51 protein-coding genes, 1 tRNA gene and 1 pseudogene (1 of these 53 only partly in view) are annotated in these 57671 nt (G+C 48.5%); 30 read left to right on the forward strand and 23 right to left on the reverse strand.

Annotation, left to right across the window (positions count from 1 at the left end):
* Positions 1-181, forward strand: the 3' portion of a protein-coding gene (locus ACO0LI_RS25035) for an L-rhamnose mutarotase (protein ID WP_422949971.1). Its footprint begins 134 nt before the window's first position; the window shows 181 of its 315 coding nt (coding positions 135-315); its start codon lies off the left edge, out of view; the stop codon is at positions 179-181.
* A 129-nt stretch (positions 182-310) separates the two neighbouring features.
* Here the strand turns inward: ACO0LI_RS25035 and ACO0LI_RS25040 are convergent, their stop codons facing one another.
* Positions 311-1228, reverse strand: coding sequence for an alpha/beta hydrolase (locus ACO0LI_RS25040; RefSeq protein WP_422949970.1), 918 nt, complete (start codon positions 1226-1228; stop codon positions 311-313).
* A 100-nt stretch (positions 1229-1328) separates the two neighbouring features.
* Between ACO0LI_RS25040 and ACO0LI_RS25045 the strand changes: the two genes are divergently transcribed.
* Entirely contained in the window at positions 1329-1994 is a 666-nt protein-coding gene (locus ACO0LI_RS25045; RefSeq protein ID WP_423036064.1) for a 3-keto-disaccharide hydrolase, read from the forward strand.
* 90 nt (positions 1995-2084) lie between these two features.
* Here ACO0LI_RS25045 and ACO0LI_RS25050 read toward each other — a convergent pair whose 3' ends face one another.
* On the reverse strand, positions 2085-3488 hold the full coding sequence (locus ACO0LI_RS25050; protein WP_422949968.1) for a hypothetical protein: 1404 nt from the start codon (positions 3486-3488) through the stop codon (positions 2085-2087).
* Between the two features lie 311 nt (positions 3489-3799).
* Between ACO0LI_RS25050 and ACO0LI_RS25055 the strand changes: the two genes are divergently transcribed.
* The 5 genes from ACO0LI_RS25055 (at position 3800) to ACO0LI_RS25075 (ending at position 9785) form a co-directional block, all read left to right on the forward strand.
* The gene (locus ACO0LI_RS25055; RefSeq protein WP_423036066.1) at positions 3800-4729 is read left to right on the forward strand and encodes a rhamnogalacturonan acetylesterase; all 930 of its coding nucleotides are present in this window, start codon (positions 3800-3802) and stop codon (positions 4727-4729) included.
* A gap of 20 nt (positions 4730-4749) precedes the next feature.
* Complete coding sequence (locus ACO0LI_RS25060; RefSeq protein WP_422949966.1) at positions 4750-5508, forward strand: DUF6250 domain-containing protein; 759 nt, start codon at positions 4750-4752, stop codon at positions 5506-5508.
* 42 nt (positions 5509-5550) lie between these two features.
* Entirely contained in the window at positions 5551-6969 is a 1419-nt protein-coding gene (locus ACO0LI_RS25065) for a glycoside hydrolase family 88/105 protein (RefSeq protein ID WP_422949965.1), read from the forward strand.
* 89 nt (positions 6970-7058) lie between these two features.
* Positions 7059-8642 carry an alpha-N-arabinofuranosidase gene (locus tag ACO0LI_RS25070; protein ID WP_423036068.1) on the forward strand — a complete coding sequence of 528 codons (1584 nt, stop codon included), beginning with the start codon at positions 7059-7061 and terminating at the stop codon, positions 8640-8642.
* A gap of 141 nt (positions 8643-8783) precedes the next feature.
* The gene (locus tag ACO0LI_RS25075; protein WP_423036135.1) at positions 8784-9785 is read left to right on the forward strand and encodes an arabinan endo-1,5-alpha-L-arabinosidase; all 1002 of its coding nucleotides are present in this window, start codon (positions 8784-8786) and stop codon (positions 9783-9785) included.
* A gap of 138 nt (positions 9786-9923) precedes the next feature.
* Here ACO0LI_RS25075 and ACO0LI_RS25080 read toward each other — a convergent pair.
* Positions 9924-10000: transfer RNA gene (locus tag ACO0LI_RS25080), tRNA-Pro, on the reverse strand.
* Between the two features lie 209 nt (positions 10001-10209).
* On the opposite strand from ACO0LI_RS25080, the gene ACO0LI_RS25085 reads away from it, so the two are divergent.
* The 4 genes from ACO0LI_RS25085 to ACO0LI_RS25100 are packed head-to-tail and all read left to right on the forward strand — an operon-like array spanning position 10210 to position 13186.
* Complete coding sequence (locus ACO0LI_RS25085) at positions 10210-11334, forward strand: M14 family metallopeptidase (RefSeq protein WP_423036070.1); 1125 nt, start codon at positions 10210-10212, stop codon at positions 11332-11334.
* A 27-nt stretch (positions 11335-11361) separates the two neighbouring features.
* Complete coding sequence (locus tag ACO0LI_RS25090; protein ID WP_423036072.1) at positions 11362-11829, forward strand: CYTH domain-containing protein; 468 nt, start codon at positions 11362-11364, stop codon at positions 11827-11829.
* A 2-nt stretch (positions 11830-11831) separates the two neighbouring features.
* Positions 11832-12101 carry a MoaD/ThiS family protein gene (locus tag ACO0LI_RS25095; RefSeq protein WP_423036074.1) on the forward strand — a complete coding sequence of 90 codons (270 nt, stop codon included), beginning with the start codon at positions 11832-11834 and terminating at the stop codon, positions 12099-12101.
* A gap of 2 nt (positions 12102-12103) precedes the next feature.
* Entirely contained in the window at positions 12104-13186 is a 1083-nt protein-coding gene (locus tag ACO0LI_RS25100; RefSeq protein ID WP_423036076.1) for a WD40/YVTN/BNR-like repeat-containing protein, read from the forward strand.
* A 55-nt stretch (positions 13187-13241) separates the two neighbouring features.
* Here the strand turns inward: ACO0LI_RS25100 and ACO0LI_RS25105 are convergent, their stop codons facing one another.
* The 8 genes from ACO0LI_RS25105 to ACO0LI_RS25140 all read right to left on the reverse strand — a co-directional run bounded on the left by ACO0LI_RS25105 (position 13242) and on the right by ACO0LI_RS25140 (position 19704).
* A complete protein-coding gene (locus ACO0LI_RS25105; RefSeq protein ID WP_422949958.1) occupies positions 13242-13622 on the reverse strand; it encodes a nuclear transport factor 2 family protein in 381 nt (126 codons plus the stop codon).
* Between the two features lie 34 nt (positions 13623-13656).
* On the reverse strand, positions 13657-14109 hold the full coding sequence (locus ACO0LI_RS25110; protein WP_423036078.1) for a MaoC family dehydratase: 453 nt from the start codon (positions 14107-14109) through the stop codon (positions 13657-13659).
* A gap of 22 nt (positions 14110-14131) precedes the next feature.
* Positions 14132-14593: a MaoC family dehydratase gene (locus tag ACO0LI_RS25115; protein ID WP_422949956.1), complete on the reverse strand. Its 462-nt coding sequence runs from the start codon at positions 14591-14593 to the stop codon at positions 14132-14134.
* A 77-nt stretch (positions 14594-14670) separates the two neighbouring features.
* On the reverse strand, positions 14671-15810 hold the full coding sequence (locus ACO0LI_RS25120) for an acyl-CoA dehydrogenase family protein (RefSeq protein WP_423036080.1): 1140 nt from the start codon (positions 15808-15810) through the stop codon (positions 14671-14673).
* A gap of 10 nt (positions 15811-15820) precedes the next feature.
* The gene (locus ACO0LI_RS25125) at positions 15821-17011 is read right to left on the reverse strand and encodes an acyl-CoA dehydrogenase family protein (RefSeq protein WP_110253593.1); all 1191 of its coding nucleotides are present in this window, start codon (positions 17009-17011) and stop codon (positions 15821-15823) included.
* Positions 17012-17167: 156 nt separating this feature from the next.
* Positions 17168-17674, reverse strand: a complete 507-nt coding sequence (locus tag ACO0LI_RS25130) for a GNAT family N-acetyltransferase (protein ID WP_423036082.1) — start codon at positions 17672-17674, stop codon at positions 17168-17170.
* Between the two features lie 40 nt (positions 17675-17714).
* Complete coding sequence (locus ACO0LI_RS25135; protein ID WP_423036084.1) at positions 17715-18941, reverse strand: DUF2863 family protein; 1227 nt, start codon at positions 18939-18941, stop codon at positions 17715-17717.
* 67 nt (positions 18942-19008) lie between these two features.
* Positions 19009-19704 carry a glutathione binding-like protein gene (locus ACO0LI_RS25140; protein ID WP_423036086.1) on the reverse strand — a complete coding sequence of 232 codons (696 nt, stop codon included), beginning with the start codon at positions 19702-19704 and terminating at the stop codon, positions 19009-19011.
* Between the two features lie 167 nt (positions 19705-19871).
* Between ACO0LI_RS25140 and ACO0LI_RS25145 the strand changes: the two genes are divergently transcribed.
* The 11 genes from ACO0LI_RS25145 (at position 19872) to ACO0LI_RS25195 (ending at position 34267) form a co-directional block, all read left to right on the forward strand.
* Positions 19872-20729 (forward strand): DMT family transporter, encoded by an 858-nt coding sequence (locus ACO0LI_RS25145; RefSeq protein ID WP_423036088.1) that lies wholly within the window; start codon positions 19872-19874, stop codon positions 20727-20729.
* 163 nt (positions 20730-20892) lie between these two features.
* The gene (locus tag ACO0LI_RS25150) at positions 20893-21273 is read left to right on the forward strand and encodes a BlaI/MecI/CopY family transcriptional regulator (RefSeq protein WP_422949950.1); all 381 of its coding nucleotides are present in this window, start codon (positions 20893-20895) and stop codon (positions 21271-21273) included.
* Positions 21270-22619, forward strand: a complete 1350-nt coding sequence (locus ACO0LI_RS25155) for a TonB family protein (protein WP_423036090.1) — start codon at positions 21270-21272, stop codon at positions 22617-22619. Before ACO0LI_RS25150 ends, ACO0LI_RS25155 begins: the two co-directional genes overlap by 4 nt.
* Positions 22620-22948: 329 nt before the next feature.
* Positions 22949-23416, forward strand: coding sequence for an RrF2 family transcriptional regulator (locus ACO0LI_RS25160; protein ID WP_423036092.1), 468 nt, complete (start codon positions 22949-22951; stop codon positions 23414-23416).
* 242 nt (positions 23417-23658) lie between these two features.
* Positions 23659-25296 (forward strand): response regulator, encoded by a 1638-nt coding sequence (locus ACO0LI_RS25165; RefSeq protein ID WP_423036094.1) that lies wholly within the window; start codon positions 23659-23661, stop codon positions 25294-25296.
* Positions 25297-25356: 60 nt separating this feature from the next.
* Entirely contained in the window at positions 25357-26052 is a 696-nt protein-coding gene (locus tag ACO0LI_RS25170) for a methyltransferase (protein WP_423036096.1), read from the forward strand.
* A 2-nt stretch (positions 26053-26054) separates the two neighbouring features.
* Positions 26055-27290, forward strand: a complete 1236-nt coding sequence (locus ACO0LI_RS25175; RefSeq protein WP_423036098.1) for a sulfotransferase — start codon at positions 26055-26057, stop codon at positions 27288-27290.
* Positions 27287-28102 carry an arginase family protein gene (locus ACO0LI_RS25180; RefSeq protein WP_423036100.1) on the forward strand — a complete coding sequence of 272 codons (816 nt, stop codon included), beginning with the start codon at positions 27287-27289 and terminating at the stop codon, positions 28100-28102. Before ACO0LI_RS25175 ends, ACO0LI_RS25180 begins: the two co-directional genes overlap by 4 nt.
* A gap of 230 nt (positions 28103-28332) precedes the next feature.
* Positions 28333-29292 carry an ABC transporter substrate-binding protein gene (locus ACO0LI_RS25185; protein WP_423036102.1) on the forward strand — a complete coding sequence of 320 codons (960 nt, stop codon included), beginning with the start codon at positions 28333-28335 and terminating at the stop codon, positions 29290-29292.
* Positions 29293-29358: 66 nt separating this feature from the next.
* Positions 29359-31824, forward strand: a complete 2466-nt coding sequence (locus tag ACO0LI_RS25190) for a response regulator (RefSeq protein ID WP_422950016.1) — start codon at positions 29359-29361, stop codon at positions 31822-31824.
* Between the two features lie 280 nt (positions 31825-32104).
* Positions 32105-34267 (forward strand): S46 family peptidase, encoded by a 2163-nt coding sequence (locus ACO0LI_RS25195; RefSeq protein WP_423036104.1) that lies wholly within the window; start codon positions 32105-32107, stop codon positions 34265-34267.
* A gap of 67 nt (positions 34268-34334) precedes the next feature.
* On the opposite strand, the gene ACO0LI_RS25200 is transcribed toward ACO0LI_RS25195, so the two are convergent.
* The 3 genes from ACO0LI_RS25200 to ACO0LI_RS25210 form a co-directional block, all read right to left on the reverse strand.
* The gene (locus tag ACO0LI_RS25200; protein ID WP_422949941.1) at positions 34335-34724 is read right to left on the reverse strand and encodes a nuclear transport factor 2 family protein; all 390 of its coding nucleotides are present in this window, start codon (positions 34722-34724) and stop codon (positions 34335-34337) included.
* Between the two features lie 63 nt (positions 34725-34787).
* Positions 34788-36533, reverse strand: coding sequence for an AAA family ATPase (locus tag ACO0LI_RS25205; protein ID WP_423036106.1), 1746 nt, complete (start codon positions 36531-36533; stop codon positions 34788-34790).
* A 422-nt stretch (positions 36534-36955) separates the two neighbouring features.
* Positions 36956-38158 carry a hypothetical protein gene (locus ACO0LI_RS25210; protein WP_422949939.1) on the reverse strand — a complete coding sequence of 401 codons (1203 nt, stop codon included), beginning with the start codon at positions 38156-38158 and terminating at the stop codon, positions 36956-36958.
* A 60-nt stretch (positions 38159-38218) separates the two neighbouring features.
* Between ACO0LI_RS25210 and ACO0LI_RS25215 the strand changes: the two genes are divergently transcribed.
* The 7 genes from ACO0LI_RS25215 to ACO0LI_RS25245 all read left to right on the forward strand — a co-directional run bounded on the left by ACO0LI_RS25215 (position 38219) and on the right by ACO0LI_RS25245 (position 46824).
* Positions 38219-38425, forward strand: a complete 207-nt coding sequence (locus ACO0LI_RS25215) for a hypothetical protein (RefSeq protein WP_423036108.1) — start codon at positions 38219-38221, stop codon at positions 38423-38425.
* A gap of 475 nt (positions 38426-38900) precedes the next feature.
* Complete coding sequence (locus ACO0LI_RS25220) at positions 38901-41876, forward strand: hypothetical protein (RefSeq protein ID WP_423036110.1); 2976 nt, start codon at positions 38901-38903, stop codon at positions 41874-41876.
* Positions 41873-42322 carry a response regulator gene (locus ACO0LI_RS25225; protein WP_423036112.1) on the forward strand — a complete coding sequence of 150 codons (450 nt, stop codon included), beginning with the start codon at positions 41873-41875 and terminating at the stop codon, positions 42320-42322. Before ACO0LI_RS25220 ends, ACO0LI_RS25225 begins: the two co-directional genes overlap by 4 nt.
* Positions 42319-43485, forward strand: a complete 1167-nt coding sequence (locus tag ACO0LI_RS25230) for a nucleoside phosphorylase (protein ID WP_423036113.1) — start codon at positions 42319-42321, stop codon at positions 43483-43485. The genes ACO0LI_RS25225 and ACO0LI_RS25230 overlap by 4 nt, the downstream gene beginning before the upstream one ends.
* 311 nt (positions 43486-43796) lie before the next feature.
* Positions 43797-44735 (forward strand): TraB/GumN family protein, encoded by a 939-nt coding sequence (locus ACO0LI_RS25235; RefSeq protein ID WP_423036114.1) that lies wholly within the window; start codon positions 43797-43799, stop codon positions 44733-44735.
* An 89-nt stretch (positions 44736-44824) separates the two neighbouring features.
* The gene (locus tag ACO0LI_RS25240; RefSeq protein ID WP_423036115.1) at positions 44825-45997 is read left to right on the forward strand and encodes a HEPN/Toprim-associated domain-containing protein; all 1173 of its coding nucleotides are present in this window, start codon (positions 44825-44827) and stop codon (positions 45995-45997) included.
* 275 nt (positions 45998-46272) lie between these two features.
* A complete protein-coding gene (locus tag ACO0LI_RS25245; protein WP_423036116.1) occupies positions 46273-46824 on the forward strand; it encodes an exonuclease in 552 nt (183 codons plus the stop codon).
* A 705-nt stretch (positions 46825-47529) separates the two neighbouring features.
* Here ACO0LI_RS25245 and ACO0LI_RS25250 read toward each other — a convergent pair.
* From ACO0LI_RS25250 to ACO0LI_RS25275, 6 genes are all read right to left on the reverse strand, one after another.
* Positions 47530-47871, reverse strand: coding sequence for a hypothetical protein (locus tag ACO0LI_RS25250; protein ID WP_423036117.1), 342 nt, complete (start codon positions 47869-47871; stop codon positions 47530-47532).
* Positions 47872-48333: 462 nt separating this feature from the next.
* Positions 48334-49386, reverse strand: a complete 1053-nt coding sequence (locus ACO0LI_RS25255) for a S41 family peptidase (protein ID WP_423036118.1) — start codon at positions 49384-49386, stop codon at positions 48334-48336.
* Positions 49387-49592: 206 nt separating this feature from the next.
* On the reverse strand, positions 49593-50348 hold the full coding sequence (locus tag ACO0LI_RS25260) for a LytR/AlgR family response regulator transcription factor (protein WP_423036119.1): 756 nt from the start codon (positions 50346-50348) through the stop codon (positions 49593-49595).
* Complete coding sequence (locus ACO0LI_RS25265; protein ID WP_423036120.1) at positions 50345-51676, reverse strand: sensor histidine kinase; 1332 nt, start codon at positions 51674-51676, stop codon at positions 50345-50347. The genes ACO0LI_RS25260 and ACO0LI_RS25265 overlap by 4 nt, the downstream gene beginning before the upstream one ends.
* A 1269-nt stretch (positions 51677-52945) precedes the next feature.
* Positions 52946-53308, reverse strand: coding sequence for a helix-turn-helix domain-containing protein (locus ACO0LI_RS25270; RefSeq protein WP_423036122.1), 363 nt, complete (start codon positions 53306-53308; stop codon positions 52946-52948).
* 76 nt (positions 53309-53384) lie between these two features.
* Positions 53385-54164 (reverse strand): metallophosphoesterase, encoded by a 780-nt coding sequence (locus ACO0LI_RS25275; protein ID WP_423036124.1) that lies wholly within the window; start codon positions 54162-54164, stop codon positions 53385-53387.
* Between the two features lie 530 nt (positions 54165-54694).
* Here ACO0LI_RS25275 and ACO0LI_RS25280 point away from each other — a divergent pair.
* Positions 54695-54901 (forward strand): hypothetical protein, encoded by a 207-nt coding sequence (locus ACO0LI_RS25280; protein ID WP_423036126.1) that lies wholly within the window; start codon positions 54695-54697, stop codon positions 54899-54901.
* Positions 54902-55841: 940 nt separating this feature from the next.
* Here ACO0LI_RS25280 and ACO0LI_RS25285 read toward each other — a convergent pair.
* From ACO0LI_RS25285 to ACO0LI_RS25295, 3 genes and pseudogenes are all read right to left on the reverse strand, one after another.
* Positions 55842-56219, reverse strand: coding sequence for a hypothetical protein (locus tag ACO0LI_RS25285; protein WP_423036128.1), 378 nt, complete (start codon positions 56217-56219; stop codon positions 55842-55844).
* Between the two features lie 269 nt (positions 56220-56488).
* The gene (locus ACO0LI_RS25290) at positions 56489-56698 is read right to left on the reverse strand and encodes a hypothetical protein (RefSeq protein WP_423036130.1); all 210 of its coding nucleotides are present in this window, start codon (positions 56696-56698) and stop codon (positions 56489-56491) included.
* Positions 56699-57032: 334 nt separating this feature from the next.
* Positions 57033-57582 (reverse strand): annotated as a pseudogene (locus ACO0LI_RS25295) (exonuclease).
* Between the last annotated feature and the right edge of the window lie 89 nt (positions 57583-57671).

Raw genomic sequence — 57671 nt, forward strand, 5'->3', positions numbered from 1 at the left:
GGATGAAGAGACTTTGCATTTGTTTGGCGTACTTAAATTGCATCCCAACCACCAGATCGATAACTTGCCTACGCACCCCGTCATGCGACATTGGTGGGATTACATGGCGGATCTGATGGAAGTCGAAGCCGATAACCGTCCCCAGCAATTAGCGTTAAAACCCGTATTTTATTTCGAATAAATAAAAAATCGCTAGCCTGTACATGACATGGGCTGGCGATTTTTGTATCTCTGTTTTTGTATCTCTGTTTTTGTATCTCTGTTTTTGTATCTCTGTTTTTGTATGTCTGTGTCGCTTATTTTCTGCTGCTTATTTTTCTGATTGGTTGTCGGTTTGCAGTATTTTTCTATCCCTCAGCCATTCTTCGGTGCGATGCGGCCATTCCGATGCATTGCCGTTACCAAGACGCATGGCCATGCCATGCGTGCCGCGTTCAAACAGGAGCATTTCCGCCGGTACACCAGCTTTGGTCAGGGCTTGATAAAACAGGATGCTGTTTTCGACTGGAACAGTTTTGTCATTCTGGGTATGGATCAACAAAGTGGGGGGCGTTGTGCTGCTGACCTGTTTTTCCAGTGACATCAACTGCACGGATTCTGCGCTGGGTGATGCACCCAAAAGGGCTTTGCGGGATCCTGCATGTACCGACGGGTCTTGCATGGTGATGACGGGATACATCAGTATCATAAAGTCAGGGCGCGCATTGACACCGTCAAGTGCAGCGCCGGTGCGCCCCAGCGGGTGATCAAACAGGGTGCCAGCGCTGGCTGCCAGATGGCCGCCCGCCGAACTGCCCATCACACCGATGCGGTTAGGGTCTATGCCATATTGCGCTGCGCTGGAACGCACCAGACGAATAGCACGCAAGACATCCTGTAAAGGGGCAGGGTGGCCAAATTCGGCCAGGCGGGATTTAAGCACAAAGCTGCTGATACCCAGGGTACTTAGCCAGTGTGCGTATTGCTCGCCTTCACGCAGGGTAGACAGACGTACATAGCCGCCGCCGGGGCAAATGATCACGACGCTGCCATTTTTTCTGTCGGCAGCAGCGGGGTAAAAAGTCAGGTTCGGTTCGCTGACATTCGAAGTGCGGCCATCGGCCACTTGTTCTGGCCCTATGTTTTTCGCGCGCGGTACGCCTTCTGGCCACAAGCTGATGACACCGGATTGTGCATGAGAAGAAATGGCCGACAAGGTCAGTAACAAAGTGAAAAAAAGTCGTTTCATGGCAGTAAATGAAGTATGTTATAAAAAAATCCAGCTATCCTGTGTAAAGCAGTTTTGTATCAATACAAAAAAATATCGATTCCATTTGAGAAAGAACATCATGCGTCAACTTTCCCGTTTTTTGAAGTCTTTTCAATTATCTGTATTGCCTGTGGCATCCATTCTGTCTGTTATGGTCATTCCTGTTGCCAATGCGGATGAACTGTTCAATGGCCGCGATTTCAAGGGTTGGGAAATTCAAACTACACCGGCAAGCAAGATTGAGGAAGTCTTCAGTATCACAGCGGATGGTGTGATTGCTTCTGCTGGCAAACCTTCAGGCTACATTGCTACGACGGAAAACTATAAAAATTTTTCGCTACATGCCGAATGGCGCTGGACAGCTGCACCTGGCAATGGTGGCGTGTTGATACACATCAGTTCTGGTCCCAAAGACAAAGTCTGGCCACTGAGCCTGCAAATCCAGACCAAATATAAAAATGTTGGCGACCTGCTGCCTATGGCTGGTGCCAGCTTTGCCGAACCCCTTACAACGGCCGAGGGCGTATATCCTCCGATTAAGGCAAAACTGGCTGATAGCGAAAAACCGGTCGGTGAATGGAATAGCTGCGACATTCTTGCCAAAGATGGATCGGTTGAAGTCAAAATTAATGGCATAGTACAAAACAAAATCAGCAAATCCAGTCCGGATTCTGGTCACATCGGCTTTCAGCTTGAAGGCACTGCCTATGAACTGCGCAATGTGCGTATTCAAAAACTTGATTGATGATCGATTGATGGCCGATTGATACAGGATTGATACACGATTAATGTCCGCAAGCCAGGCCATGCTCGCCACATGACCTGGACAGCTTGGTCAATTGGATACAGGAATAATGCAGATATTCAGTGTCCGGTTGTCTGCCGACAGCATGGCCGACTGGATTTCTATCTTCTTGCCGTCCGGGCTGAATGTTGGGTGAGGGTGATCGGCCGCTGTATCCTTGTGTCCGGTGCTGAGCAGGCTCATCTTGCCGCTTAAGCGGTCTATCAGATAGATGCTGCGGCTGAAATCATCGCCGACAGCCCAGCGTCCATCGCTTGATCCATGCACATGCCATAAGCCGCTACCTGATGGTGTTTGTCCTGCAATACGCATTTCACGTGTGCGCAAATTCACAATGGCAAGGCCACTGGGTTTTTCGCGTGTGCCGGCATTGCCCCAACCCGGATCTTGCCCCGGATTGGCACCTTCAACGGCATTGCCTTTGTTGGCGCTATTATTTGTTCCGCCTATATTGCGATGCCCCATAATCGCCATTGCCACTTCATCTTTTGAAATGACGGCTTCGTGGGTCACCCATTCATAGTCGGCTTCCGGGTACAGTGGACGCAAGCCGCTACCATCCGCCATCACCACCCAGGTACGCTGCGGTGATTTGCCGCCGGTTTCCCAGCAAAAAATAATTTCTCCTGGATTCCACAGATTGGCCTGGATATGACCGATCTGGAAGGGCACCGAAACAACGTGGCGGATTTCACCCGTCTTCACATGCATTTTTGCAATGCCGCCGGGGCCGGCACCCATGTTTCTGGGGCCGAAGCTTTTCTCTATGCGTGCATTTTTAGCCAGGTATTTTGCCGCCTCCTGTGATGTCTCGCGGAAGTATATCCATTCATCGGCAGCATCCAGCGCCAGGTCGGTAGCTTGTCCGACTTCAGCAGGTACTACGCCGCATATGCGCTGGTAGCTTTCTGCAGGCTTCATCTTGCCAGCTTTGCTATCGGCAAATACCGCAGCAAGATCAACCTCTACCAGTTCTACCGGCGATGCCTGACGTGGCCGGCCAGCTTTTCCTTCGCGTGGAGATTTATCCGTGCTACGCATGAAATACAGCTTCATGGCACGTGTCGATATATTCAGCATGCCGGTATAGCCACCTTCAGACACCTGCACGATATCCCCGGTTTGCTCATTGACGGCCATCGCTTCACCTTTTGCGATGCCTGAACGAAAGATCACCCATTGCCCATCGGAAGTCCATTGTGGATGGGTAGGATAGATTTTTGAATCACCATGCGGCTGGCTGGTCAGAAAGGTCAGCATGACTCCAGTAACAGGGTCTTTGACCACTTTGCGTTCACTGGGGAAACGATGCCCTATTTGCGCAAAGGCTGATGTGGACAACAGGCAGAACAGGCACAGGAAAAGATTCAGAAAAAGACTGGGCATGCGAGCAGGCAAGATACGAACAGAGGTACGAACAGATAAGCGGTTCATGGAATTTTGGTATGTGTGGGAGTGATCGGTTAAATCCCGGATGCGCATTTTCTCAACATGCTTGAGTGGAGTGGCATCAGTGCTGCCTATTGTGCTTGGTTTTCAGGCAGTTTTTTCATAATTTGCACTGCACAATCAATAGTGATCATTTTTTTGATTCTTTAAGCAAGTCTTGCAGTCAGTTACAAGCTCTCGAATAAAATGAAATCATATGTCGAGGCTGTTGATTTTCCCACATGCACTCACGTGTATGATGACCTTCAGTCTTTCGCTTCCCGACGATACTTAACCATTATTCCTGTCATCCATTTATGAATACCAGTATGTCTGCGGTACGCCGCCTGATCTGTGTAAGTGTGCTGGGCTGGACTTGTTCTACCCTGGCGCAAACTACGCCCCCTCCAGCGGTGAATACCGATCCCAATGCAGCAGCACGTATCGTATTGCCGGAACCGGCGAATCCGCAATTGCCTTCAGTTTTTTTTATCGGTGATTCAACCGTGCGCAATGGCCGGGATGATGGTCAGAACAAGGGCGCAGAAGGGCAGTGGGGCTGGGGTAATCCCATCAAGGCTTATTTTCAGACGGATAAAATCAATGTCGTGAACCGCGCCATCGGCGGTCTTAGCAGCCGCACTTACCTGACTGGCGGGCACTGGCAAAGAAGCCTGGCATTGATGAAGCCAGGTGATTTCGTCATCATGCAATTTGGCCACAATGATAATGGCCCCTTGAACGATACAAGTCGTGCAAGGGGGACTATCAAAGGTATCGGTGAAGAGGCTGAAGAAATCGATAACCTGCTGACAAAATTGCCGGAAACAGTACACAGCTACGGCTGGTATTTACGGAAATTTATTGCCGAGGCCAGAGCCAAAGGCGTGCAGGCCATCGTATGTTCCCCCATACCTCGCAAGAACTGGGATGCAAATGGAAAAATAAATCGCGGCAAAGCCAGCTATGGTGGTTGGGCTGAACAGGTGGCGAAACAGGAAAAAGCGGATTTCATCGATCTGAATGAAAACATCGCCGCTGCCTATGACATCATGGGTAAGGATGAGGTGATGAAACTGTTCCCCGTAGTGACACCGGATGAACATACCCACACCAATCTGGCCGGTGCAGAATTCAATGCAAGTGTGGTTGTGGCGGGTATCAAGACCCTGCAATATGCACAGTTGAAGAACTATTTGAATGATAAATCGGTCGATATAAAATCGACTGCAGCTTCACAAAAATAGTAATTCAGGAAATCATATTTATGTTTCATTTGCAAACAGTTTCGCGCCCGGCTTGCAAGATTACTGCGGTCGTTATTTTGGTAGTTGTTGCGGTCGTTGTTGCAATGGTGTCTGCCTTGCCTGCGGTAGCACAATCCAGCGAAGCCACTTGTAGTCTATGGGGCAAGCCTGGCAAACTGATTTACCAGGATGATTTTGATACAGATCTGAGGCAGTGGCAGGTAGAGTCTGCCGACACAAAAAATTCCGACATCAGTGTTGCCAATCACCAGCTTTTGATTGATGCAGCGAAAGGTGCAACGGTGTGGTTCAAGCAAAAATTATCTGGCGATATCTTGATCAGGTATACCCGCAGGGTCGTCATGGAACAGGGACGCAATGACCGGCTGTCTGACTTGAATCAATTCTGGATGGCGACCGACCCGCGTGATCAAAACATCTTTACCCGCAAGGGCGTTTTTGAACAATACGATGATTTACGTCTGTATTACGCTGGCATAGGCGGCAACACCAATACCACGACCAGGTTTCGCAAATACCAGGGCAATGGTGAACGTAGCTTGCTGACCGAGTTGAATGAACGCGACACCTTATTGCAGGCGAACCACGACTACGTCATAGAAACTACTGTGTACCAAGGCTGCACACGCGTTCTGGTCGATGGCAAAGTGTTCTTTTCATACAAGGACAAAGATGCCTTGCGGGATGGCTACTTTGGATTCCGGACCACCCAATCCCGGCAACAAGTACGTGATTTCAAGATTTATCAGTTGGAATGAATACCCGCAAGATTTATTTATAGAGCAAAAAAGATGATAAAGATGAGACAAAAAAACCAGTCAGGCCTGCGTTCAACATTGAAATTATTGGCCATCGCAGGCATCAGTTGCATGCTGCCATTAAGTATGGGCATGAGCACGGCAGTAGCCGCAGGCAAAACAAACAATACAGGCAAACCAGCCAATGACGTAACAGCGCCACTGCATTTGATGCAACCAGATTACCCCACACCATACGGGCAACCGACAGCAGAAGATGTCAAGAAAGTGCTGTACCGTGTGCATACCTATCTGGACAATGTTACGCCTGCCAAAATTATTGATAGCAAAACAAAAAAGCAGATTACTGATTTTTCCCAGATCAATGACGATACGATACTGGCCCCGGGCGATTATCGCCTGACCAGCTACGAATGGGGCGTCACCTACGCAGGCATGCTGCTGGCTGGCAGTGCCACGGGTGATAAACGTTTCAGCAATTACGCCAGTGAACGCCTTGGTTTGCTGGCTGACCTGGCACCGCATTACATTGCCCGTCTGAAGGCCAATCCGAAGAGCCCTTCACCTATCCGTTCATTGTTGCAGCCCCATGCACTGGATGATGCAGGTGCGATGTGTGCCGCCATGATCAAAGCTACCAGGGAAGGTGTGTCCAATAAACTGTCCAGCCTGATTGATATTTGCAGTAGCTACGTCAGCACCAAAGAGTTCCGTCTGCCGGATGGCACCCTGGCCCGTAACCGTCCGCAACCGAATACCCTGTGGCTGGATGATCTGTTTATGAGCGTGCCAGCCCTGGCGCAAATGGGCAAATTAACTGGCGACGCCAAATATTATGACGATGCAGTAAAACAGGTCAAACTGTTTTCTGAGCGCATGTTCAACAAGGAAAAAGGCGTGTACATGCATGGCTGGGTGCAGGATATGGGTGTGCATCCGCAATTCCACTGGGCCAGGGCCAATGGCTGGGCCGTCATGACCATGGTTGAATTGCTGGATGTACTGCCACCAGACCACCCTGGCTATGCCGACGTATTGGCGCAATTGCAGGCCCATGTCAAAGGTCTGGCTTCTTACCAACATGGCACAGGCTTCTGGCACCAACTGCTGGACCGCAATGACAGTTACCTGGAAACGTCTGCCACTGCCATCTACACCTATGCCATGGCACACGCCATCAATCGCGGCTTTATCGATAAACGTGCTTATGCACCAGTAGTCATGCTGGCATGGAATGCGGTAGCCAGTAAAGTGACACAAAAAGGCCAGGTGGAAGGTACTTGTGTCGGTACTGGGATGGGCTTTGACCCGGCGTTTTATTACTACCGCCCGGTAAATGTATTTGCCGCGCATAGTTACGGCCCGGTATTGCTGGCCGGTGCAGAGGTCATCAACCTGATGAAGGCCAATACCTTTGAAATCAATGATAGCTCATTGCAGCTCAAACCAGGGAAGCCCTGAATAAGCCCTCATTGAGTGATCTTTAGTGATCTTCGAGGCTAGTCTGGAATAAATTGGTATCGACAGTGCCTCATAAATCAGGAGGAGAAATGTTTGTGTTGAAAGCCAGCATAAAGGCAGGCATATTTTGTTCGGTAGTGCTTGTATTTGCGGCTATTGCCGTTCCGGTTTTTGCTGGCAATCAAGTCAGTATCAGCATTGATGCGAAAAAACCTGGCCCTGTCATTAATAAAAATGTTTACGGCCAGTTTGCAGAACATTTGGGCAGGGGTGTTTATGAAGGCATGTGGGTAGGACCAGATTCAGCTATTCCAAATACAAAGGGATGGCGCAATGATGTTGTCGCGGCGCTAAAAAAGATACATGTGCTATTGGTACGTTGGCCCGGTGGTTGTTTTGCGGATGAATATCATTGGCGGGACGGCATAGGCGTACGTGAGAACCGTCCAGTCAAGATGAACACCAACTGGGGCAATGTGGAAGAACGCAATGCCGTTGGTACCCATGAGTTTTTTGACTTGATTGATCTGCTGGGGGCAGATGCCTATGTGAATGGCAATCTTGGTTCTGGCACGCCGCAGGAAATGGCAGAATGGCTGGAGTATATGACGGGTGACGGCAAGTCCACCCTGGCAGAATTACGCCGCAAAAACGGCCGTGACAAGCCATTTAAAGTAGCTTTCTTTGGTATCGGCAATGAGGCCTGGGGTTGTGGTGGCAATATGAAAGTTGATCACTACACCAGCCTGTTCAATCAATACGCCAGTTTTTTGAAAGCTCCAAAGGCTTATATGCCAAAAATCATTGCCAGTGGTGGTCATGATGATGACACCAGTTGGACAGATTATTTGACCAGGAACATCCACGAACAATGGAACATGCGTTTTGATGGTGTCAGCTTTCATTATTACACTCTACCAACCGGCACTTGGGAAAAGAAAGGCAAGGCGCTTGGTTTTGGGGAGGATCAATGGATATCCACGCTAAAAAATACAATGCGCATGGATAGCCTGATCAGGAATAACGTTGCCAAGATGGAGGTCAATGACCCCAAAAACAAAATTGCTTTCAATGTGGATGAGTGGGGAACATGGTATGACGTGGAACCGGGTACGAATCCTGGATTTTTATATCAACAAAACAGTTTGCGCGATGCTCTGGTTGCTGCCTTGAATTTCAATATTTTTCATGAACATGCAGCGCGTGTGCGTATGACCAATATTGCCCAGATGGTTAATGTCTTGCAGGCCATGATATTGACTGATAAAGACAAAATTTTACTAACGCCAACTTATCACGCATTTGAAATGTATGTGCCATTCCAAAATGCGACAAACTTGCCACTCACGATAAGCAATAACCACGAATACAGTTTTGGCAAAACCAGTATCCCTGCAATAAGTGCTTCTGCAGCTCGTGCGCTTGATGGAAAAGTATATTTGTCGCTGGTGAACACTAATCCTAATGAGAGTGTTGAGATAGATGTTGATGTTGCAGGCGAAAAAATAGAAGCTGCCAAAGGCCGCGTACTGACTGCAAAGACCATGGATGCACACAACACTTTTATCCGGCCACAATCAGTACAGCCAGACAATTTTAATTCCAGTGCAAAAGCAGGCAGATTGACACTGAATGTCCCAGCCAAGGCGATAGTTGTGGTGGTGCTTGAATAATTACCAGATACCTGTTGTTCAACTATCTGAAATCATGCCGATGATGAAGTTAGTGCAAGAAGCAGAGCCGCTGTCGTAATGCAATCAGGCAAACAGTTCAGTTTAAAGGCGAATTGCATGAAATCTCTCTGTTTGTACTTCATGGTTAGTATTTTTTGTTTGCAGCCGCAATGTCAACTTGCCGCTGCAGAAGTCAGTGTGCACGACCCTGTGATGGCAAAAGAGAGAGATACTTATTACCTGTTCAGCACCGGGCCAGGCATTACTTTCTATAGCTCTGCCAATATGAAAGACTGGCGGCCTGAGGGCAGGGTGTTCGCTGGTGAACCTGTCTGGGCACGCAATACTGTGCCGGACTTCAATGGCCACATTTGGGCGCCAGACATACAGTTCCACAGCGGAAAATACTATTTATATTATTCAATATCTGGATTTGGCAAGCTGACTTCAGCTATTGGTGTCACGGTTAACAAGACGCTCAATCCTCACTCACCGGATTATCGCTGGGAAGATCAGGGAATTATATTGCAGTCCGTTCCGGGGCGCGATTTGTGGAATGCCATTGACCCGAATATTGTCACCGACAGCGAAGGCCAGGCCTGGATGTCATTTGGTTCGTTCTGGTCTGGTATCAAACTGGTGAAATTGAACGAGGCATGGACAGGTTTGGCAGAGCCACAGGATTGGCATGCGATTGCACAGCGCGCTCGTCCGGCTTTTACACCGGATGAAACAGCTGGGCCTGCAGAAATTGAAGCACCTTTTATTTTTAAAAGAGGGGATTACTACTATCTTTTCGTTTCCTGGGGCCTATGCTGTCAGGGAGGAAAAAGCACCTATCATCTGGTTGTCGGACGCTCCAAAAGTCTGACGGGGCCGTATCTGGACAAAGATGGCAAAGCTATGCTTGAAGGCGGCGGCTCTCTGTTTTTACATGGCACTGAGCACTGGAAGGCGCTGGGACACAATAGTGCCTATCATTTCAATGGCAGGGATTATTTGGTATTACACGCGTATGAGACCGCTGATAAATACCTGCAAAAACTGAAAATTCTTGACATGCAATGGGACTCAGAACTATGGCCATTCGTTGATGTCTCTCAACTCGACACTTACCGCAGCGTACAGTTGCCAGGAAAATAGCATGAATTATCCATCATGATTGTTTATATTGCATCATTGCGGGACAAAGCCTGCTGAGCGTATCGAGTTAACTTTAATAACTCACATCAAATAAAAAAGGCTTGCAGATAAGATATCTGCAAGCCTTTTTGTATTCATTGGTCGGGGCGAGAGGATTCGAACCTCCGACCCCGTGCACCCCATGCACGTACGCTACCAGGCTGCGCTACGCCCCGACACTGAGCGAAAGATTATAGTATATCGTGGCGAATTTTGCTATGTTTGACCAGAAACTTCTTAAATGCTTGCCTTGGTGAAAATATTTGTCCGATTTTATTCATTATTTGACTGAAATATTTTCATAATTCAGAAAAAACTGTGAAAATACCAGTCCTAGGTCGCCGTATCACTACGGTGCTTAAAAACATTTCTGAATAAATACAAGATGACAATTAAAATCAGTCAGAACTTCGACGCGGGAGCGATCGAAGTCGTCAAGGCGGAACAGGCGGGGGCCATCGATTTGGAATTGCGCAAGGATTCACATGCCGATATCTGGCAATGGTTTCACTTTCGCTTGCAGGGTGCACGTGGGCAAGAGACTGTCATGCGCATTCTCAATGCGGGTGATGCCACTTATGCCAAGGGCTGGGAAGGCTATCGCGCAGTAGCAAGTTATGACAGGGCCAACTGGTTCCGCGTGGATACCGAGTTTGACGGCAAGATCATGACCATACGCCATACCCCTGAGCGTGACAGCGTGTATTACGCTTATTTTGAGCCTTACACATGGGAGCGTCACCTGGCCTTGCTGGGCGGAGTGGAAAATTCTTCAGTTGCCCGTGTTGAAGACCTTGGTAATACCGTCGATGGCCGTGATCTGAACCTGATTGTTGTCGGTGACCCTTCGGCTGAAAAGAAAGTCTGGATCATTGCGCGTCAGCATCCGGGTGAAACCATGGCTGAATGGCTGGTGGAAGGCACTTTGAATGCTCTGCTAGACCCATCCAATCCAATCGCCCGCAGCATTCTGGATAAAGCGGTTGTGTATATAGTGCCTAACATGAACCCGGATGGTTCTGTACGCGGCAACTTGCGTACCAATGCCGCCGGTGCCAACCTGAACCGTGAATGGATGACACCGTCACTGGAAAACAGCCCGGAAGTGTATTACGTCAAGAACAAAATCCATGAAACTGGTTGTGACCTGTTTCTGGATATCCATGGAGATGAAGCCTTACCTTACATCTTCGTGGCTGGTAGTGAAATGCTGGCGGGTTTTAGCGAAAAGCAGGCGCAGGAGCAGCAGCATTTTGTCGATAGTTTTTGCAATGCCAGCCCAGACTTCCAGACTAAATATGGTTACGAAGCATCCAAATACAATGAAGATGTATTGAAATTGGCATCCAAGTATATTGGTCATACCTTCAAATGCGTTTCACTGACTCTGGAATTGCCATTCAAGGACAATGCCAATTTGCCAGATGCGGAAGTAGGCTGGGATGGTTCGCGCAGTATCAAACTCGGTGAAGCAATGTTGCAACCGATTTTGGCGACATTGAGTGCATAATTCCGGTATTTATTGATCGGAGTAGTAATGGGCGTAGAGATTGAACGCAAATTCCTTGTTGTGAATCAGGATTTCAAACAACAGGGGCAGGGCACATTTCTGCGCCAGGGTTATATTTGTTCTGACCCAGGTCGCATCGTACGGGTACGCATAGAAGCAGAGCGTGCGATGCTGACCATCAAAGGGCTATCAACCGGCATTAGCTGTGGCGAATGGGAATACCCCATTCCACTGGCTGATGCACAAATCTTGCTGGATACAGTCTGCCAGCAACCTCTCATCGAAAAAACACGTTATCGCATTCCTGCTGCCGGTTTGATCTGGGAAGTGGATGAATTCATCGGTGATAATCTTGGTCTTATCGTGGCCGAGGTCGAACTAGAATTTGAACAGCAGCAATTTGACCCTCCGGCCTGGCTGGGTGAAGAAGTCAGCCACGACCGGCGTTATGCCAATGCGAACTTGCTCAAGCATCCTTACAAGGACTGGGCATAATCATGGCCAGGCTGATTTTCACCCAGCAACTCAGTCGCTTTACTGAAGTTCCTGAGGTGGAAACTGCGGCTGACAATTTGCGTGATGCGCTGGAAACAGCATTCGAGGGGAACCCTACTTTACGTGGCTATATCCTGGATGAACAGGGCGATCTGCGTTTTCATGTGGTGGTTTTTATCGACGGCAAACGCGTCATGCAGCGCAGTGGCTTGCGTGACCCTTTAAATTCAAATAGCCAGGTCTATGTCTTGCAGGCACTTTCAGGAGGCTGATGATGAAAGCAATGGTAGCAACCCGCAAGGGTTTGTTTGAAATGATCCATATTGACGGCAAGTGGAAGCTGGATCAGATCAGTTTTCTGGGTGAACCTCTTAGCATGTGCCTGCATGACAAACGCGATGGCGCTGTCTATGCAGCATTGAACCTCGGACACTTTGGGGTAAAGCTGCACAGACGCGATGAAGGTCGTGACGACTGGGCAGAGATCGCCGTGCCAGCCTATCCTGAACACGCAAAGATAGACGACGATGTCGAATGGAAGCTCAAGGCAATCTGGTCTATGGAAGCCGGTGGTGGTGACGAGCCTGGCGTATTGTGGGCTGGTACCTTGCCAGGTGGCTTGTTCCGCTCAGCCGATCGTGGCAACAGTTGGGAATTAGTGCGCAGTCTGTGGGATAAGGAGGAGCGCAAGGAGTGGATGGGCGGTGGTTATGACACACCTGGCATACATTCGATCTGTGTCAACCCGCGCAATCCTCTGCATATTTTGCTGGGTATCTCCTGTGGTGGTGCCTGGAAAACTGAAGATGGCGGCAAGAACTGGGGGTTATGTGCATCCGGTATGCATGCCGTTTATATGCCGCCTGATCTGGCAGACAAGCAAAATATCCAGGACCCGCACCTGATCACCCGCAGCAAATTCGCCAGCCATGTTTTGTGGTGCCAGCATCACAATGGCATCTGGCGCAGTGAAGATGATGCAGCAAGCTGGCAACAATTGCATTTACCTGAAGGTATTCCAGACTTTGGTTTTGCTGTAGCGGCTCACCCGCGCAACCCCGATGTCGCCTGGTTTGTGCCTGCCGTGGCAGATCAAAAGCGTGTACCCCTGCATGGTGCCATGAGTGTCACGCGTACACGGGATGGTGGCAAGACCTTTGAGTCTTTGAGAAACGGCCTGCCACAACAAGATTGCTATGACCTGGTGTATCGCCATGGCTTGGCAGTGTCGGAAAATGGCAAGAATTTGTTGATGGCGTCGACTACCGGTAATTTATGGGCGAGTGAGAATGAGGGGGATGACTGGTACCAGATATCAGCTAATCTGCCGCCTATTTACGCCGTCAAATTTTATTAATCTCGTACACATGGAGGCAATAAGGCCAGAGTATGCACTTTGGCCATATTGCATTTCACGCAGTAGGTCTTTGTGGAATGCGCTGCGCGGGGTCATAGAAGAAGGTTTCTTCTGCTATGCATTCACCTTCCCAGCGCTGGTAGGCAAGTTCTTCCATTTGCGTCACGCTGCCGTCCAGCCACTCGAATCTGAAAATCCAGCGAATAACGACATGGTCGCCATTCACCAATACCGGATGAACACAGGTAGATGTTACTGACTTGGCGCGTGACATGACGGCATGTTCAGCGTTTACATGTGCCGCACGGCCTATTCTGGGCTTGGCCTGGTTTTCCTGCATGCTGGAATTTTCGGTATAAAACTCTTCACACGCAGCAGCATGTTCGTTTGCTTCAACTTTGGCGATAAAGCGTTTTAATGTATCTGGACTGGGCATGGACTCGGTCTCGGAAAGATAGGGTTTAGCAGGACTAATAGGCCCGTGAAATTGATTCTGCCACGCATACTGGTTTATCCTGGCCTTCTCGTTCTATCGTCACTTCCCAGGTAAGTTGCGCACCATCCTTGATGTCTTCGATTTCCAGCAATTTCAAACGTGCGCGTACCCGGCTACCGACAGGCACAGGGGAGGGGAAGCGTACTTTATTGAGTCCATAATTCACGCCCATTTTGACGTAAGTAAGCCTGATGGCATTGGCAACCAGCATGGGCAGCAAGGACAAAGTCAAAAAGCCATGTGCAATCGGGCCACCAAATGGGGACTCACGTTTGGCTCTTTCTACATCGATGTGTATCCATTGATGGTCGCCAGTTGCATCAGCAAAAGTGTTCACTCTTTCCTGGCTGATTTCTACCCATTCTGATTGCGCAACTTCCTGGCCTATCAAGTCTTTTAATTCAGCAAGGCTATTAAATTCTCTCATCATGTCTCCTTATTATTTATTTTTATTCTGGACGACGGCCAAACATGCCCATGCCAGTAATCGTGCAAACCAGCTTGCCTTCCTGGTTATGTGCTTTCCATAAAGTATTGATAACGCCGCGGTCTGGTTTTGAAGTAGATAGTTTGCTACCTGTGGTCTCGGCTGTGACAGTCAGGGTGTCTCCAGGGCGTACTGGCAGTATCCAGCGTATTTCATCGACGCCAGGTGAACCCATGCTGCTTGAATTGGCCAGGAAGCCATCGACCACCATACGCATGATCATGCCGCAGGTATGCCAGCCACTGGCGATGACGCCACCAAAGATGGAATGGCTGGCGGCTTCTTTATCGACGTGAAAAGATTGCGGGTCAAATTGCCTGGCGAATGTGATGATTTCTTCTTCCGTTACTACGCGCTGCCCCAGTTCTATGACTGTGCCAGGAACAAAATCTTCAAAATACCAGCGATCTGTTTTGATACTCATAGTGTGTCCTCGTTATTTCCTTATTGTTTTAAAAGGCAAAAAAAATCCCGAACACAGTCGGGATTTTTCTACAGCATTCAGGCTGCGCTTTTAAAGCCGGGTTGTGCGACAAATCTGGCCAGGTGATGATCAGTGTCACCCAGTGTCAGCTCTATCGTGGTCAGGCGTTTGAACATGTGGGCAACCGGAAGTTCATTGGTGACGCCCATGCCTCCGTGCAATTGCACGGCTTGCTGGCCTATGTATTTGGCGGCCTGGCCTACCCTGGCCTTGGCGGCGGATACCGTGCGGCGGCGTTCTTCGACATCATCAGAGGCTATCTTGACGGCAGCCAGCGTTGCCATCGAACGGGCCTGTTCCATTTCCATGAACATTTCTGCCATGCGATGTTGCAAGACCTGGAATTTGCCGATAGGTACACCAAATTGCTGACGTGTTTTCAGATAATCGAGTGTGGCTGCCGTAATTGCTTCCATGATGCCTATCGATTCTGCGCACAGCAGGGTAACGCCGTAATCGGCCACCGCATCCAGCAATTCCCAACCGCCATCGACTGTGCTTAACAGCGCATCTGCGCCGACTTGCACATTGCTGAAACTGATATCAGCAGCACGATAACCATCAATAGTGCGGTAATCGCGGCGGCTGATACCTTCTGAATTGGCATCAACGATAAACAGGCTGATGCCATTCTTATCGCGTTGCGCACCGCTACTGCGTGCAGAGACGATCAGTTTGTCTGCCTGGGCACCGTGCAGCACCACGGTCTTGCTGCCATTGAGTACAAAACCATCGCCAATTTTGCTGGCAGTGGTGGCAATGTCAAACAGGTCGTGACGTGATTGCCTTTCGCCCAGTGCATTCGCCAGCTTGACTTCGCCGCCAGCGATTTGCTCCAGCACATCTGCATGCTTGCCGGATTTTTTCAAAAACTCTGCACCCATGACCGTAGCAAAGTAGGGCTCAATAACAATGCCGCGCCCCAACTCCTGCATGATCACCAGCATGTCGATGGCAGAACCATTGAAGCCGCCTTGTTCTTCTGGTACAGGCAAGGCCAGTGCGCCCAGCTCTGCCAGACCACCCCACGCTTTATCGGATATACCTTCAGCCGATTCTATAATCTGCTTGCGCTGTTCAAAGCCATAGTCTTTTTCTACCCAGCGACGCAAGGCATCAGCAAACTGTGTTTGTTCTTGTGTTAAGTTGAAATCCATTGTGCTCTCCTCACAGACCCAGGATCATCTGAGTGATGATATTTTTTTGAATTTCGTTGGAACCACCATAAATGGAAGTCTTGCGGAAATTGAAGTAGTACGGCGCCAAAGGCGCAGCATCATCGTCACCAACTATGCTATGTTCAGTCTCACCTTCGAGGAAGGCCGGATCAAATGGCAAGCCGTACGGGCCAACTGCTTCTACCATCAACTCCGTCAACCTTTGCTGGATTTCGGTACCCTTGATTTTGAGTAGCGATGCTTCCGGGCCAGGGCGGCCACTGTCTTGAGAGATAACGCGCAGGACTGTAATTTCCAGCGCCATCAATTCCACTTCCAGACTGGCGACCTTGCTGGCATACACCGCATCATCAATCAGCGGCAGGCCGTTCTTTTGATGTTTGGCGGCGATGCGCTTGAGGAATTGCAATTCACGTTTGGCACGGCCTACTGCTGCGATATTCGTGCGTTCATGGCCGAGCAGGTATTTGGCATAGGTCCAGCCCTTGTTTTCTTCGCCTATCAGGTTCTCTACCGGAACTTTGACATTGTCGAAGAAGACTTCATTTACTTCATGCTCTTCATCAAGCATGATGATAGGGCGCACGGTAATACCCGGTGTCTTCATATCGATGAGCAAGAAGGAGATGCCTTCCTGCTTGCGTACGCCAGTGTCTGTGCGCACCAGGCAGAAAATCATATCGGCGTGCTGGGCCAGGGTGGTCCAGGTTTTTTGGCCATTGACGATGTAGTGGTCTCCTTCGCGCTCGGCGCGGGTCTTCAGGGATGCCAAGTCAGAGCCTGATCCTGGTTCTGAGTAACCCTGGCACCACCAGTCTTCGCAGCTCAGTATGCGTGGCAGGTAATAGTCTTTTTGTGCCTGGTTGCCAAAGGCCATGATGACAGGGGCCACCATATTCACGCCAAACGGCAGGATGGCTGGCGTGCCAGCGCGGGCGCATTCTTCTTCAAAGATATGGCGTTGAGTGGCTGTCCAGCCTGTGCCACCGTATTCTGCTGGCCAGCCTGTGGCTACCCATCCTTGTTTGGCGAGTATTTTGTGCCAGCGAACAAAGTCTTCTCTGGACAGACGTTTATGATTCAGTACTTTTTGCTGCAGGTCTTGTGGAAGATTGGCTTCCAGGTAGGTGCGCACCTGATCCCGGAAGGCAAGGTCTTCTGCCGTATAGTTCAAATCCATGTTGTCTCCTGTTTTATGATGGCCGCAGCAAGCAATTAATAAGAAAGCAGAAAAAAGCACGACCGTTCAAAACTAATTGTACAACGGATTTTCACAAATGTGCCAGGCAAAATTGGCAGCCAGCATTTGAGTGGTAAAAACTTGTTACAGGTGGGCTTAAGGCTTTTGCATGGGCAAAAAGGCAATGCCATGCATTTCTACTATCTCGCCTTTGGCCATGAAGCCAAAGCGCTCATAAACGGCAATGGCACTAAGGGAAGAATTGACAGTGAAACTACCTGTATGACCTTGTGCGGGGGCATGCTGACTAGCACGCTGCCATAGCTTGCTTGCAAATTTGTGCCCCTGATATGAGGGATGAACGAACAGGTGAAACAGGTGGCTCAGGTCGCGCATGGCGATGAAGCCAGCCAGCGTTTCACCGTGCAATGCAAGAATGTAATGATAGCGTGAATCAGAGAGATAAGAAAGTTCGGCAGATTCTGATACTGACTGTAAAAATAAATCGGCACCGCTGCCATCCGGATTGACGCAAAAATCCCGGGCGAACAACGCGATCAATTGACTGATGATCAAAGCGTCAGCAGCAAAGCCGTCTCTGAAATGAAATTCAGAGCTCATGCCAGAAATGGCTTGCTCGCTTGCATGTGCATATCTGTCCATGGCTGTCATCTATTGCATCATGCTATACAAATGAGGACGCTCAGTGAAAGTGTGTTGCACCTGGAGTAGGTGTGTCATCGGGCATTTCTGTATGTACCAGATCATTTTCCCGGTCTGCAAACAAGGGGGTGCCGCAATCATCGCAGAATTCCATCGCGAAAATTTCTTCCAGCTGAATAATGTCGGTAACACCGCACTCTTGCAAAATGCCGGGGATTTCGCCAGCAAGTTGCTCGTTTTCATCCAGATTGACGGCAATGATCTGATCTTCTGCCTGATATAGCGGCCAGACTACGCCATAGATCACTTCAGGAGCATCGCGCAGGCAAAAACTGATACGGTATTCATCAATTTGTCCCGGATTTTCCTGCTCACCAAAAGATGCAATGATGACGGTGAACTGATCTGCCTCTTTACCCAGAGTTTGCGTCAGATAAAACATGGCAGAGCGTATGGTCGCCGGACGTATTCTGATATCTGCTTCACGACAGGCTGTGTAATAAGCTTCGGGCAGTAAAAGTTCTATGCCGCATCCAGGTAACAGGCGCTTGATGGTTGCGTCGGTTTGTTGCTGCCATTCCAGCAAAGCATCGCTCTTGGCTTGTGCGCAATCATAGGGTGCGTCAATAGTTTGCCACTGGAAAAGTGGGGCGCCTTTTTTGACAAGCAGCACCCCGAGCACATACCGTATATCTGCCAAAAAAGGAATGGTGTGAGCACGTTCAGCTTCTGCCGGTGCAGGCAGATGTTTTAACATGGCCAGACTATGCCGCTCCAGCAAAGCATAGGTTTCTACATGGCTGCGTGGCAATTGATCTATGGAGTACAAACCTGGTAGCAAGCGCAATTGCGCTTCATCTGCCAGCAAATGTGCGTTTAATTGCGTGTGCAATATGCTCAGCGTTTCTGTGGGAATGCTGCCCGAGGCAATTTCAAAACGCGTCCATGCCAATATGGGGGCAGCGATCAACAAGCTGGTATAGGATTGCCCATCATGCTCAAATTGCGCACAGGTGCTCACGGATTCCAGCGTTTCGGTCAGGACCTCATAGCCATTCGGATGAGTTTGGAACAAGTGCTCAGTGGCTGCCTCCAGCATATCCTGGTGGTGTTGCTTGAGGCTCTTGGTCACCAGGGCATCCAGTTTGGCTTGCCAGTCCAGGTCTTCTATGCGGCTGGCAGATTGTGCAACTGCGAGCGCAAGATTGGCGACGCGCTGGCTTTCAGCGGCGAGTTTAAGACGGTTTCTTTTTATAGGGCGACGCATACTGAAATAGAGTAGAGGGGGTTAAGCCCATTGTAACGGCAATTTGCCTCGCCCCCGGTGAATGAGTTTATTTCTTTGCGTACTGTGTTTTTCCAAACAAAACTTCTCTTGCCTTGTCATTATTTTCCAGCGGTTTGCGCAAGTCAGCCAATACTTGCACGCCGCGTTGTACGGCAGGGCGCTGGCTGATGGCATCAAACCAGCGCTTGGCATTCGGGAATTCTGCCCAGTCTACACCCTGATTGGCAAATGAACGTGTCCATGGGAAAGTCGCTATATCGGCGATGCCATATTCCTCTCCTGCCAGATAAGTGGTTTTCTCAAGCTGTTTATCGATGACGCCGTAGATGCGTCTGGTTTCGTTGGTATAGCGATCTACAGCATAGGCTATTTTTTCAGGCGCATAGATGCGGAAGTGGTGGGCTTGACCCAGCATGGGGCCAACGCTACCCATCTGGAACATCAGCCATTGCAGCGCTTCATATTTCTCCCTGTCAGTCTTCCCGAGGAATAAACCCGTTTTTCCAGCCAGGTAAATTAGTATCGCGCCTGATTCAAACAGGGCGATAGGTTTGCCGTCAGGGCCATCTGCATCAACGATGGCAGGTATTTTGTTGTTAGGTGAAATTGCCAGGAAATCGGCTTTGAATTGATCGCCAGCACCAATATCAACTGGAATGGCGCGGTAAGGCAAGCCGCATTCTTCCAGCATGATGTGTACTTTGTGCCCGTTTGGTGTCGGCCAGGAATAAACGTCTATCATTGCTTCCCTCTTTAATGGGTTGATGAAAACAGCAAGTATCCATTATGCATAGATTCATGCATTTGCGCTTTAATCCAAAATAAAAGTGCTGCACCTGTATCTGACATGTTGCATGAACGGCTTATACTTCGGCTTTATATTTCGCGCCCGTCAAGCAAATAGATGATATGAAAAAAACTGCACTGCCTGCTTTATTTGCCCTGCATATTGCCGTTTTTTTATTCGGTGCTGCAGGTGTGCTTGGCAAGTCGCTGGCCGTCAGTTCTTTAATGCTGGTATTTGGACGTACCTTGTTTGCCGCCCTTTGCCTGATACCTGTATTGGCATATCAGCGACAATTGCATGTTCGAGATGTTTCAAAGAGTGTCGTCCTTTGCGGTTTTCTACTGGCTATACACTGGCTGACTTTTTTTGCCTCACTCGATTTTGCGCCAGTTGCTTTTGGCTTGATGGGCTTTGCAAGTTTCCCTCTATTTGTGGCATTGCTGGAGCCGTGGTTTTTTAAAGAGCCAAGAAGGACGCAGGACGCCTGGGCTGCCTTGTTCGTTGTATTGGGCATGGTAGTGATGGTTAGTGGCACTTCTTGGGGGAATGGTGCACTCCTTGCTTTGGGGCTGGGGATATTATCCGGCTTCAGTTTTGCTTTGCTGGCGATGGTAAATCGCTGGCAGGGTAGCCATATCCCTCCATTTAAATTGGCCTTTCTGCAAAATGCTGTGGCAGCTTTTTTGCTTTTGCCTTTCGTATTATTGACAGGTGACCTGGCAGGCAACACCACACAAACCTGGTCGGGGTTGATATTGCTGGGAGTGGTGTTTACCGCTTTATCTCATGGTTTATTCATGTTCAGCCTGCGTCATTTATCCACCAATTTTGCAAGTATCATGACTTCACTGGAACCAGTGTATGGCATGTTGCTGGCATTCCTGTTTTTGCGGGAAACACCGGGAATGCTCGAATTAACCGGCGCTTTCATCATCATGGCAGCCACCGCTTATGCCAGCTATCGGCACCAGGCACACTAGTTTGTTGACCGTCCAGGTCTGCCCCTGTCTTTTCCGTTAAGCCCATCATTTGTGTCTTTTTTGCATCTGTCTTGATTTTGCATAGAAGTAGATAAAATGGTCTAGACAAAATGATCTAGACCATATAATCTACATCTTAATCAATTATCTACAAGAGCACGATATGGGCAAAATCATTTCACGTAAACCGACGACTGCCGAGCTGGATTTGTTGCGCCTGATGTGGCAACTGGGACCATCAACTGTCAAGGATGTACATCAGGCAGCGGTGCAGGACAGGCCGGAGTTGTCTTATGCAACCATATTGCGGCTCATGCAGGTCATGCATACCAAAGGGTTGCTCAGCAGGGACGAAACCCAGCGTTCCCATGTCTATGCTGCGGCTCAGGCACAAGATTCTCTACAGACGAATCTCTTGAAAGATTTGATCCACAAGGCTTTTTCAGGCTCAGCCAAAGATTTGGTGATGGCAGCCCTGCGTGGCCATGTCAGTAAAGAAGAGCGCGAAGAAATTCAGAAATTGCTGAATGAGGAAAAAAAATGAGCCCATTTTTCCAACACCTCGTCACTGCCTTGGGCTGGGCTTTGTTGCATTTTATCTGGCAAGGTCTGTTGATCGCCTTGCTGCTGGCTATGTCCTTGTATTGTATTGGTTCTACCCAGGTAAGAACACGTTATGCAGTTGCCTATATTGCCTTGCTTGCCTGCATTAGCCTTCCTGCCAGAGAGTTTCTCCTGAGGATCGATGGGGCTCATGTCAGTAAAGGAATCTATGTGCTGAGTGAAGTTCCTGTTTACTTAAGGTTTGATACTTCATCGGCGTGGATAGGGATTTTTGCATGGGTAGAAATACATTTGAGCGATATGGTGGGAGCATGGCTCATCTGTGTCGCCGCTTTGGCAATACGCCTGTGCACGGGCTTACTCTGGATTTCTGCCTATACCCACCCTCATCGCAGCACATCCAATTCACTATGGCAGTCGCGCATTGATCAAATGAGCGAAAAATTTCTCATCCGCAGCAAGGTGATATTCAGGGTAGTTGACGATCTGAAGGGGCCTGTTACTGTTGGCATAGTCCGCCCCATGATACTCCTGCCCAGCGCAATGCTTACGGGCATGCCAGTTGATTTGCTGGAAATGCTGGTGGCGCATGAGATGGCGCACATCAAACGGCATGACTATTTACTGAATTTGATTCAATCGCTGATAGAAATCATCTTGTTTTACCACCCGGCAGTGTGGTGGATATCGAGGCAGATTCGTAATAACAGAGAAGAAATTGCGGATGATCTAGCCGCAAGAGTTACAGGCGAACCGCGGCGTCTTGCTCTTGCACTTTCTGAATTGGCGAATTTCCAATTCATAACCCCTCAACTGGCCCAGGCGGCCCATGGAGGAAATCTTATGTCCCGTATCAAACGGCTTGTTAAACCTGAAGTAAGAACCCTGAACTGGAAAGCCGCATTCCTTATTCTTGGCTTGGTATCAAGTTCCTTGACCTTGTTTGCTCATGCCAATGTATCGTCTCCAAATGCTACAAAAGAAACTGGCACTGCGAAAGATGCCAGCACTGCAAAAATGCTTTACCGGGATGATGATAAGAAAGGTGATAAAAGACCCGTCATTGATTTTGCCAAATGTCGTCCCATGTATCCCAAAGAATCCATGGAGAAAAAAGAATCCGGAATGGTATATATGTCAGTACTGGTTGGGGCAGATGGTGACATACTGAATACTAAAGTAGATCGTTCCTCCGGTTACCGGATCCTGGACAGTGCGGTGGTAGCTGCGTTAAGAAGCTGCAAGGAAAAAGCGATACCAGGCAAAATCAATGGCGAGTATGCGCAAATCTGGACGAAAGTGCAGTTTGTCTGGAAATTAGAGTAAGCATGTTTTACTGGTGGCAGACTGCCTGCCACCAGCTTTTAATTGGGATATTGTCAGCATATCCCTTCACACATATCAACGGAAGTGCTTCGGTGACTTGCCAGCAGACATTACCGGGCTGGATGTTGAATTGAAGTCTTTCAAGGCTGATACAGACGAGATCTCGGGTCTATTAGATACATAATTCAGTGAAAGGCCAGTGCCAGGCATCAATGTATGCGATAAATCTATCGTGAGCGAGTCGTTTTTTGCCGGTTGCATTGATGTGCAAAAGAATCCCCTAATTGTATTAACATGACCATGCTTTAAAAAATACCAGAAAATCATTTATGCAATTAACCCATTTTACTGACCTGGGACTACGCGTGCTCATGTATCTGAGTCATAAAGACAGACAAGAGCCTGTGACAATCAGTGAGATTGCCAGTAAATTTTCCATTTCCCGTAATCATCTTGTCAAGGTGGTGCATTTTCTTGCGCAAAAGGGCTGGATTATCACGACCAGAGGGAAGGGCGGCGGCATGGCCCTGGCGCAAGACGTAAAGTCTTATAGGCTGGGCAGCATTATTCGCACGCTCGAAGGTGGGGATGCCTTGATAGACTGCGCCGCTCCTCCTTGTGTACTGCGTGGCAATTGCCAGCTTAAATCTTTGCTTGATGAGGCATTGCGAGTGTTTTATACGACGCTTGATCAATACACGCTACAAGATGCTGTCGGCGGCCAGACGCAGGAAGCAATCATCATGTTGCATCAATCTGGTTTTATCGATAGTGCAAAATTCAAGCATCTTCCTTAAATACCCTGGTAACGGACAATCTATTTGCTCGGGCGATATACCATCTCTTTCGTCATTGAATCTTGCATTGCTTATTCCTCATTATTGTTTTTTAAAAAATGCTAATATGCTTACAAGGTCATGTAATAAGACCATCTGGCACGTAGGCATCATGTTTTTGCAAACAAGATAGTTTCTTGGCAAGAAATAGCTACGGCTGTGAAAGCGCCAATATGAGCATTTAGCTAATGCCAGGAGTTCAGATGACAGTGTCCCAGATGCAAGCCCGCATTTTGATCGTCGATGATGAAACCGCACACATGCAGGCCTTGTGCGATTTGTTGCGTGACCATAACTATGAAACTACAGGTTTTGCCAATGGCATCGAAGCACTTGCACATCTTCGCAACCATACATTTGATTTATTGCTGACAGACTTGATGATGCCTGATCTTGATGGCATCGCTATGGTCGAGTCCGCCCGCAAGATCGATAGTGACCTCGCATGCATAGTCATGACAGGCGAGGGCAGCATCTCATCCGCAGTCAAGGCGATGAAAGTAGGCGCACTTGACTACATTATCAAGCCATTCAAGATTTCAGCCATATTACCAGTGCTGGTACGTGCCATGGAGACGCGCCAACTGCGCATGGCAAATGCCAGACTGGAGCAGCAATTACGCGAACATACTGCCGAACTGGTGATTTTGAATCAGGACCTGGAGCAAGCCAGGATGCAGGCAGAAATTGCAAATCGTGCAAAATCGACATTTTTGTCGAACATGAGCCATGAATTACGCACACCTCTGAATGCCATACTAGGTTTTGCCCAGATTCTGGCATCTGATCATCTGCAAACCAGTCTTGAAGAGAAAAAAGAATTCGCCAAGCATATAGAAGAAGCCGGCAGCCACTTATTAGCCTTGATTAATGAAATTCTTGATCTGGCAAAAGTAGAGTCCGGCGCAATGAAATTATCTGCAGAAGTCATTACTCTTGATGAGGTATTCGCAGAGTGTAAAACAATGATAGATCCGCTGGCCCAGAAGCGTGGAATTAATGTCGCTTTTGCAGAAAACACTTGTCTGCATGTGAATGCAGACCGCATTCGACTCAAGCAGGTATTGATTAATCTACTATCGAATGCCATCAAATATAACCGGCAAAGCGGCACTGTCAGCGTTGCCGCCTATCTGGAAGATGAGGTTCATGTCTGTATTCAAGTCACAGATACTGGTGTAGGGCTCAGTTCGGTTCAATTGGAAACCATTTTCCAGCCGTTTAACCGTCTCGGGCGGGAAGTATTCAATGAAGAAGGAACGGGCATCGGTCTTTCCTTGGTCAAGCATCTTGTCGAAGCCATGGACGGCTGCATAGGCATTAATAGCCAGGTAGGTGCTGGCAGTACATTTTGGGTCAGATTCCCCGGTTATGCTGCCGACAGTCAGTACCGTAAGCCAGACATCAAAACGATGGTTTATGAAACGGTGCAAGGCGAGAGATCAAGTGCACAGAAATGCCTGTTGTATGTGGAAGACAATCCTACCAATTTGAGACTGGTCGCTGAATTGATACGGCTGCGCTCTGATCTGATTTTGTTGACCGCGACTGACGGTTTGCTAGGTATAGAGCAGGCGCGCCTGCATTTGCCAGACCTTATTTTGATGGATATCAATTTACCAGGTATAGACGGTATAGAAACCATGCGTTTTTTGCAGAGTGACCCGAGGACTGCGCACATCCCGGTCATTGCTGTGACAGCAAATGCAATGCCTGCTGATCTTGAAAATGGTAAAGCAGCTGGTTTTTTTTCTTACATAACCAAGCCCATCAATATTGAAGAGTTTGGATTGGCTGTGGACAAAGCACTTGAGTTCGTTGCAAATAAATCCCCTATTTAAAGCATCAGCATCGTCATGCTGATGAACACTTTTTAGTGTTTTACATCAGAAAGGATGGCCATGGAGCAGACATCAGGAAATAGCCTTGCACACATAGACAGGTGGCAAAAGAACAGACAAAAGGCATTCAAGACCATCCCGCAAGAAGGTAAAGTAGTGAAATACTTGGGAAAAGAATTTCTGGTTTTTCCTGAAACCTTCTGGCCATTCACAGACAGCCAGCCGCTGGTGCAGAGTTTTAAGATCAAACCGGGTGAAAGCGTGCTCGATGTAGGCACTGGCTCCGGGGTGATTGCTATTTTTGCCTGCTACGGCGGCGCCAGCAAGGTGACGGCTGTCGATATTAATCCTGCCGCTATAAAAAGTGCCAAACACAATGCGAAGCTGCATGGTTTTGACAAACTTATGAAAGTCAAAAAATCCAACCTGTTTCAGGCACTGGAAGGAGAGCAGTTTGACGTCATTACCGCTAACCTGCCATTTCGCAACAAGCCCGCACACGATGTAGTCGCCAGTTCACAATGGGATACTGATTTCAAGACGAATACGCAATTTTTTGCGGAAGTTGGCAAGTACCTCAAACCAGAAGGTCGTATTTATTTTTCTCAATCCAATTTTGGTGCCATTGATGAAATCAAGGCATTGGCAAAAGCTGCCGGTTTGACTGTCAGAACACTGGCGAGCGCAGCGGCAGACAAGGCAGAAACAAAAAAATTCTATGCCTTTGTGATGAGGCGTGCAAAGCAGCCGGGTTAATGATGGACGTCATAGACGCTGTCAATGATTTGCGCCAGATAGCGCATACCGATCTGGCCGCGCGGGTCAGGAACGTGGCAGTTATCCTGACGTCGCCCAGATCAGGTTCCAGCCTGCTGAAAAGCGTGCTGTCATCGCACCCTGGGATAGCCTCACTTGACGGAGAAATGGAACCATTTCTCGCGCTGACGAGAAATGGTTTCTCCTTCAATGCAGATAGTGATGCCCTCAAGTCCATCAACAATCAAGACAGCTTGCTGGACAATATTTTTGATGACATGACTGTGCCGGCGGAGGGTGAGTCTGACTATGTGTTTTTGAAAAGCAGATGGCGAAAACGTTTGTTAATGCAATTTCCAGCCTTATTCTCTGAAGAGCGGGCCTATCACCAACTCTTGCATGACCTGGACGCGGTTTTTCGTCTGGCGACAGAAAAGAGGATACAGGGTGAGGCCGTGCTGCAAGATTTGGTGCTGTCGCGTGTGTTCAAAAGTGAAACCTGGAGACAGGATTATTACGACGGAAAAAAAAATCCTGCAGCCAGTCATTGTTTTAATGAGCCCTTCAAGCTCGAAGAACCACCATTCGTCATCCCGCGCCAGCATAGACGGCACTTGGAAGCTGCTGATGTAGAGCAAAAAGTTTTGCTATTCAAGACACCTCCTGATGTTTATAGGATAGGCATGTATGAACAGCTCTTTCCAAATGCCAGGATCAAGTATCTGCATCTGACCAGGGGTTATGCGCAATCAGTGAACGGTTTAATGGATGGATGGTTGTCGCCGGTTGCTTTTTTTTCACGCGATATGCAGCGTCTGGGGCTTGATCTATCGATCAAGGGTTATTCCGATACTGTCAGTTTTGGCAAACGTTGGTGGAAATTTGATTTGCCGCCGAACTGGCAAGAATATAGGCGTGCCAATCTGGAAGAAGTTTGTCTGAATCAATGGTTGTCTGCGCATCAGGCCATTATTGCCAGCCAGGTTTCCTCTCTGTCTGTTTCATTTGAAGAATTTTTATCCAGCCCCGCCGCAGTCATGCAAAAAATCACTTCTTACCTGGATTTGCCAGAGATGCGGAGTTTACCTGTATTCGCAGTGACGATGGCGACAGAAGCACCTAAAATCCGGCGCTGGCATAAGCGTGAAACCAGTTTGCTGCGTATGGGCGAAAGAAAGGAAGTGCAAATGATGATGGATACCTTGGCTTATTCCATGAATCCTGAAACCTGGCTATGAATAAGCATTTACTCATTCCATTTCTGACCGGACAAAGAAGGGATGGTCTTGGCCGCGTCAATGATGTCAGTGCTCATCCCTGGGAAATAGTAAATATTCCTGAATTCAAAGAAACTGCTATTACTGATGCGAATGAAAAGTTGCGCAGGATGGGACATATTTATGCAAATCTTGCCAGCCGTGTCCAGCAAATCACTGAGCAAGGTGACCGGGCAGTCTGCATTGCTGGCGACTGTTTTTCTACTATAGCTGTAGTCACGGGACTGCAAAAAGCGGGCAGGCAGCCTGACCGCATATTGTGGCTGGACGCGCACGGCGATTTTCACACTTGGGGAACTACGCAAACCAAATATCTGGGCGGTATGCCCCTGGCCATCCTGGTTGGGCGGCATGACAGGCGCAAAAATGAGCGTGATGCCATTGGCTCTTTTTTTCAGGCAGTTGGCGCCAAGGCGTATCCGGAAGAACAAATCATTCTGTCTGATGCCCGGGACCTCGATCCTGGGGAAAAGGAATCTTTGGAAAGTTCAAAAATACGGACTTGCAAAATTGAAGAGATCAGCAAATATCTATCGCTGGATGAAAACATTTATTTGCATTTTGATACCGATGTGATTGATGACAGGCCCGAAATGCCTGCACTTAAATATCATGTCCGGCAGGGGCCATCTCATGCACAGATATTGGCACTTTTTTCTGTATTGCGACAATTTAAAATTGTCGCAGTGTCTGTTTCTGCCTGGCATGAAGAACAAGACCTGGATAATAAAACCGCTATTGCTTGCTTAAATTTACTTGAAGAACTAGAATAAAAAACAATGTTTCATCATTGCATGATGTGATGCAAGTTGCAATGCAAAATAAATACTTGTATCAATCTTGAATGTTCGGCGCGGCTCTCACGCTTGTCTTATATATTGTTGCATGAGTTGGTAAGGTGGATTGAAAAGAGGGAAGCGGCATGGCAGGCATAAAGCTCGGGCAATTTTCTTACAAGTCAGTTCTCATCTGGCTTGCCTGTATGCTTGGTGCAATCCTTTTCTTGAGTTTGATTTATGTCTGGCTCATCCGCGCACCGGTGTCCAAGGTGCCGCTGGAACAAGTCATCATCGCTACCAATACTGAATATGTAGGCACCTGTTCCATTACCGCAGCCCGCGAGCGGGGTTACTTCGCCAAAGAAGGTATTGTTGTACTCATACAGTCACACTCCAGTGGCAAAGCTGCCATGGAAGCTGTGGTTCAGGGGCAGGCGCACCTCGGAACCGTAGCCGATATTCCTGTCATGTTTGCCGGGTTGGACCAAAGACCGGTTGCAGCGATAGCCACCATTTTTAAAACCGACAAAGACCATGGCATAGTCGGACGCCGTGACCGGGGCATACTGCAGCCTGCGGACCTCAAAGGCAAGCGGGTCGGCGTCACGCTTAGCACCTCAAGTCATTTCACCCTCAGCGCTTTTTTGAACCGCCAGAAACTGTCGGTCAAAGACGTGACCATGATTAATTACAAGCCCGAAGAATTTGCTGACGCGATAGAACGTGGCGAAGTCGATGCAGTCGCCACATGGGAGCCATTTCTGAATACCATGATGACCAGGCTAGGTGATAATGGCGTGGTTTTTTATGGCAAAGATGTATATGAAAGCCTGTACAACGTAGTTGGCATGCGCAGTTATATTTCTGCCGAGCCTGAAACCATCAACAAGGTATTGCGTGCACTTGATCAGGGAAGTAATTACTGCAATGAGATGCCTGACGCTGCCCGCATATTGCATGAGGCAGGCAAAAAGACCAATACCAAAGAACAAAGAACGGCATGGAATACCTATCGTTTTGAAATTGGTCTTGACCAGGGCTTATTGCTGGCACTGGAAGATCAGGCCAGGTGGGCAATCAAGAACAAGCTGACCAATAAAACTGAAGTACCAAATTACCTTGATTATATATATTTGGACGGCATGGAAAAAGTCAAACCATCGGCAGTGACCATCATTCATTGAGATTCCAAAGTGAAAATTTCAACCCGACTGAAATTTGCGGAATTAATATCTTTAGCCATCGTGGCAATGATTGTTGTCATCCTGTTGTCCACGACTTTGCAAATGAAGCGGGAAATCGCCAAAAATGAAGCAGCTGGCGAGTTATTGCAGGCGGTAACTTCTTTGCGCTATCTGACGCTGGAATATGCCTTGCGCCATGACGAACGCACCAAGGCTCAATGGCAATTGCGCAGTATTTCTTTGGCAAAGCGCCTGGCTGGACCTGAGGAATTTACCGAGCCAGCGGATAAAGAGGCAATAGCTGAATTGAGAGATGGCAATGAAAATATAGCGCAGCTTTTTGCTTTATTGGTAGGTAATCATCATGAGTTGATGAAGGAAAAAGACAAGGCCGAGATACTGGAGGAATTGGAATCCCGCTTATTGGGGCAAATCACCAATAAAACCCAGGCCATGATTTCTGATGCCTTGAGTTTGTCTGAACAAAGCCGTATCGGCGCATTAAACGCCCAGCAGCGGGCCTTTAATGCGGTGATTTTGTTTGGTGGCATAGTCGTATTGGTCGTGACTGTCACTATCTATATTACGCTGCGCAGTGTCAGCCGGCCTCTGGAAAAACTGCGTGAAGGCACGGCGATTGTCGGCGCAGGCAATCTTGATTTTTCCCTGCGGTTTGACAGTCAGGACGAAATAGGGGATTTGGCCCGCGCATTTGATGGGATGACAGAAAAACTCAAACTGACCACTGTCTCCCGTGATTCCCTGGTTGATATTAACGAAACCTTGCAGGCAGAAATCATAGAGCGTCAGCAAATCGAGAAAAAAGCACAGGCGCAGCTTGCCCGTTTGAATCTGCTGCATCAGATTACACGCTCCATAGGAGAGCGTCAGGATTTACGGAGTATCTTCCAGGTTGTCATCCGTAGCCTCGAAGACCATCTTCCTGTTGATTTCAGTTGCGTTTGCCTGTATGACCAAGGTAAAAATCAGTTGCAGGTCACCAGTGTTGGCTTGCACAGTGAGTCTTTGGCGCAACAATTATCCATGACCCAGAATACCCAGGTCTCTATTGATGAGAACGGCCTGTCGCGCTGTGTGCGTGGCCAACTGGTCTATGAAGCGGACATCAGTAAAGTCGATTTCCCTTTTCCACAAAGACTGGCTGCTGGCGGACTCAATGCCCTGGTCATGGCACCGCTGAGGGCAGAAAGTACCGTGTTTGGCGTGCTGGTTGTCGCCAAGCGCGAAGCCCATAGTTTTAATAGTGGTGAATGTGAGTTTTTAAGACAGTTGAGTGAGCATGTCGCTCTGGCTGCCAATCAGGCGCAACTTTATACTGCATTACAACAAGCTTATGATGACCTGCGCCAGACGCAGCAATCCATCATGCAACAAGAACGTCTGCGTGCGCTGGGGCAAATGGCCAGCGGTATAGCTCATGACATCAACAATGCAATCTCACCTGTTGCTCTCTACACTGAATCTTTACTCGAAACAGAAAAAAACCTGAGTGTAAAAGGCAGAAATTATCTGGAAGTCATTTCACGGGCAATTGATGACGTTGCCGCAACTGTTGCCAGGATGAGAGAATTTTATCGCCAGCGCGCACCACAATTATCTCTGTCGCCTGTCAATGTGAACAGCCTGGTGCAACAAGTCCTTGACCTGACCCGTGCCAGATGGAGCGACATGCCACAACAGCGAGGCATCGTCATCAATGTGCATACCGAACTCACACCAGATTTGCCGGACATCATGGGCGTGCATGGCGAAATACGGGAAGCGCTGACCAATCTGATTTTTAATGCTGTTGATGCGATGCCTGAAGGTGGGATACTCACTTTACGCACCAGTGTCGTTCAGGATTTGCTGGAATCGACTAAAGAAGTTATCTTGAAACAAGTCCACATTGAAGTCAGCGATTCAGGTGTAGGCATGTCTGACGATACTAGACGCAGATGTCTGGAGCCGTTCTTTACCACCAAAGGTGAGCGCGGAACCGGGCTGGGCCTGGCCATGGTATATGGCATGATAGAAAGACACAGCGCTCATATTAATATCCTGACCGAAGTTGGCAGGGGTACTACCATGCGCATGAGTTTTCTGGTACCCACGACTATCAGCCCGGTTGCCAGGACGCCAGCACCGGAGGCAGTGCCGACTCATAGACGCATACTTGTGGTCGATGATGATCCCATGGTATTAAAATCATTGCGTGACATATTGGAGATTGACGGCCATAGCGTACTCTCGGCTGATGGCGGTCAGGCCGGGATCAATGCATTTTCTGAGGCTCATGAAAGGGGAGATACTTTCGCCGTTGTCATCACCGATCTTGGTATGCCTTATATCGATGGCCGTAAACTGGCTAGCTCAATCAAGCAAGTGTCACCCACGACTCCCATCATCATGTTGACAGGTTGGGGACAGCGCCTGGTTGAAGATGGGGATTCCCCTTCACATGTGGATTGCGTACTCAGCAAACCACCAAAGCTATCGGAGCTGCGTGAGGCATTGAGGAAGATACTTTGATTTTTTGTAGTCTTAAGCCCGCTTCAAGCCTGACTGGCTCATCAACTGCTTTTTCCAGATACCTGCACGATAAATTTGATAAATGTCTAAATTGCAATTTATGCACATCTGATATCGACATCTGAACTGCTAACGGCAAAATTCCATGTAATTCATTAAAGTTCGCACAAAATAGTGAACTTTCCCCCTGTTTTTAAGACTAAACTGTCGCGCCTTGGACTTGCTCCAGGGTACCAAGAGGGAATCACTCATAATTTTCACATCTTTTTATAACAATATGATGAAAAAAACACTTACCACGCTGGCGGTCATGAGCCTTTGCCAGATAGCTAGCGCAGATGAAGGCATGTGGATGCCTCAGCAGTTGCCACAAGTCGCCAAGCAACTTAAGGCAGACGGCTTAAAACTGGACCCCGCAACATTGACCAAATTGACAGAGTTTCCTATGGGGGCCATTGTCAGTCTCGGCGGTTGCTCAGCTTCCTTTGTATCCCCGCAAGGCTTGGTTGCAACCAACCATCACTGCGTCTATAACAGTGTTGCCCATAATTCAAAACCAGAGCGTAACTTGCTGGCCAATGGTTTTCTGGCAAACAGCCTTGAAGAAGAATTGCCTGCCTCGCCTGGCTCACGTATCTTTGTGACGAAAGAAGTCAACAATGTCAGTAGCAAGATCATCGACAAAAATACTGCCAAATTGAATGGCAAGGCGCGTGTCGATGCCATTGAAAAAAATTCCAAAGTCATCATTGCTGAATGCGAAAAAGACGCCGGCCATCGCTGCAACGTCTATCCTTACTACGGTGGCCTTGAGTATTACCTCATCAAGCAACTGGAAATCAAGGATGTGCGTTTGGTTCACGCACCGCCTGAAGGTGTAGGCAAATTTGGTGGCGATACCGACAACTGGATGTGGCCGCGCCACACCGGTGACTATGGTTTTTACCGCGCGTATGTCAGTAAAGACGGCAAATCTGCCGACTACAGCAAAGACAATGTACCTTACGTCCCAAAACATTTCCTGAAACTGGCCAAAGACAATCTCAAGGAAGGTGACTTCATCATGGTGCTGGGCTACCCAGGCCGCACCAACCGTCATCGCCTGCCATCAGAAGTTGCTTACACATTTGACTGGAACTATCCGACGTTTGTGAAGAGTTCAGGTGACATGCTGGCCATCATCGCCAAAGAAACCAGCAGCAATCCAGATGCGAAACTCAAATACGCCGGTCAGGTCGCAGGCATCAACAACTACTACAAAAACCGTCAGGGTATGCTCGACAGCTATGCGGGCAGCGATATCCTGGCACGCAAAACCAAAGAGCATGAAGAGCTGAAAACCTGGATCAACAGCAATCCCGCACGCGCCAAAGAATTTGCCAGCGATATAGATCAAGTTGAAAAACTGATCGCAGAACGCGATGCCCTGGGTAAGCGCGATTTTTATCTGGGCAGTTCTTCTCCACGATTCCTGTCTACAGCGCGTACTTTGTACCGCTTGTCGAATGAATCGACAAAGGCGGATGCGGAACGCAAAGCAGGCTTCCAGGTACGCGACCTGCCTCGCTTCAAAGCTTCAGTAGATGCGGTCGAACGCAGTTATGATGAAAAAGTCGATAAGGCTCTGGTCTTGTACAACCTGAGCAAATACGCTGCGCAAGCCAAGGCTGACCGTAATGCCAATTTTGATGCAGCGTTGGGCATCAAGGACGGCATGTCTGAAGCTGATTTGAAATCCCTGCTTGATAACCTGTATGCTGGTAGCAAACTGGGCGACAAGGCAGCACGTAGCGCGTGGCTGACGGCAAAACCAGAAGACTTCAAAGCCAGCAATGACAGCTTTGTCAAAGCAGCCGTGGCGATGTATGAAGGTGGCTTGAAACGTGAAGCTGAGGATGAAGAATTGACAGGCAAAATCCAGCAAGCCTACGGCAATTACATGAAGGCAAAAATCGCCTACATGAAGAGCAAAGGGCAGGCAGTATATCCAGATGCCAACAGTACCTTGCGCGTTACCTTCGGCAAAGTGACTGGACGTGATCACGGTACGGCTGATGGCCTGGCATGGAGCGCCTTCACGACAGTCAATGGCATCCCACCAAAAGCAACCGGCACTGGCGAATTCAATGCACCAGTTGCGCAATTGGCTGCGATCAAGGCCAAAGATTTCGGCAAATATGTTGATCCGCAACTGAAGACAGTTCCGGTGAACTATCTGGCGACTTTGGATATCACGGGCGGCAATTCTGGTTCCGCTGCTTTGAATGCCAAAGGCGAATTCATCGGTCTGGCATTTGATGGCACCCTGGATTCCATTATTTCTGACTGGGACTACAACAAAGCTAACTCCCGTTCCATACAAGTTGATCTGCGTTATATGTTATGGCAGATGAAACATGTAGATAAGGCTGATCGTCTGTTGAAGGAAATGGGCGCAGAGTAATCAAGCAACTGCCTCAAAGTTAAAAGCCCTGCAAGTCACATTGCAGGGCTTTTTCTCATCGATGATGTTAAAGCTCGTATTTATTGCCTGCGGTGGAACGGATAGGGTGCGTGTCATAGATCAAGTCCAGATACTTGATTTTGCTGCTATCCGCATCAAACGTAAACAGGTCCATGACCTTGAAAGTAATTAAAGTCCCGTCACGAACTGTCCAGTCATATTGAAAATAAGCTGTCGCATGATGTTTCTTTGTTGTGCTGACAAAGATGTCGATAGGGGTAATTACATTGCGGCTGGAAGCTTCTGCCAGTCTGTCAAAGAAAGGGCTGGCTGCCATTTCCCCAAGAAACGGCGAAAGAACTTTCCCATCTTCTGCAAACAAGCTCTTGATAGTGTCATAGTCGGCATTACCAAGCGCCTTCATATAGATTTGCAAAACAGAAATGTACTCTGACATTGATGTCTCCTTTTGATTAATGTCTCACAAATGTATCACTTTTTGTGCAGTCGCCAGGTTTGCTCAGGCCACATCGACGGTTTTCATTGATGACAGTTCCTGGCTAAGCAAAAGCATGAGCTCACTTTGCTCGAATTGTTTTATCAGTAAAGGAACTGCAAATACAAACTCAGATTCATCGCGCTTGAGTACATACGCTAATTGCAGACGGGACAGAGCATGACGCATGGTTTCTGGTTCTACAGTCAGACCATTGTAAGCAAGCAGGGCGGCAAGTGCAGATAAACTCGTTTTGCCCTTGAGCGCCGTGTGATAGACGACGATGCGGTCGAGGCGGCAAGAGGCTTCATCGTTACTTAATTTACCCCAACCAGCCAAAGCGTCTTGCACAGCTTGCGAAGATAGCGCGTGCGTGACATGGCGGACTTCTATGGCACGCTCTCCTGGCTGCAAAGCCTCAAGGCATTCCTGGCAAAGGATGGCGAGCAAATTGGCGCGCTGGCCACTGGCTTCCACCAGCTTATCTACTAACTGGTTGCTGGAAAAACCAAAGCGCAAGCGCGATAAAGGTACGGTGACCAATTCTTTACAGGCATCTTGCTCCAGTCCACCTATCGTCAATACTTCGCCAAAATTGCGCAGCGGGGACTGATAATCAAGCACAGCAGTTGCATATAAATCCCAAAATCCTGCCAGCATAAACCAGCAACGGCCTTCATCACTCAAGGAGCGCAGGGCAGATAATTGCGGGTAATTATTAATGGATTCATCGCGGAAAAAGAGATCAGCTTCGTCGATCAACAGGAATAATCGTTTGCCTGCGAAGTTGGCTTCCAGATGAGAAATAATATCTTCGATAGGTGTAGTTGCATCAAGGCCAAACTGAAGTGCCATGCGAGGAGCCAAACGATGGTCTCGCAAAGAAATGTAATGACAGACTATGTGCGGGTGTCCCTGCAGGCTACGCTGGACAGCTTTCAAGAGGCTGCTTTTCCCAAGCTGGCGGCCACCCACGACAAGGTAATTGGAGGGGTCACGACCGATGACGCGGGACAGTAATTTTTCCCGCCCAAAAAATGCACCCGCACTGGTAACTGCTCCCCTGGTCTGGTAGGGCGATATGCGCGTTACACGGAGTTGCTCAGCAAGAAGGCGCAACAAGACAGCTGCAGGTTGTCTGCTAAGCATGCATTCTGTCTGGCTCGCGCCGTCGAGCATGACAAACATATTGGCTTTATCTCCGCAGTAAGCTTGCAGTGCAATGTGTTCTGTTTCACTCTCGGATCTGGCAAGTATCAGCATTACGTCGGAACCAATTTGTGCGGATATCAGTGCACCTATCAATACCTCATCGCTGGCATCAACATAGGGGATAAACACCAGGCATCTGTCTAGCGACACGGGCAGGTTGCTGGAAAATTGCCACTCAAAAACCTGGCCAGGAAGCGACCACCCTGTGCTGACTTTGCTTTGTACTGATAGCCGCGTAGCCAGATATTCCTGCTGTCTATTTGCACCTTCATTGACATAGCCAACGGCGCGCTGCCAGGAAGCAGTGGAGATACCTGCCGCTTGCAGCGTTGCCTGTCTTCTGCCAGTAATGCCCAGCAAACGATCGAGATTGGGCAAGATACGGTAGGGTGTGCGTCTCAGGCGGTCAGGGCGCAATTGTGATGGCCCCAGTAAAGGGTGTCTTACGACGGCAAAAATACCAGCCGCAATGAAAATCAATGCGCAAACCAGGGGCAAGGTCTTTAGCTTACTGAGAGTTACCGTGTCAGAAGTAGCACCTTCGCAATTCATTGGCATGAATTTGGCCGGCATGGGTGGCGTGCCGGCGCGACATTTCCATGAGTGATTTGATGGAATGAACTCAAGTATCAATTGTGTCCCCGACAGGGAGCCTAACTGAGCATATTTTATAAAATTGATCTGCAATATATTGGGCCGGGGCGAAGTCACTGCGAGATATGGCGTAATCGTCTGCGGTTCGAACTTTTTAATATCAGAAGGCCATTCATCGTTAATGTTACGCATCTCAGACAAAGCGAGGCGCCACTGGTTTATGTCACTCCAGATAGGGCCAACATTTTCAGCAGCAAGCACACCATCCCTGGTAAAGGGATTCAGCTTTGGTGCGATAAGTGCAGTTCCAAGCAGTAATGTCAGCGTGATGATGAAAATGGTACGCAGCATTTTTTTGGGCAGCTGCAGCAATAGATTTTCCTGCATCATTCAAGCACCATCAAGCCAGCTTCACGGATAATGTCGCAACGCCAGCAAAGCCGGGCCTGATCACCTTGTCCACGGACGTGTATCAGGTTTCCCCAAAAAAGGCGGCGCAAATCCTCATCCTGAAGATAGGGACGAGCCCGCCCCAGATCATCGGTCTCCAGCAAGCTGCGCAGACGCAGCAGAGAAGCTGGGTTTTGTGTCAGCGGCAAAAAGGTCTGCCACAAGCGGGCACTCTGAGTTAAAAATGTGCGTAATGCTGCCGCATCGTTTTCCATCGAAGCCTGATTATCAACCAGCCATTGCATACCTTCTTCAAAGAGCGCCGGATGACCGCCACACATGGATGCCAGTGCAGTCAGCCTGGAAGATGCGATGACATGCTCTGGCCAGCGTTGCTTGACGAGGATATGCAAATCTTCTGTGTCTGCATCTGGCCAATGGCTGACCTGGGCGATATTCAATAGCGAGAGATCGCCGCTGCGGTATTTCAAGTCGGCCAGTGCCTCACCACCGCATAACAAAAGGTGCAGGCGACCACCATGCATTTCACTCAGGCTGCGCAAGATGCCTGCCAATGCTTCGCGCAAGACTGGTGTGCCTTGTTCAAACCGGCTGACCAGGCAAAATACGCGTTCACCTGCTTGCAGTCTCTGTTCCAGTGCCGCTTCAAATTCATAATCTGAACTGACATTCTCAAACCCACATTGGCGTCCTATTGCCGCAAAATATTCACTGCTGTCTGCGCTGATGCTGTAAGGGGGCTGTATATGGAGTGTCGCCTTTTCACCGTACTGTACGCGTGCGCGGGCCAGTAATTTTTCCCTGAATGGAGGTTGTCCCCAGTGCGCCTGCGACAGTAACAGGGTGATAGGGTAGGGCGTAGATTGAGCCAGTCGCACAAATAATTGATCCATGAATTCCGCAAACGGTGTTTCATTGATTTCTTCGTTTTGTAATGGGAATTCAGGTGCAAGACCCGCAGCAGCAAAAAAAAGATTGGTTTCAGTTTCTGTCAGCCTGAGATAACGCGCACACGCATGCAAACTGTCGCGCGATCTGGCGCTGGGGAGCGAAGTTCCATTTCTCCAGTTATTGACTGACTCCCGGCTTAGTCCAATTTCTGCGGCAACGCCGGCCGCACTGGCACGTATCCTGCGCATGTATTGCGATAGCAGATGAGAGAAGGTGTCTGAAAACATGTATAGCCTGTTTTAATCAGCCAAATAAGGCTATTGATTTTTGGGGAGCAAATATTAAAGATGCGCCTGTTTGCGAGCGCCATTTTATCAGCGTGCGGTGTCGGTGCAGATATTGATGCTGTCAGCCGGCTGCCGCATCAACTTGACATACTGTCAACCGGGTATTCAGTTTTTGCGGAATGGTTTGGGATTGTAGATCGCAGCTTTGGCTTTATCTTGCTGTGTCTGCCCATGGTTTCTCGTTGCCTGCATCAACAGTATCAATAAGAGACACATGTTTAATGTCAGACTGAGGACTAAAATTTCGTCTTTGTAGATTGCAAATAGAGCAATCAGATGGTCAGTGATTTTGATGAGTTCATTCATATGAAAGCGGTAATTTTATTGTCTTGATGCAATTCGGCTGTCGTGTTTCGATAGGGTGTTTGATTAGTAATGCATGCCCGTCAGGTTTCTATTTATGGGGTAATCGTATCTTTCGTGCATTGAGGTGCGGTAGCCGATTTTCTCTATACGTTTCAAAGACTTACAATCGGCTCGGAGCGAATTTTCAATGGAACTGAGATTTGTGTGCACCAAGTTTGTGAATATGCTTATTCGAGTAGACGAGTCGAAAACAACAGTATTTCCGCTTACCCAAGCGTGCCTTCAACTGCATCGTTGAATTTATAAAGTGAATTTCAAATGTCCAAGTGAAAATGTTTTATACTAATTACCACATTAATTCCTTTGTTAGTGCAAATTGGCGAAGATCCTCACACCCGACTTTGGCATAAATCGGCCCTTGGCTTTCCACAAACTTGTCGGAAAGATCATAGATCGAAAGAAGCGCAATTTGGTTCGCGGCTACGCGGCTCGTCCAACACTCTCTGGCGAGGAGATTAAGAACATACGCTTGGGAAACAGCGCTGCGGACGCAGTCGTGATTGGCTCGCTACTGCGAGGGCCGTCTGGGCTAATTAGCTCACCCAATCGGGCCAAGCAGACTGTTGACGTTTTTCGAATGAGTTCAACACAGCCGATAGACTGGAAGAGCGAGCTCAACTTCGCGATCGGCTACTTGAACGCTATGGAATCTGAAGTTCTAAGGATACTTCCATATTTCGAGCAACTGGCATGTTTTGATCGGCTCGATACATTGACCTCCTTGTCTGCCATGCAGCAACTCGCCGAGGATCAAGGTGCGTCAAACTATCTGGCTTATAAGATTGCGTATCTGCGTTCTGCGCGCGAATTTCAAACGCCGGAAGTAATTGAAGCGCTCGCTAAGCTTGAGGATCAAGTTGGCCACAGGCTTGATCCTGGGCTGCACTTCAGTGCCGTGGAGAACGTCAGTCCAAAGATCGCACTGTTCAGTGTGGCTCAGCGCCGTGTCAGCAGTTACGCATCACGAATTCAGGGAACGTTCCGATCAGTATTGAGTCTTCACAATTTCGTACCAACGCCGATCAACTACCTGGATTTAGGACCATTCATTCTTCGAATGACCGAGTGTTCGCTTTGCGATACGTTGTATGCGTTTCTCGTATTACTGAGTCTCGCCGAACGGTTTCCCGAGGCGCAGCAGGAGATGGAGCAATCCCTGCGTGTGACTATTTTCGATGGATTGAAGTTGATTGTCGAGCGAGCATCACGGGAATCCCCTGATGCCCCAGTAACGGAGTTTTATGCATCTCAGAACCAAGCGGCCAACCATTCACTATCGCTTTATCGGGTCGCCAGCGCTTTCCTAGAACGGAGGTCTTTGGCTCAGTATCGCCATGGCCTCGATCGAGTAATTAGCATTCGCATGCTTGCAGATGTGGTGGATCTGGGCAAAATGCAAAGTACCTACGGAGTCCCGAAGAAGTCGCAATTGTTGGCTCCGAGTGAGACGATAATTAGCAAAGTCCCCTGCATACGAATTGATACATTCATGCGCACTGCGCTCTTTCTGGAGTTCGTGTCCAATAAACTAAATTTTGGTTCTCTCAGCGATGAGGAGATCCGGTTCATATTCGAAAATACAATGAGCCTTGACTCATTGTTGACAGAAAAAGAATTAACCGCTTTTTCTTTGAGCGCAGAGTCGCAGGCACGTGCGCTCATCGCGGTTTTATCCTTGGCTCTATATAGAGCCAAGTCGATCGACCCAGACGTTGACTTTGAATTCCGGGATGATTTCGTAGCCATGATCTGCGACGAATACGATGGCTCGATTAAAAAGTTCATCGATTTCCTGGTTGAGGAGTCCCCGCAAGTAGCAACTTATATGGTCCACTCACTGGACGAAGTGACCCTTGAAAAAATGTATTTGTTGGTAAAAAACGCTACCCAAGCCTCTGAAATCCGCAGCGAAATTTTGAGAACCGTAGGGACGAAGCTCAAGCGAGTTGAATTCTTCGTCGAAGCGGACAGCATTCATACAAGATCGAAGTTCGCAAAGTTGCAAAAATACTTCGACAGCAGCCGCATGTATGTCGATAGCATTGCTCTCAAGAAATGGCTCGACAGTAATCCAACTGTATCGACGGAACAATATAAGACCATCGCAGCAAAGGACCAGCACAGGAAGGCTAAGAACGATTTGACAGAGCCATCGTCGCTGGAATTGAAAGAAGAATATGAGTACCTTGTACTTCAGATTGCGAAGGATGCGTTCTATCAATTCTGCACTAACAACGAGTTCGGTATCGAGTCGTATCTGGGGCGTCGGATTCGACACAATACGCTTGAAGGTGTCACAACCGCCCCGGTGATTGCCGTGCTAAAGAATGATGCCTATAGCATGCTGCTCGGATCGCCCAGCATGAAGCGCAACGTCGAAAACTGGTTACAAGCATATCAGGACATTATTAGCCGCCTTCGGCACGATAAGCTCCAGTTTGATGGGCCAACACCTCTTTTCGACTCTGCATTGAACGCTGGGGACACATTTACCAAGGAAAACATAAAAACGTTGATAGCACAGCTTGGTATCACAAATAGTGATGAGCTATTGAATGACCTGATCATTGCGTTTTGCTGGCGCCAAATCGCTCCGCAATTGGAAGGGGCTGCTCGCGAAATCAAGACCAAGGTTTTGACTGATTCGATCACGATTATCAACAAGTTCTTTGGTTCCATGAACGGAGCCTTGGAGCATCAGTTGGCTTCGGAATTGCGCGTCGCCGTCAATGAAACACTCCGCCGTGTCGCAGACTGGTTCCAAGTTCCGCAAACGGGATTTATTCCGGCCACTGTTACCCAGCTAGGGCAAATCATCCTCGACGAAAGCACAGACGCTAAGCCGGTGAACTATGTTGGCAACGCCGTCGAAAGTCGCTATACGGGCATTAGTGTCCACCGACTGTATGATTGCTTGGCGGCGCTGCTGAAAAACGCATGCATTCATGGCGCACCTGGTGAGACGATCAAGATCGAAGCTAATTCATGTAAGGTTGATGACAGTCATCTGCTTGAAGAGGTATCAGTAACTTTGACCTCCCGAGTGCCTCAAGCAGAATATGAACACGCGAAGTCACGCATTTCTGGTGCAATCAGCGTTTGCGAAACGGGAGACGAGATGATCACTGAGGGCTATACAGGTATCCGAAAGGTGAAGTTCATCACGAGGGGAAGCGAGGGCCACCACACTGTTCAATTTTCATTTGATGACAGTAGTTGTCAACTTAGTCTTGGTTTTTCGATTCGTGTCGAGTGTGCCACCGATGAAAATAGACTTGCGGAGGCAGCTTGAACATATTGCTCGTTGAGGACGAAGCTCATAAGCGAGAGGAACTTACACTGTGTATCCGAGAGGTGCTCGAACAAGAGCCGACGATTGTTGATGCCGTTAGCAATGCCGTGCACGCAGTGAAGACACAGGTATTCGATATCATCGTACTCGATATGGCACTGTCAACCTTCGGGGATACGGCATCCGATGATAAAAAGGGCCACGATCAAGCACAGGGTGGAATTGAAGTGCTTCGCGCGCTGAAGTCCGTCGAACGGTTTCCCAAAATCATTATTGTGACCCAGTATGGAGATTTCTATTTGGGCGACAAGAAAATCAAGCTTCGCGATTCTGCGAAAGTTATTCGGGAGCGCTACAAGTTGCAGGTCGTAGGCGCAATTCTTTACCACTATAAATCCAAGGCCACACTACAGCAAGTGCGGTCCGTTTTGAGGCAATGTTTATGAAGATAATGCTGATCGAAGATGACAAGCACAAGGCAAAAATCATTTCAGATTACGTCACGAGCAAGGGCATTGATCTGGATTCGATTATTTTCGCCGAAAACCTCGCCGAAGTTCCTGCCGGCTTGAAGCACGATATTGAATTGTTCATCATCGACCTTAAACTGCCTAGTATCCCGAATGGAACGGCCACCAACAGCGGCAAAACCATTCTCCAGATGATAGTGAATTCCGGGCAGACGAATGCGTCATTGTTGGCCATTAGTTCCTACCCGGCTGAATTTCCAGAGCTACGAGACGAATACGAATCGCATGGATGTGTACTAGCGGACTATTCAGATCCCGGCAAGTGGAAAACCGCTCTCGATCATCAGCTAGTTAGGTTAAAACTTCAGGTTAGAAAAGAATTCATCATTTTTTGCGCGCTTCGAGAAGAGCGGAAACCCTACATTGGACTAACCGAATTTAGCCGCGAGAACCGATTTGGTGTCGAGTTCATGGATGTGACAATTGGCGGACGAAAAGGGACCATCGCGCTCCTTCCGCAAATGGGACTTGTCAATGCAGCCGTCACTGCTGCGCTATGTATAGACCGGCTGAAACCGGCACTGGTTTGCATGAGCGGGATATGTGGAGGGTTTAAAGACCGAGCCGAATTAGGGCAGCTAGTGTTTTCAACGATGGCCTATGAGTATCAGTCGGGCAAATGGGCAAACGACGGTTTTCGACAAGAACCATATCAAGTAAAGATCGACCATCTGGTAGATACGATGTTAAAAGCTATGGCTGATGAGCCGGGATTCTTAGCGGCGCTAGAAAAAGATTTTGATGGTGCCCACCGTGCATATACACGCAGCGATGTTTTGCCTGGAATCTTCACCAGTGGCTCAGCGGTGATAGCGCAAGAGAAATTTATGGGGCAAGTGGCGTCCTTTCACCGCAAAGTACATGCTCTGGACATGGAAATTTACGCGGTTCAGCGCGCCGCAGAACTATCCCCGCGAAAGCCAGCTTGTATCTGTGCCAAAACCGTGGTGGATCTTGGATTGGAAGACAAGGACGATAAGCTGCACCCTTACGGCTCGTACATCTCCGCCAAGTTCATCATCAGAGCAGTGGAGGAGTTCTTTGCAGAGTTTCCAGACGGCGTAGTCAAGGAAAAGTGAAGTTATCGCTAGATTAATAATCTCATCGCCGCTGCTAGCGACTCCCAAAGTTCGTTGCGACTACCAGAGTTGTCAGCACAATCCTGGCTGCGTCCAGACGTTGAACCAATCCTGTTTTCCGAGCGGCCGCCTGATATAGCGGCCGTTTGTTTTGCTATCAAATCAGACGTTTAGATACTTGCCGTTTTTCATGAAGAATTCTAATGTTGATACGACACAAGAATAGCGATAGACTCGCATCAAAACGTCTGGTGTGCCAGACATCAAAGATCGCGTAGCGCATACTTTAATAATTTGAAGAAAATTCAGGAATGAGTACATCAAAAAAATACACTCGCTTTCTCAACGTACTCTATGCAACAATTTGCGCGCTGACCATTCAGAGTTTTGCTCAAGCTGCTTCCGGTGTGCAGGCCTTTGAAGTCATCGCGCCTAGTGGATACAAAAGCGTAATCCTCGGCAGTATGCACATCCCGGACACCAGGTTAAGGCAGCCAGTACCCTCGGTACTCGACGGATATACGCAGTTCATAGTCGAATTTGACACCAATAAGGCGTCTCTCCAAAAATCGCGACCTTTAAATGAAACAGTCATAGACGGAGGATTAGAGAGTCTGTTTCGCGGCACTCCAGTTCGTGCACCTTGGGCACTTGATTTGAATAATCGTCAAATCTCAATGCTTAAAAAGAACGTCATGTGCCAGTCCGGGCACGTTATCAAAGATGCAGAGACTTTTTTTAATGTAATTTTAATGTCAAGGAGCGCTGAATACGCCGCACATTTTGCTATGTACCCGTGTAGTGACGGAAGAAAATCGCGAGACGAGATTCTCATGAACGCGGCGATCGAACGGCGAGTAAAAATTGTCAGCCTTGACAATCCAGATGAGGTTGACCTATTGCGCCAACAAATTCCTGAGTCCTTTTACACTAGCGTAGTAAAACGGCTTCTTAGTAAAGAGCATGAGTACGACCTTCGAAAAGTCGTTGATGCGCTAAATGCGGGCGATATGGAAAGCCTTTATCGATTTGGCGTCGGAGACATGGCCAAACCCGAGATTGCAGCATTTGCAAAACTTATGATCGAGCAGCGCAATCTACTTTGGATACCGAAGTTAATCGAAGTACTAAATGAAGGAAAAGCATTTGTACTTGTAGGTGGAGCTCATCTTTCTGGAAAAACAGGTATTCTGAACCTTTTACGGAATCAAGGATTCGTTATTCATCCTGTGACCTTGCCATCGATTTGAAATTCTGAGCAACAGATTTTCTAGCGGTTAGCACTATCAGATATCAACATACCCATTCTCTGGGCATCAAATATCAAGGAATCATCAAGATGGGATCATTTTCTGGGCTCAATCTCGGACCATTTTCGATTACAGAAAGCAAGAACGAATTCGTTTCTCATCATAGAGAATTATTTCAGGAGCAGGATTTGGTTATCTCTCCCCTGCACGGATTTACTGAGCCTGAAGAGCACTACGAACGTCCATTAAGGCTGGTTCTGGAGAGGCTGGAGCTTTTGGGGCACACGCTTGAGCGGGCACGCCAAGAATTCGAAAACCCCAATCCCTATTCACTAGTTGACCCACTTCCACTTTCTTTCGATCAGGTGATGGATGTACTTCGCACAGTGGATGTCAGCAAGTTAAATGTTGGATACACAGATGTACGCGAAATTGGCAAGATTGCCCCCTTGGATATCCAACAGCTCATAGCTACCGTGCGCCCCCCAGATCAGTTTGAAAACGATCATTGGGATTTAGATGCACTGATCGAGAATTTTGATCCCTACACATTACTGAGAATTTTTGCAGAAAATCCAGTGAATTTGGAGCTACCTGTTATTTGGTATTTTGATGAGGTGGTCCAGGCAGGTTGGATAGAGCGCGACGAAATTCAAGTTGGGCTAAACAAATATGCTGCATACCTACTTGTTACTGAAGGCAGTTCGGATGCAAAGATACTTAGACATGCCTTTGAAGTTTTACGCCCTAACATCAGCGCGTTCTTCCGTTTTGTCGATATGGCAGACGGCTATCCATTCACCGGCACCGGTAACCTTGTGAATTTTGCCAAGGGTTTGGTCAGTATTCACATTCAAAACAATGTTGTTTTTATTTTTGACAATGATGCTGAAGGTGTTGCTAGTATGAACAAGTGCAATGCATTTGCACTTCCAGGCAATATGAAAATGATGAAATTGCCTGACCTTGACGCATTCAAGCGCTTTCCAACGATAGGTCCACAGGGACCAAGTTTAGATGATATCAATGGACGAGGCGCAGCCATCGAGTGTTACCTTGATTTGCCCGAAAATGCTTGCGTGCGCTGGAGTAATTACAACGAAGCACTGGGTGTCTATCAAGGAGCCTTGGAGCATAAAGACAAATACAAGAAGGAGTTTTTGAGCCTAAATGGTCGAGTCGAATCCTACGATTATCAGAAACTTGAGTGCATCCTAGATGCAATCATTGAAGTATGTGTTTCGATAACGACACAATCATAGAACGAGGCAAAGAGGAAAGCCCTGCCAACACATATATTATGGATTATCTCTTTGTGCGTGTTTTGCAGAAATTGCCCTGAACATCTAAAGCTGCCTCGACTAGACCGTAATATGAATTTTTCTCGGTAACATTATTGCTTTTACCGTGCAAAATTAATGTTACGTTCTGTATTATTCTATGTTTTTTTTTGGTCTATCAACGATTATCGATTTTTGCTTGGGAAATCGTTCCCAGGTCAATTAATGTGTTTAACGAATTTTTTTAAGGGGTTCAATTGCAAGAAATTTATATCAGTACAGATGTTGAAACTGACGGGCCAATCCCAGGCCCAAATTCCATGCTCAGTTTTGGATCGGCTGCTTATACTGCCGATAAAAATTTGATTGGTACTTTCAGCGCCAATTTGGAAACATTGCCTGATGCATCGGCTGATCCCGGCACCGCGGCATGGTGGCTTACCCAACCAGATGCTTGGGCTGCTTGTCGGTCGAATCTCGAATCGCCGGTAGTTGGCATGACAAGGTATGTTGCCTGGATCAAAACGCTGCCTGGCAAGCCAATTTTTGTAGCTTTCCCAGCGGGCTTTGATTTTATGTTCGTGTATTGGTATTTGATCCGCTATGCTGGCGAGAGTCCATTCAGTTTTTCTGCCCTGGATATGAAGTCGTTTGCTATGGCACTCATGAAGTCAGATTTCAAGAAAAGCGCGAAAAAATATATGCCTAAAGCCTGGTTCGATGATTTTCCTCATACGCATATTGCGCTTGACGATGCAATTGAACAAGGAGCCTTGTTCTGCAATATGCTGAAAGAAAACAGAAAGTAATGCGCTGTTTTGATCTGAGCTAGCGCCAGAAAAGAAGAAAGCTCCCAGATAGTTCCTGGGAGCTTTCTTCAAACACGAGCTCTCTCTTGGTTATTCGACTCCAGGTGGGTCCTCAAATAAAACTTGGTAATTATATATTTGCGTGGACCGTGTTAGGATAGTGTTTTATCTAAGCGTATGTGGGTAAAGCCATGAGTGACAACAATAGCAAATTTACCATGTCGATTGAAGGGCTGAGAAGCCTCACTTTCTTCCCAAAAACAGGAGAGGCTCACATTGAGGTATATTCGCCCTCCCTTCAGAGGAATGCTCGGATCGAGTTGTCGCAAGATGTAGTATACACACTGACTCTTGCTCTGAAAAAGTTAGAAGCCACTCGCGATAGATTAATGGAAAGCTCTTCATCAGAATCGAACGTGCAATTATTTTGACCAATGATTTGATGCACCCATTGTTGCATCACGATTGACTGTCAAACGGCTGTACTGATCGTAAGAGACTCTGCCTGTCTTTGGCATTCATCCGATGAAATGTCAGAATTCGCCAAGCCATTTCTGTATTCTGCCAAGTGTATGTCAATCCGCACTGTTCGTTGGCCAACAATATCGTACATATCAAATTGCTTCACCTTTTAATTCCAAGGCTGGGTTTCCATTCGATTTTTGCTAGTTGTGAAAGTAGCTTGTCCTTGGACACTCAGGATTTCTATTTCGTGCTTAGCTCCAGCAATTTTTTCTTATATTTATTATCGAGATAAAATCCACCCTGGCTGCATGTCTCTACAGCAATGTTTACGGCTTCAGCACAATAGTCTTTCGGAGATTTACTAATCATGGAATTTGCGGTATCGAGCGCAGACATTGTTGGTCCATAGTAAAGCGCCTTTTGTGCACCGAGAACCGCATCCATTTGATTACTGTATTCTTGTAAGGAACACGCCTTTAACCCTAAAAGCTGAACGTCGTGAGTATTTGCACCAAAACAGCCGGGGATTTTCCATTCAAATGGGCCGTATTTTTTTAATCCAAAAAAGCCACCAATTTGCATCTCAAACCTGCCACTGATTCGCACTCAAACCTGCCACAAGTTTTTGAGATCGCCTGCAACATTACCCGATGCCTTATTGTAAAGTGACAGCAGGAAGTAAAGTTCGAAATTCCGAACTTACTTCCTGCTGTCACTTTGCGGCCGAACTCTGCAACGGCAAATCGAAACAAGATCATCGGCAACTTTGTCTCGCTCTCAGATGAAGGTGTCTCGCCTGCGATAGTGCACACCCTGCGCCGTACCGTCGAAAAAGTATAAAACCTGTCAATCAACACTAAGCCAAACCTTCTGCATCCGTTCTAGCCGTGTTTGTCCGCCTTTGTCTCCTATCTCCGGAAACGGACACCGGGCGAAGTTCTTGCCGTCGAGATGAAGCATTTCACCACCTTAAAGACTGCGTTGGGGTGTTTCGACCTCATCGTGACAGACATGAACTTTACACGCAGCATGTTGATATGAGATTTAGTGACCCGTAGCAGCAGGTGGTGCGCCGCCATTAAGTTGGCGCTGCATCAGATCTTTGGCCGCCGCGAGTGCATCGTCCACCTTTGCCGCAACATCCGGGATGACGCCCGTGCCCTCCCAGTTTGTAAGGGTGATTGGGCTGATTGAGCGTCTACTTGGTATAAAGGCAGCAAAATACTCGCTGAGACGATATGGGCGCGAAGCGTTAGCGCCGCCCCAAGTGCGTTCGCCGATTACCGTGGCGCGTTTCAATGCCTGCATTTGGTACGCGAAGGATTCGGCGGCGGACTTAGTGTTGGGGCCTGCCAGGATGAGGACCGGCTTCTTGCCACCATAGCGTTTGCCGTCAAGCTTATCCTGCGTCCAATACTGCGTGGTGATGCCGGTCGTACGTTCCCAGGTGTCGTTGAGGCGGGTGCGCTCGTCAACAAGATAGCTGATCAGTAGCGCCACTGAGTCTCCGCCGCCACCACCGTTGTTGCGCAGATCGATGATGAGACCATCGGTGTCAGCGAGTTCATTCATCACTGCGGCGAACTTGTCGGACACGAGGAAAACTGGCCCGAAAGAGGAAATCTGCAGGTAGCCAATATTGGGGCTAAGGTGATCAGCCTTTTCCACGCCAAGGTTTGATGCGAGAATTTTTTCAAGAGCGGCAGGCGGCACCTGTTTTTCCCACTCCGCCCGCGTCTGAGGTGGCGGCGGCATTGCATCATCGGGCGGCACCGGGCGGGTGCTGACATATACCGCCATATGCTTGTCGTGGACAACGCCCTCAATATCATCCAACAGCTGTTTGGCCAGCTGTTTACCGTCCGTGATCCCGTCGTACTTGCCCTCACGCTGGTGCTGGCGCAAGACGACTCCGGCTTGTTGGGCTTTGTCTGGAAAAACGTAGTGGGCATTCAGCTTGGCAATCAGCGTATCGATGACCTCCAACCGGGTCGCACTATCGACCTCCCCTGTCGGAGGCGACGCGGGCGGGCCGGCGATTGCCCCTGTCACGGTCAGCAATAACAAAGACAGTGTGACTATCCATTTCTTTTTCATTATTTTCCTTTCAGATTAATATGTGGAAACGATTAATTGCGAACTGAACCAAAAAACGCGCCGTTGGCACGAAGGCGGCCGTTCAGCAGACGGGCTTCAACAGCCCTGCGCTGCCCGCATCTCTACAAGGGAAGGAGTTCGTGCTTGCAAGCGCCAACCGGTGGTCGGCGCATCGCTGCGCGATTCGAAACCCCGGTCCACCCCTGCTACATCTGGCGGAACTGTTTGGTAAACCCTTCACTAACGGTCAAGCGCTCGGTCCGGCCTTTCAGGATTACCTCCAGCCCAGCGCCGCCCCGCGCCCCGTATTCACTGCGTTCGATCCGGTCAATGGCCTGAAGATTGACGATGGCGCTGCGGTGGATTTGCGCGAACAGCTGCGGGTCCAGTTGCTCGAGCAGGGACTTGAGAGGCAAGCGAATCAGCGCATCGCCGTTCACCGTCACCACCCGCGTGTACTTTTCGTTCGACTGGAAGTACAACACTTCGCTCACCATCACCAGCCGCACCGAATTGCCGCTCGAAGCCTTAATCCACTTGAGGTACACCGGTGCACTCTCCTGTTCAAAAAGCTGTTTCCACACGGTCGGTGGCGGGCTTGCGGTCGTGCGCGACTTCAGACGGCGGATCGTCTGCAGCAGGCGTACGGTCGTCAACGGCTTGACCAGATAGTCGGACGCGCCGGCATCGAAAGCGGCCAAGGCATACTCCGCATGCGCCGTAACAAACACGACCTGGCACGACTCGGGAATATGGCGCGCCACCTCCATGCCGTTGAGGCCGGGCATCTGTATGTCCAGGAAGACGATGTCCGGTTTCAGTGCATCGATGCCTGCCACCGCTTCGATGCCGTTTTCGACTTGGCCGGCGATTTGTAGTTCGGGCCACAAGACACTCAGCTGGTCCATCAGCTCTGCCCGCAGCAGAGGCTCGTCTTCGACAATCAGGGCACGTGGCATCATGCTTGGCTCCCAACAACAGGCACGCTCAACAATGCACGTACTCCTTGTCCGTCGCCCGGCTCCACGAAAAGGCTGGCCTTGCGCCCGTATAGCAGCAACAAGCGCTCTGCGATATTAGCCAGCCCCGTGCCTTGTCCGGCTTGTTCGGTCAAGCCGATGCCGTCGTCGACCACAGACACGCTCAGCAGCTCGTCCTTCCCGTTGATCTCATGCCTTGCGCTGATGGTGATCAGGCCCGGTCGGCTGGCCCGCTCCAAACCGTGTTTGACGGCGTTTTCCACCAGCGAGATCAGCATCGCCGGCGGGAACGGCAGGCTGCGCAATTCCTCGGCCACTTCAACTGCGAAGCATAGGCGCGCGCCCATGCGGATGCGCATCACCGCCAGGTAGTCGTTAACCAGATCCATTTCTCGCCCCAGGGTCGAGGACACTGAGCGCATATCCGGCATCGCGTTCTGCAGGTAGCCGACCAGGTGGTCGAGCATGTCCTGCGCGGCCTGCTGGTCGGTGCGGATCAGGTACTTTAGATTTGCCAGGGTATTGAACAGGAAGTGCGGCTCGACTTGGGCCTGCAAGGCTGAGAGGCGCGCCTGCAGCGAGGTGCGTTCCAGCTCGCGCTCACGCCGAGCCGCGTCCAGTGCATTTGCATGGCGCGTGAGGCGCTGGCGCAGTTGAGCAGACACCACCTCGGCGGTCTTCAGCGACTCACCCTGCTGGATCGCGAACCAAGCCAGACCCGGGCGGCAGCGCAGCTCGATGCGGCAACTGGGGCCCAAATCGGACGATACCCTCACCTCGACATGGCGCCCCAGCGCCAACGGACGCCAGCGGCCCAGCACGATCCGGCCCTTGAAAGGGTCGTGGATGAACGCCGGCGGGCCGGAGTAGCCAAGTGCAGTGCCGAGCGCCAGCCCAGACAAGGACTCGGTGCACAGGTCGAAGGTAGTATAGGTATTGAACGGCGCATCAATGCGACGCGTCACCGAAGAAGCCATCGCCTCCGCACACAGCGCCTTGCCCTCCTCGCCAAGCTGGGTGAGAAAGCTTCGGGCGATCCCGCTAGAAATCAGCGCGAGCCAGGCCATCACCGCCAGCGCAACGCCACCGACAATGTACAGAGTCAGCTTGTGGTGCTCTACTTCGCCCGGCGCATCCGGACCGAAGTTCAGCCAGAGCGGCAGCAACGCGATCGCCAGCGACAGGAACAACAGCGAACCAGCGTTGAAGCGCAGCGCCGATTGCAGCAGGTAGCGGCGCACCAAGCGGCGGTCGTGCTCAACTTCCGGTACGGGAGGCTCGTTGAATGGCAGAAATGGGGGAGAACTCATTAAATTCCTCGTGTAGAACTTGCCCGCTATTCTAACGGCTCGGGTGCGCGTGTTTTCGCCCATGCGATAAATGCCCGCAAATCGGGGAGGAAACCGGTGCCGGCAGGATGAATGCCGCCGACCCAATCGCTGCCCGGGCCAGGCGATTTTGAAGGATACAAGTGTGTGCTCAAATTTGACTGGAGAGGTGCGACAGGCACGTGCATGGGGCAAGCGCACTAAATACAAGCGGCTCGCCAGGATGGTGCTATTGACCAGGCCATGTCAGCCTAAAAATGGAGGTCGCATACCTTGGAAGACATATTTGTAGAACCTGGACCAAAATAACGAGGCCAGCTTAAGCCGTTGAAGTGGTACCTGAAGGTCTGGAAATGGCCGATCTCGGCCTAAGGCAACAGGATACCAGCTTGCCGAAATGAAAATATCGCACATTTCCACAATTTGACGTGGAGGGCCGGTCTCCGCATCTTGCTACGCGAGGGTGTTCTCCCTTAAATTGCTTGTCAGCCCAGGCGCACGGTATGGATGGCTCAATCCTGATGGAAATCAGTGGCTTTTTTTGAAAATCAGTGGCACAAATATGCAAATAGGCGGACGCAAATGAAATTCGGTGGCTGTCCTTGCAAATTACTGGCTCATTTGGGATGCAAAGCAGTGGCCTTTTTATGCAAAGGACCGGCTTTTTTGAAATTAGAATTGATGGCTTGTTTCCATGAAAAAGGCTGACCCTTTTGGTATGCAAAAGAGTGGCTTCTTTAGGATGAAAAAAAGTGGCTGGCTCAATGAAAATACTCAACGTCGAGCGATCTTGGCGTGATTGGTTTACATTCGTCGCCCATGTTTGCAAATGAAATCAGGGCCGCTGCATGAGCATTTTTTAAATTCATGTCGAAAAACGGGCTCTCAAACAGCCATGATGTGAAGCCTAAGACAGTGATACACGCTACGGATATTTGAAAGTGTACTTCAAAAATCGAGTCAAAAAAATCAGTGAGAACTGCCAAGGAAAGATGAACGGCTATCGATAAAAGCGTTGTCCCCCAAATGAAGTTTCCTTCAATGAAAGTGTTCACCGATAGGATAGTGCAAGCTATAAAAACCACCGGCGCTACGTATACCCGAATCATAGATACCTCCCAATTTAAGCCGAAAAATGACTCGTAAAATATAAACTTGTTCACTGCAAGTTTCGTTCATCAAGAAGAAGCTCGTGTCCTTGAATCAAGTCGATGATGTGCTGCGTTGGCATGTCGTGTCTAAAACGGATGCTTAATCCGGGCTACTTTTGAGGTTTGCATCTTTTTCGTTATGAGCTTGCTTTTTCTTTCGCCCACGGGGAGTGCGGATCAGCAGCTTCGCATCCTGGAGTCGTTGGCCAATCACGTCATTTGCTGCTACCAGATCGAAATCTTTATCCATACCCAGGATACGGAGAGCCCTGAGATACCTTCCAATGGAGATAGATGCATCTCCCTTCTCCAGTCGATTCAAGGTATCGCGTGAGACATCCATGCGCTCGCAAAACAGTATTGTAGAAATCCCTCTGCGCAAACGGGCTTCTCTTAGACGCTGCCCAAAGTTCTTAAGCTGCAGTTCGGTGGATGGAAATGGACGTGGGGTTTTAGTTTTCATGTCCGATAATTTAGACAATATTGTGCTTATTGTCCATTTAAACGGACATAAAAACATCGATATGACATGAATACCCCTACAACTCTATGATAAGGTCGGGATCGAAGTTGGTATTTTCTGGTGAACCTGCTTTGGTCTTATATCCACATGGATTGCAAACCACACGGCAATCACCAATCTGATAATCGAAGGATTCGTGCATATGTCCATGTATCCACAGATCTGCTTGTGAAGCAATCTCGTCTAGATTTGACGCATAGGCAGCGGACACCATGTCCTGCGCATAGCGTTCAGATACTGATTTCATGGAGGGAGCCATATGTGTCACGACCACCGTTTTTCCTATAAAGGGTTCATCCAGTTTTTGTTTTAGCCAAGATTTATGCAGTGAGTGAAATTTTGCCGTGTCTGCCGACCTGAGCTTGCGATATCCTTCTCTGGCCAGCCTGATGCGCTTGTAGTCAACCATCACAGCTTCCGCCTCACGCATGGCTATTTGCCGATCGCCGTCTCCAAATAGGCGGAAGTCTGTCCACATAGTCGCACCGAGAAAACGCACGTTCCCGAGTGAAAATTCATTGCAGTTCAAGAAATGCACATTGCCTGCAACTGCGCATGCAGCTTCAATATTTTCCTGTACATGGTCCAGATGTTTACCATATGCCTCGTGGTTGCCATGGACATAAAGCACAGGTATTCCGGCAAATACGCAGGCAGCCCACTCAACAGCTTTTGCTCCGGTGTCAATATCCCCGGCCAATACAACCACATCCGGACGACTGGCCGTTAGGTCAATCATTGGCGCTGCTTCACGCCACAACTCTCGGTGCAAATCTGATAAAGGCAAAATACGCATGGTAACTACTGATAACTATCGATTCTGTATTATGACTAAAAAAATCCTTTAAGTGCTGAATCCAGACAATTGAAAATAAATTGCGCTATTTGAGCGTGTCTTGAGATATGTACAGGTGTTGCAGTGAGAAGTAAGAAATTTGAATAACCGCTAAGACACTACCTTAGTAATTATTTGCAAGGTGGCTGCAACAAATGTATGCTGATGCCATTGTTAGGTCTCCTGCAATTCGCGCATTTGTTGAGGATATGACCGAGAAGTGGTCTTCAGTCAGTTGGGCAGGCAGAGTAATCGGTAACTCTGAATAGTGGGGCAACGGATTAACGTTGGTGCTCTGAACCAACCTTGTTAAAGGGAAGCTAAAGAGAGGCATCGGACACCTTAGGATCTAACAAGTTCTTTTATAACGGCTGCTTGCGATAGCGGCCGTTTGTTTTGCTATCAAATCAGACGTTTAGATACTCGCTGTTTTTTAATGAAGAAGCCTATTGTTGATACGGCACAGGAAAGCTATATGCGATTGCAGAGAAATGAGTAAAGTTGATGCAAAAATCCGGCACATCACCAAGTCCGACGCAAACGTTTTTGCTGAACTTGGTTTTCCGCCCAATGAAGCTAAGCGTTATCTGGCAGAAGCTCGTGCTCAGATCCAGCACACTCGTTGTACTCAAGTTCCAGTCGCTGGAGAAGCTGATGCCATTGGCCACAGGATTATTATTCCAGATGAAATTCGATGACTGAAATTTTTTGTAAATGTCGCCTACAAAGAAAAATCCGCCTGCTGGCGGATTTTGTCCTTTACTAAGTTGAAACGCAGGAGGCTCTTAACCGTCGCGATGGCCGGTCCTGTCCGGGAGGTCCATCACCAAAGTGTATCTATTATAAGCAAATTCGGTATACAAATCGACACTTTGAATTCAAGCTATCAAATTGCTTCACCTTTCAACTCAAGGAAACTTATCGAGATCCGTGGCATTGGAGACTTACACGTTCTTGCCACGTTGACCAAGAGAATTTTGAAACGAGAAACATCTTTATCGCTGGAATTTCCTGGGTACGCTTACAGTCAGCAAAACTGGCATACCGAATTTCCATTGAATGATCCCATTGGACTTTTGTCACATGCAGTCAAAATGTAACTTCCCTGTCTCTGACGCAGCGGAGCGCAGTCACGACATCAGAGAAGAGCTTGTGTCAGCATATGAGATGGACGACGACGAACTAACATCTGGTCAGTTGGATCTAATCCGTCAGACAGTGCATCAGAGTGTTCATCGATCAGTAAAGTCAAAATTGTTCTGTCAAGAATGATTCGCTCAAGCATGAAGCCAGATTCGCTTGATCAAGTTCACATTTAGGAATAAATGATGAGTAGCTGGATTGTTTTAGTATGGGGGACGGCCGCACAGTTTAATGTAACCTGTTCCTCATCAGTCTAGCGGCACCTGAAAGCAGTTGCATTCTTAACCGGTATTCGGATAGCCGCGTGCTGCGAAACTCATTGGTCAAGATGCAGAACGACAGCGTAAGACCCATGCGTGTCTAAATCAAATTTGATCTGGTTTGATTGTTTTTTGTGTTGATGCAACCAGTGTTTTGTTGACTACAATGACGCCATCAGGCTGCTCCACATGGTAGAACAGCCTGACTCCTGACTTGGGTCGTTTCCCCTTTTGCTCAAGCATCTTTGCGTGCAAAGGTGCCAAGGACTGCACCTCTAATACTATATATCACGCCGTTATCGACTATTTGGCCATCGAGGAGGACGCTGTAGAAACCGGTCTGGAGCGCCTGATAAGTAACGGTCAAGCCACTTTTGAAGGTAATCACACCGTTACCTGTGTCACTGCTCAGTTTTGCGGTTGTGGAGGTGGTGGAAACACTAAGAGTCGAATAATTTTCACGCCCCTTGAACTGGAAAACGATACGAGTCTCGTTTCTGTTATCACCGCTGGCAATGACAACGGAGTTGCTATTTGGAGTCAGATTGGTAGTGACAGATTGTGATGTGACCAGATTTGCATTTGTGAGTTCAACTACCTGATGTTCAGACATGAAAGTAACTCCTGATAAGAAGAGCCGGCATTTGTATTAGTTCCCCCCCATAGCCGACAATCGGGGACGATATGACTATCTCCACATTTACTCATGTGGAAACTGATAAATCTAGACGAAATTGCTCTTTCAAACAATTGAATGTCAGTTTACGCTGGATTATATGTGTGGTTCACAGATTATGACCTGGCGTTTGCATCAAATTCTGACTCACGGCACCTGACCGCATAGCGATCACCATCGAACGGGCGAATTGCCAAATGAAAATTTTAGTCATCGACTTCTATTTGAAATAACTGTCCATTACCAAGGGCATCAACTCCTCCAATCATTGGACCTTGAGTACAACGGATGTGCTCTACCTGAGCACGAGATTCGATCTGATAATGATCGGCTTTGTTTGGCGGAAAACCAAGTTCTGCAAATAGGTTTGCGTCGCGCCTGTTGATGTGCGAGATTTTCGTGTCAACTTTATTCATGTCTTTGTTTGTACCTGTATTGCCACTGTTCAAAAGTACCCGGGAAATCGACGTTACATGTAGCAAAATCAAAAGGTGCTAGCAAGTGTACTGAATTATGGTTATTATTGCGTCACCGAAGCCGCTTAGGTATTTTGCCGAAAGCCTGCCAAAGTCCGGAGTATCGGAAAGGCTTAGCTGCTAGCGAGCATTGAAACAAGCTAAGCGCCACCACAAACCCAGTTTGCGGTTCCACCTGGAGTGGAATAATCAAGAGAGTTACTCGTGCATAAACAAAGCCCCATCAATGGGGCTTTGTTCTTCTCTGAGGCTGCACTGAATAAATCCTAGCGCCTTACTTCCTATTTTCTTTGAGCATATTGCAGAACAAGGCTCCTTGTTCAATTGCATCGTCAAGCGCAATATGCGTATGAGGAAAATCATCGAACCAGGCTTTAGGCATATATTTTTTGCGCTCTTCTTAAAATCTGACTTCATGAGTGCCATAGCAAACGACTTCATATCCAAAGCAGAGAAGCTGAATGGGCTCTCGCCTGCGAATCGAATCAAGTACCAATAGACGAACATGAAATCGAAACCCGCAGGGAAGGCGACGAAAATTGGTTTGCCAGGCAATGATTTGAGCCAGGTCACATACCGGGTCATTGCAACTTCTGGTGTTTCTAGATTCGACCGGCACGCTGCCCAGGCTTCTGGCTGAGTGAGCCACCATGCTGCAGTCGTGGGATCTGCGGATGCATCAAGTAATGTTTCCAAATTGGCGGTAAAAGTACCAATCAAGTTTTACCTGCTGTATAGGCGGCCGAACCAAAACTGAACATGGAGTACGGCCCAGGAATTGGGCCATCTGATTCGACGTCAGTGCTAATATAAATTTCTTGCAATTGAGTCCCTTACGATATTTTTTGTGACAAATTTAAATGAGAGAAAAACTAGCTACGGAATCTCTGATTAAGTCCCCGAGCAATGATTC

Origin of the sequence: Undibacterium sp. Tian12W (assembly GCF_049339405.1) — a bacterium.
In the GTDB taxonomy this organism is placed as follows: Bacteria; Pseudomonadota; Gammaproteobacteria; order Burkholderiales; family Burkholderiaceae_D; genus Undibacterium.

What these genes read in the sequence shown, in the direction of transcription:
- ACO0LI_RS25040 (WP_422949970.1), bottom strand. Translation starts at nt 1,228, where the DNA reads ATGAAACGACTTTTTTTCACTTTGTTACTGACCTTGTCGGCCATTTCT.
- ACO0LI_RS25045 (WP_423036064.1), top strand. Translation starts at nt 1,329, where the DNA reads ATGCGTCAACTTTCCCGTTTTTTGAAGTCTTTTCAATTATCTGTATTG.
- ACO0LI_RS25050 (WP_422949968.1), bottom strand. Translation starts at nt 3,488, where the DNA reads ATGAACCGCTTATCTGTTCGTACCTCTGTTCGTATCTTGCCTGCTCGC.
- ACO0LI_RS25055 (WP_423036066.1), top strand. Translation starts at nt 3,800, where the DNA reads ATGAATACCAGTATGTCTGCGGTACGCCGCCTGATCTGTGTAAGTGTG.
- ACO0LI_RS25060 (WP_422949966.1), top strand. Translation starts at nt 4,750, where the DNA reads ATGTTTCATTTGCAAACAGTTTCGCGCCCGGCTTGCAAGATTACTGCG.
- ACO0LI_RS25065 (WP_422949965.1), top strand. Translation starts at nt 5,551, where the DNA reads ATGAGACAAAAAAACCAGTCAGGCCTGCGTTCAACATTGAAATTATTG.
- ACO0LI_RS25070 (WP_423036068.1), top strand. Translation starts at nt 7,059, where the DNA reads ATGTTTGTGTTGAAAGCCAGCATAAAGGCAGGCATATTTTGTTCGGTA.
- ACO0LI_RS25075 (WP_423036135.1), top strand. Translation starts at nt 8,784, where the DNA reads ATGGTTAGTATTTTTTGTTTGCAGCCGCAATGTCAACTTGCCGCTGCA.
- ACO0LI_RS25085 (WP_423036070.1), top strand. Translation starts at nt 10,210, where the DNA reads ATGACAATTAAAATCAGTCAGAACTTCGACGCGGGAGCGATCGAAGTC.
- ACO0LI_RS25090 (WP_423036072.1), top strand. Translation starts at nt 11,362, where the DNA reads ATGGGCGTAGAGATTGAACGCAAATTCCTTGTTGTGAATCAGGATTTC.
- ACO0LI_RS25095 (WP_423036074.1), top strand. Translation starts at nt 11,832, where the DNA reads ATGGCCAGGCTGATTTTCACCCAGCAACTCAGTCGCTTTACTGAAGTT.
- ACO0LI_RS25100 (WP_423036076.1), top strand. Translation starts at nt 12,104, where the DNA reads ATGAAAGCAATGGTAGCAACCCGCAAGGGTTTGTTTGAAATGATCCAT.
- ACO0LI_RS25105 (WP_422949958.1), bottom strand. Translation starts at nt 13,622, where the DNA reads ATGCCCAGTCCAGATACATTAAAACGCTTTATCGCCAAAGTTGAAGCA.
- ACO0LI_RS25110 (WP_423036078.1), bottom strand. Translation starts at nt 14,109, where the DNA reads ATGAGAGAATTTAATAGCCTTGCTGAATTAAAAGACTTGATAGGCCAG.
- ACO0LI_RS25115 (WP_422949956.1), bottom strand. Translation starts at nt 14,593, where the DNA reads ATGAGTATCAAAACAGATCGCTGGTATTTTGAAGATTTTGTTCCTGGC.
- ACO0LI_RS25120 (WP_423036080.1), bottom strand. Translation starts at nt 15,810, where the DNA reads ATGGATTTCAACTTAACACAAGAACAAACACAGTTTGCTGATGCCTTG.
- ACO0LI_RS25125 (WP_110253593.1), bottom strand. Translation starts at nt 17,011, where the DNA reads ATGGATTTGAACTATACGGCAGAAGACCTTGCCTTCCGGGATCAGGTG.
- ACO0LI_RS25130 (WP_423036082.1), bottom strand. Translation starts at nt 17,674, where the DNA reads ATGGACAGATATGCACATGCAAGCGAGCAAGCCATTTCTGGCATGAGC.
- ACO0LI_RS25135 (WP_423036084.1), bottom strand. Translation starts at nt 18,941, where the DNA reads ATGCGTCGCCCTATAAAAAGAAACCGTCTTAAACTCGCCGCTGAAAGC.
- ACO0LI_RS25140 (WP_423036086.1), bottom strand. Translation starts at nt 19,704, where the DNA reads ATGATAGACGTTTATTCCTGGCCGACACCAAACGGGCACAAAGTACAC.
- ACO0LI_RS25145 (WP_423036088.1), top strand. Translation starts at nt 19,872, where the DNA reads ATGAAAAAAACTGCACTGCCTGCTTTATTTGCCCTGCATATTGCCGTT.
- ACO0LI_RS25150 (WP_422949950.1), top strand. Translation starts at nt 20,893, where the DNA reads ATGGGCAAAATCATTTCACGTAAACCGACGACTGCCGAGCTGGATTTG.
- ACO0LI_RS25155 (WP_423036090.1), top strand. Translation starts at nt 21,270, where the DNA reads ATGAGCCCATTTTTCCAACACCTCGTCACTGCCTTGGGCTGGGCTTTG.
- ACO0LI_RS25160 (WP_423036092.1), top strand. Translation starts at nt 22,949, where the DNA reads ATGCAATTAACCCATTTTACTGACCTGGGACTACGCGTGCTCATGTAT.
- ACO0LI_RS25165 (WP_423036094.1), top strand. Translation starts at nt 23,659, where the DNA reads ATGACAGTGTCCCAGATGCAAGCCCGCATTTTGATCGTCGATGATGAA.
- ACO0LI_RS25170 (WP_423036096.1), top strand. Translation starts at nt 25,357, where the DNA reads ATGGAGCAGACATCAGGAAATAGCCTTGCACACATAGACAGGTGGCAA.
- ACO0LI_RS25175 (WP_423036098.1), top strand. Translation starts at nt 26,055, where the DNA reads ATGGACGTCATAGACGCTGTCAATGATTTGCGCCAGATAGCGCATACC.
- ACO0LI_RS25180 (WP_423036100.1), top strand. Translation starts at nt 27,287, where the DNA reads ATGAATAAGCATTTACTCATTCCATTTCTGACCGGACAAAGAAGGGAT.
- ACO0LI_RS25190 (WP_422950016.1), top strand. Translation starts at nt 29,359, where the DNA reads ATGATTGTTGTCATCCTGTTGTCCACGACTTTGCAAATGAAGCGGGAA.
- ACO0LI_RS25195 (WP_423036104.1), top strand. Translation starts at nt 32,105, where the DNA reads ATGAAAAAAACACTTACCACGCTGGCGGTCATGAGCCTTTGCCAGATA.
- ACO0LI_RS25200 (WP_422949941.1), bottom strand. Translation starts at nt 34,724, where the DNA reads ATGTCAGAGTACATTTCTGTTTTGCAAATCTATATGAAGGCGCTTGGT.
- ACO0LI_RS25205 (WP_423036106.1), bottom strand. Translation starts at nt 36,533, where the DNA reads ATGCCAATGAATTGCGAAGGTGCTACTTCTGACACGGTAACTCTCAGT.
- ACO0LI_RS25210 (WP_422949939.1), bottom strand. Translation starts at nt 38,158, where the DNA reads ATGTTTTCAGACACCTTCTCTCATCTGCTATCGCAATACATGCGCAGG.
- ACO0LI_RS25215 (WP_423036108.1), top strand. Translation starts at nt 38,219, where the DNA reads ATGCGCCTGTTTGCGAGCGCCATTTTATCAGCGTGCGGTGTCGGTGCA.
- ACO0LI_RS25230 (WP_423036113.1), top strand. Translation starts at nt 42,319, where the DNA reads ATGAAGATAATGCTGATCGAAGATGACAAGCACAAGGCAAAAATCATT.
- ACO0LI_RS25235 (WP_423036114.1), top strand. Translation starts at nt 43,797, where the DNA reads ATGAGTACATCAAAAAAATACACTCGCTTTCTCAACGTACTCTATGCA.
- ACO0LI_RS25240 (WP_423036115.1), top strand. Translation starts at nt 44,825, where the DNA reads ATGGGATCATTTTCTGGGCTCAATCTCGGACCATTTTCGATTACAGAA.
- ACO0LI_RS25250 (WP_423036117.1), bottom strand. Translation starts at nt 47,871, where the DNA reads ATGCAAATTGGTGGCTTTTTTGGATTAAAAAAATACGGCCCATTTGAA.
- ACO0LI_RS25255 (WP_423036118.1), bottom strand. Translation starts at nt 49,386, where the DNA reads ATGAAAAAGAAATGGATAGTCACACTGTCTTTGTTATTGCTGACCGTG.
- ACO0LI_RS25260 (WP_423036119.1), bottom strand. Translation starts at nt 50,348, where the DNA reads ATGATGCCACGTGCCCTGATTGTCGAAGACGAGCCTCTGCTGCGGGCA.
- ACO0LI_RS25265 (WP_423036120.1), bottom strand. Translation starts at nt 51,676, where the DNA reads ATGAGTTCTCCCCCATTTCTGCCATTCAACGAGCCTCCCGTACCGGAA.
- ACO0LI_RS25270 (WP_423036122.1), bottom strand. Translation starts at nt 53,308, where the DNA reads ATGAAAACTAAAACCCCACGTCCATTTCCATCCACCGAACTGCAGCTT.
- ACO0LI_RS25275 (WP_423036124.1), bottom strand. Translation starts at nt 54,164, where the DNA reads ATGCGTATTTTGCCTTTATCAGATTTGCACCGAGAGTTGTGGCGTGAA.
- ACO0LI_RS25280 (WP_423036126.1), top strand. Translation starts at nt 54,695, where the DNA reads ATGAGTAAAGTTGATGCAAAAATCCGGCACATCACCAAGTCCGACGCA.
- ACO0LI_RS25285 (WP_423036128.1), bottom strand. Translation starts at nt 56,219, where the DNA reads ATGTCTGAACATCAGGTAGTTGAACTCACAAATGCAAATCTGGTCACA.
- ACO0LI_RS25290 (WP_423036130.1), bottom strand. Translation starts at nt 56,698, where the DNA reads ATGAATAAAGTTGACACGAAAATCTCGCACATCAACAGGCGCGACGCA.